At 66.4% G+C, this 56,214-nt stretch carries 56 protein-coding genes (2 of these 56 cut by a window edge); 24 read left to right on the forward strand and 32 right to left on the reverse strand.

Features of this window, described 5'->3' with window-relative positions; all coding sequences use genetic code 11:
- The 6 genes from B7G54_RS09005 to B7G54_RS09030 all read right to left on the reverse strand — a co-directional run.
- On the reverse strand, nt 1–115 hold the 5' portion of the coding sequence (locus B7G54_RS09005) for an electron transfer flavoprotein subunit alpha/FixB family protein (RefSeq protein ID WP_085038763.1). It extends 1,055 nt beyond the left edge of the window; 115 of the gene's 1,170 nt are visible here — the first part of the coding sequence; it begins with the start codon at nt 113–115; its stop codon lies off the left edge, out of view.
- Between the two features lie 4 nt (nt 116–119).
- Nucleotides 120–2,045 (reverse strand): (Fe-S)-binding protein, encoded by a 1,926-nt coding sequence (locus B7G54_RS09010; RefSeq protein WP_085038764.1) that lies wholly within the window; start codon nt 2,043–2,045, stop codon nt 120–122.
- A 3-nt stretch (nt 2,046–2,048) separates the two neighbouring features.
- A complete protein-coding gene (locus tag B7G54_RS09015) occupies nt 2,049–4,112 on the reverse strand; it encodes an NADH:flavin oxidoreductase (protein ID WP_085038765.1) in 2,064 nt (687 codons plus the stop codon).
- Between the two features lie 74 nt (nt 4,113–4,186).
- A complete protein-coding gene (locus tag B7G54_RS09020; protein WP_085038766.1) occupies nt 4,187–4,720 on the reverse strand; it encodes a DUF5943 domain-containing protein in 534 nt (177 codons plus the stop codon).
- Nucleotides 4,721–4,862: 142 nt separating this feature from the next.
- Entirely contained in the window at nt 4,863–5,834 is a 972-nt protein-coding gene (locus B7G54_RS09025) for a dipeptidase (protein ID WP_085038767.1), read from the reverse strand.
- 31 nt (nt 5,835–5,865) lie between these two features.
- Nucleotides 5,866–7,140 carry a serine hydroxymethyltransferase gene (locus tag B7G54_RS09030; RefSeq protein ID WP_085038768.1) on the reverse strand — a complete coding sequence of 425 codons (1,275 nt, stop codon included), beginning with the start codon at nt 7,138–7,140 and terminating at the stop codon, nt 5,866–5,868.
- A 448-nt stretch (nt 7,141–7,588) separates the two neighbouring features.
- On the opposite strand from B7G54_RS09030, the gene B7G54_RS09040 reads away from it, so the two are divergent.
- The 5 genes from B7G54_RS09040 (at nt 7,589) to B7G54_RS09060 (ending at nt 11,438) form a co-directional block, all read left to right on the forward strand.
- Nucleotides 7,589–8,617, forward strand: a complete 1,029-nt coding sequence (locus B7G54_RS09040; protein ID WP_085038770.1) for a GlxA family transcriptional regulator — start codon at nt 7,589–7,591, stop codon at nt 8,615–8,617.
- Between the two features lie 520 nt (nt 8,618–9,137).
- A complete protein-coding gene (locus tag B7G54_RS09045; RefSeq protein ID WP_244289304.1) occupies nt 9,138–9,800 on the forward strand; it encodes a hypothetical protein in 663 nt (220 codons plus the stop codon).
- 10 nt (nt 9,801–9,810) lie between these two features.
- Nucleotides 9,811–10,347: a PAAR domain-containing protein gene (locus B7G54_RS09050; protein WP_085038772.1), complete on the forward strand. Its 537-nt coding sequence runs from the start codon at nt 9,811–9,813 to the stop codon at nt 10,345–10,347.
- 4 nt (nt 10,348–10,351) lie between these two features.
- Nucleotides 10,352–10,999 carry a M35 family metalloendopeptidase gene (locus tag B7G54_RS09055; protein ID WP_085038862.1) on the forward strand — a complete coding sequence of 216 codons (648 nt, stop codon included), beginning with the start codon at nt 10,352–10,354 and terminating at the stop codon, nt 10,997–10,999.
- The gene (locus B7G54_RS09060; RefSeq protein WP_085038773.1) at nt 10,989–11,438 is read left to right on the forward strand and encodes a hypothetical protein; all 450 of its coding nucleotides are present in this window, start codon (nt 10,989–10,991) and stop codon (nt 11,436–11,438) included. The genes B7G54_RS09055 and B7G54_RS09060 overlap by 11 nt, the downstream gene beginning before the upstream one ends.
- A 74-nt stretch (nt 11,439–11,512) precedes the next feature.
- Here the strand turns inward: B7G54_RS09060 and B7G54_RS09065 are convergent, their stop codons facing one another.
- Nucleotides 11,513–12,925, reverse strand: a complete 1,413-nt coding sequence (locus B7G54_RS09065) for a discoidin domain-containing protein (RefSeq protein WP_085038774.1) — start codon at nt 12,923–12,925, stop codon at nt 11,513–11,515.
- A 276-nt stretch (nt 12,926–13,201) separates the two neighbouring features.
- On the opposite strand from B7G54_RS09065, the gene B7G54_RS09070 reads away from it, so the two are divergent.
- The 3 genes from B7G54_RS09070 (at nt 13,202) to B7G54_RS09085 (ending at nt 17,089) form a co-directional block, all read left to right on the forward strand.
- Entirely contained in the window at nt 13,202–14,623 is a 1,422-nt protein-coding gene (locus tag B7G54_RS09070; protein WP_085038775.1) for an aminotransferase-like domain-containing protein, read from the forward strand.
- 263 nt (nt 14,624–14,886) lie between these two features.
- Nucleotides 14,887–15,642 (forward strand): hypothetical protein, encoded by a 756-nt coding sequence (locus tag B7G54_RS09080; RefSeq protein ID WP_085038777.1) that lies wholly within the window; start codon nt 14,887–14,889, stop codon nt 15,640–15,642.
- Between the two features lie 424 nt (nt 15,643–16,066).
- A complete protein-coding gene (locus tag B7G54_RS09085) occupies nt 16,067–17,089 on the forward strand; it encodes a class I fructose-bisphosphate aldolase (RefSeq protein ID WP_085038778.1) in 1,023 nt (340 codons plus the stop codon).
- 153 nt (nt 17,090–17,242) lie between these two features.
- Here the strand turns inward: B7G54_RS09085 and fdhA are convergent, their stop codons facing one another.
- The 8 genes from fdhA to B7G54_RS09130 form a co-directional block, all read right to left on the reverse strand.
- A complete protein-coding gene (gene fdhA / locus B7G54_RS09090) occupies nt 17,243–18,439 on the reverse strand; it encodes a formaldehyde dehydrogenase, glutathione-independent (protein ID WP_039369545.1) in 1,197 nt (398 codons plus the stop codon).
- Nucleotides 18,440–18,715: 276 nt separating this feature from the next.
- Nucleotides 18,716–19,906, reverse strand: coding sequence for an HlyD/EmrA/EmrK family protein (locus B7G54_RS09100; RefSeq protein ID WP_085038779.1), 1,191 nt, complete (start codon nt 19,904–19,906; stop codon nt 18,716–18,718).
- Nucleotides 19,906–21,765 (reverse strand): efflux transporter outer membrane subunit, encoded by a 1,860-nt coding sequence (locus B7G54_RS09105; RefSeq protein ID WP_085038780.1) that lies wholly within the window; start codon nt 21,763–21,765, stop codon nt 19,906–19,908. Before B7G54_RS09105 ends, B7G54_RS09100 begins: the two co-directional genes overlap by 1 nt.
- Nucleotides 21,766–21,773: 8 nt before the next feature.
- Nucleotides 21,774–22,712: a glycosyltransferase family 2 protein gene (locus tag B7G54_RS09110; protein ID WP_085038781.1), complete on the reverse strand. Its 939-nt coding sequence runs from the start codon at nt 22,710–22,712 to the stop codon at nt 21,774–21,776.
- 10 nt (nt 22,713–22,722) lie between these two features.
- Complete coding sequence (locus B7G54_RS09115; RefSeq protein WP_085038782.1) at nt 22,723–24,318, reverse strand: DHA2 family efflux MFS transporter permease subunit; 1,596 nt, start codon at nt 24,316–24,318, stop codon at nt 22,723–22,725.
- Nucleotides 24,315–25,598, reverse strand: a complete 1,284-nt coding sequence (locus tag B7G54_RS09120) for a glycosyltransferase (protein ID WP_085038783.1) — start codon at nt 25,596–25,598, stop codon at nt 24,315–24,317. Before B7G54_RS09120 ends, B7G54_RS09115 begins: the two co-directional genes overlap by 4 nt.
- 17 nt (nt 25,599–25,615) lie before the next feature.
- A complete protein-coding gene (locus B7G54_RS09125; RefSeq protein WP_085038784.1) occupies nt 25,616–26,185 on the reverse strand; it encodes a methyltransferase family protein in 570 nt (189 codons plus the stop codon).
- 67 nt (nt 26,186–26,252) lie between these two features.
- Complete coding sequence (locus B7G54_RS09130; RefSeq protein WP_085038785.1) at nt 26,253–27,155, reverse strand: alpha/beta fold hydrolase; 903 nt, start codon at nt 27,153–27,155, stop codon at nt 26,253–26,255.
- A gap of 720 nt (nt 27,156–27,875) precedes the next feature.
- On the opposite strand from B7G54_RS09130, the gene betI reads away from it, so the two are divergent.
- The 3 genes from betI to betA are packed head-to-tail and all read left to right on the forward strand — an operon-like array spanning nt 27,876 to nt 31,688.
- Complete coding sequence (gene betI / locus B7G54_RS09135; protein WP_085038786.1) at nt 27,876–28,460, forward strand: transcriptional regulator BetI; 585 nt, start codon at nt 27,876–27,878, stop codon at nt 28,458–28,460.
- Nucleotides 28,461–28,492: 32 nt separating this feature from the next.
- Complete coding sequence (gene betB / locus B7G54_RS09140) at nt 28,493–29,962, forward strand: betaine-aldehyde dehydrogenase (protein WP_085038787.1); 1,470 nt, start codon at nt 28,493–28,495, stop codon at nt 29,960–29,962.
- Nucleotides 29,963–29,987: 25 nt separating this feature from the next.
- Nucleotides 29,988–31,688, forward strand: a complete 1,701-nt coding sequence (gene betA / locus B7G54_RS09145; protein ID WP_085038788.1) for a choline dehydrogenase — start codon at nt 29,988–29,990, stop codon at nt 31,686–31,688.
- Nucleotides 31,689–31,776: 88 nt separating this feature from the next.
- Here betA and B7G54_RS09150 read toward each other — a convergent pair whose 3' ends face one another.
- The 10 genes from B7G54_RS09150 to B7G54_RS09195 form a co-directional block, all read right to left on the reverse strand.
- Nucleotides 31,777–32,376: a dual specificity protein phosphatase family protein gene (locus tag B7G54_RS09150; protein ID WP_085038789.1), complete on the reverse strand. Its 600-nt coding sequence runs from the start codon at nt 32,374–32,376 to the stop codon at nt 31,777–31,779.
- A gap of 6 nt (nt 32,377–32,382) precedes the next feature.
- Nucleotides 32,383–32,877 (reverse strand): hypothetical protein, encoded by a 495-nt coding sequence (locus B7G54_RS09155; protein WP_085038790.1) that lies wholly within the window; start codon nt 32,875–32,877, stop codon nt 32,383–32,385.
- A complete protein-coding gene (locus tag B7G54_RS09160; RefSeq protein WP_085038791.1) occupies nt 32,874–34,016 on the reverse strand; it encodes an MGDG synthase family glycosyltransferase in 1,143 nt (380 codons plus the stop codon). Before B7G54_RS09160 ends, B7G54_RS09155 begins: the two co-directional genes overlap by 4 nt.
- 390 nt (nt 34,017–34,406) lie before the next feature.
- On the reverse strand, nt 34,407–35,528 hold the full coding sequence (locus B7G54_RS09165; RefSeq protein ID WP_085038792.1) for a hypothetical protein: 1,122 nt from the start codon (nt 35,526–35,528) through the stop codon (nt 34,407–34,409).
- Nucleotides 35,529–35,761: 233 nt separating this feature from the next.
- Nucleotides 35,762–36,265, reverse strand: coding sequence for an activator protein (locus B7G54_RS09170; RefSeq protein WP_085038793.1), 504 nt, complete (start codon nt 36,263–36,265; stop codon nt 35,762–35,764).
- A gap of 183 nt (nt 36,266–36,448) precedes the next feature.
- Nucleotides 36,449–36,952, reverse strand: a complete 504-nt coding sequence (locus tag B7G54_RS09175; RefSeq protein WP_085038794.1) for an activator protein — start codon at nt 36,950–36,952, stop codon at nt 36,449–36,451.
- Nucleotides 36,953–37,073: 121 nt separating this feature from the next.
- Nucleotides 37,074–37,898: an OmpW/AlkL family protein gene (locus B7G54_RS09180; RefSeq protein WP_085038795.1), complete on the reverse strand. Its 825-nt coding sequence runs from the start codon at nt 37,896–37,898 to the stop codon at nt 37,074–37,076.
- Between the two features lie 73 nt (nt 37,899–37,971).
- Nucleotides 37,972–39,225 carry a DUF2957 domain-containing protein gene (locus tag B7G54_RS09185; RefSeq protein WP_085038796.1) on the reverse strand — a complete coding sequence of 418 codons (1,254 nt, stop codon included), beginning with the start codon at nt 39,223–39,225 and terminating at the stop codon, nt 37,972–37,974.
- A 71-nt stretch (nt 39,226–39,296) separates the two neighbouring features.
- A complete protein-coding gene (locus B7G54_RS09190) occupies nt 39,297–40,910 on the reverse strand; it encodes a DUF2957 domain-containing protein (RefSeq protein WP_085038797.1) in 1,614 nt (537 codons plus the stop codon).
- A 617-nt stretch (nt 40,911–41,527) separates the two neighbouring features.
- On the reverse strand, nt 41,528–41,824 hold the full coding sequence (locus B7G54_RS09195; RefSeq protein WP_085038798.1) for a cupin domain-containing protein: 297 nt from the start codon (nt 41,822–41,824) through the stop codon (nt 41,528–41,530).
- Between the two features lie 434 nt (nt 41,825–42,258).
- Here B7G54_RS09195 and B7G54_RS09205 point away from each other — a divergent pair, with 434 nt between their 5' ends.
- The 4 genes from B7G54_RS09205 (at nt 42,259) to B7G54_RS09220 (ending at nt 45,907) form a co-directional block, all read left to right on the forward strand.
- Nucleotides 42,259–43,203 (forward strand): ABC transporter ATP-binding protein, encoded by a 945-nt coding sequence (locus B7G54_RS09205; RefSeq protein WP_085038799.1) that lies wholly within the window; start codon nt 42,259–42,261, stop codon nt 43,201–43,203.
- 3 nt (nt 43,204–43,206) lie between these two features.
- Nucleotides 43,207–43,968, forward strand: a complete 762-nt coding sequence (locus B7G54_RS09210; protein WP_085038800.1) for an ABC transporter permease — start codon at nt 43,207–43,209, stop codon at nt 43,966–43,968.
- Between the two features lie 160 nt (nt 43,969–44,128).
- Nucleotides 44,129–45,547: an MFS transporter gene (locus tag B7G54_RS09215; RefSeq protein WP_085038801.1), complete on the forward strand. Its 1,419-nt coding sequence runs from the start codon at nt 44,129–44,131 to the stop codon at nt 45,545–45,547.
- A gap of 120 nt (nt 45,548–45,667) precedes the next feature.
- Nucleotides 45,668–45,907, forward strand: a complete 240-nt coding sequence (locus B7G54_RS09220) for an MBL fold metallo-hydrolase (protein WP_244289305.1) — start codon at nt 45,668–45,670, stop codon at nt 45,905–45,907.
- A gap of 42 nt (nt 45,908–45,949) precedes the next feature.
- On the opposite strand, the gene B7G54_RS09225 is transcribed toward B7G54_RS09220, so the two are convergent.
- Nucleotides 45,950–46,180, reverse strand: coding sequence for a hypothetical protein (locus B7G54_RS09225; RefSeq protein WP_027790668.1), 231 nt, complete (start codon nt 46,178–46,180; stop codon nt 45,950–45,952).
- A 209-nt stretch (nt 46,181–46,389) separates the two neighbouring features.
- Between B7G54_RS09225 and B7G54_RS09230 the strand changes: the two genes are divergently transcribed.
- From B7G54_RS09230 to B7G54_RS09260, 7 genes are all read left to right on the forward strand, one after another.
- Complete coding sequence (locus B7G54_RS09230) at nt 46,390–46,821, forward strand: YciI family protein (RefSeq protein ID WP_085038802.1); 432 nt, start codon at nt 46,390–46,392, stop codon at nt 46,819–46,821.
- A 177-nt stretch (nt 46,822–46,998) separates the two neighbouring features.
- Complete coding sequence (locus B7G54_RS09235) at nt 46,999–47,805, forward strand: DinB family protein (RefSeq protein WP_085038803.1); 807 nt, start codon at nt 46,999–47,001, stop codon at nt 47,803–47,805.
- Nucleotides 47,802–48,002 (forward strand): hypothetical protein, encoded by a 201-nt coding sequence (locus B7G54_RS09240; protein WP_425266467.1) that lies wholly within the window; start codon nt 47,802–47,804, stop codon nt 48,000–48,002. Before B7G54_RS09235 ends, B7G54_RS09240 begins: the two co-directional genes overlap by 4 nt.
- 110 nt (nt 48,003–48,112) lie before the next feature.
- Nucleotides 48,113–48,991 (forward strand): alpha/beta hydrolase, encoded by an 879-nt coding sequence (locus B7G54_RS09245; RefSeq protein ID WP_175130473.1) that lies wholly within the window; start codon nt 48,113–48,115, stop codon nt 48,989–48,991.
- A gap of 69 nt (nt 48,992–49,060) precedes the next feature.
- Nucleotides 49,061–49,954 (forward strand): LysR family transcriptional regulator, encoded by an 894-nt coding sequence (locus B7G54_RS09250; protein ID WP_085038805.1) that lies wholly within the window; start codon nt 49,061–49,063, stop codon nt 49,952–49,954.
- A 132-nt stretch (nt 49,955–50,086) separates the two neighbouring features.
- Nucleotides 50,087–50,413, forward strand: a complete 327-nt coding sequence (locus B7G54_RS09255) for a carboxymuconolactone decarboxylase family protein (RefSeq protein WP_039369463.1) — start codon at nt 50,087–50,089, stop codon at nt 50,411–50,413.
- A gap of 51 nt (nt 50,414–50,464) precedes the next feature.
- Entirely contained in the window at nt 50,465–51,472 is a 1,008-nt protein-coding gene (locus B7G54_RS09260; RefSeq protein WP_085038806.1) for an aldo/keto reductase, read from the forward strand.
- Nucleotides 51,473–51,569: 97 nt separating this feature from the next.
- On the opposite strand, the gene B7G54_RS09265 is transcribed toward B7G54_RS09260, so the two are convergent.
- Both B7G54_RS09265 and B7G54_RS09270 read right to left on the reverse strand, forming a co-directional pair.
- Complete coding sequence (locus tag B7G54_RS09265; RefSeq protein WP_085038807.1) at nt 51,570–51,803, reverse strand: hypothetical protein; 234 nt, start codon at nt 51,801–51,803, stop codon at nt 51,570–51,572.
- 207 nt (nt 51,804–52,010) lie between these two features.
- Nucleotides 52,011–52,910 carry a hypothetical protein gene (locus B7G54_RS09270; protein ID WP_085038808.1) on the reverse strand — a complete coding sequence of 300 codons (900 nt, stop codon included), beginning with the start codon at nt 52,908–52,910 and terminating at the stop codon, nt 52,011–52,013.
- A 78-nt stretch (nt 52,911–52,988) separates the two neighbouring features.
- Between B7G54_RS09270 and B7G54_RS09275 the strand changes: the two genes are divergently transcribed.
- Nucleotides 52,989–53,327, forward strand: coding sequence for a DNA-binding protein (locus B7G54_RS09275; protein WP_085038809.1), 339 nt, complete (start codon nt 52,989–52,991; stop codon nt 53,325–53,327).
- A gap of 18 nt (nt 53,328–53,345) precedes the next feature.
- Here the strand turns inward: B7G54_RS09275 and B7G54_RS09280 are convergent, their stop codons facing one another.
- Nucleotides 53,346–53,732: a TonB family protein gene (locus tag B7G54_RS09280; protein WP_085038810.1), complete on the reverse strand. Its 387-nt coding sequence runs from the start codon at nt 53,730–53,732 to the stop codon at nt 53,346–53,348.
- Between the two features lie 95 nt (nt 53,733–53,827).
- Here B7G54_RS09280 and B7G54_RS39980 point away from each other — a divergent pair, with 95 nt between their 5' ends.
- Nucleotides 53,828–53,962 (forward strand): hypothetical protein, encoded by a 135-nt coding sequence (locus B7G54_RS39980; protein ID WP_279628058.1) that lies wholly within the window; start codon nt 53,828–53,830, stop codon nt 53,960–53,962.
- A gap of 320 nt (nt 53,963–54,282) precedes the next feature.
- Here the strand turns inward: B7G54_RS39980 and pqqE are convergent, their stop codons facing one another.
- The 3 genes in view from pqqE to pqqC are tightly spaced (at most 1 nt apart) and all read right to left on the reverse strand, a layout consistent with a single transcriptional unit that may run on beyond the window.
- Nucleotides 54,283–55,422, reverse strand: a complete 1,140-nt coding sequence (pqqE, locus tag B7G54_RS09285) for a pyrroloquinoline quinone biosynthesis protein PqqE (RefSeq protein ID WP_085038811.1) — start codon at nt 55,420–55,422, stop codon at nt 54,283–54,285.
- Between the two features lies 1 nt (nt 55,423).
- Nucleotides 55,424–55,705: a pyrroloquinoline quinone biosynthesis peptide chaperone PqqD gene (pqqD, locus tag B7G54_RS09290; protein ID WP_085038812.1), complete on the reverse strand. Its 282-nt coding sequence runs from the start codon at nt 55,703–55,705 to the stop codon at nt 55,424–55,426.
- A protein-coding gene (gene pqqC, locus B7G54_RS09295; protein ID WP_085038813.1) for a pyrroloquinoline-quinone synthase PqqC crosses the window boundary here: on the reverse strand, nt 55,702–56,214 show its 3' portion. It continues 207 nt past the right edge of the window; 513 of the gene's 720 nt are visible here — the last part of the coding sequence; its start codon lies beyond the right edge, outside the window; its stop codon occupies nt 55,702–55,704. The genes pqqD and pqqC overlap by 4 nt, the downstream gene beginning before the upstream one ends.

A 56,214-nucleotide genomic window follows, 5' to 3' on the forward strand; every position in this document is an offset into this window, starting at 1 on the left:
ACCAGTGCGCGGCATTCGCATCGGCGCTGCCTTCCTCGCCGAGCGTGATGCGCTTCAGGCCGGCGGCCGTGATGATGAACGGCCGGCGCGGATCGATTCGTTTGATCGTATTCATCGATTCACTCCAGCGAGGCGGCAACGAGTTCGGCGACGTCGAGCACGTCGGGGCGCGGGCCCACGACGCCTTCGAGCATGGCCGTGCAGTTCGGGCACGCAACCGCGACCACGTCCGCGCCAATCGTGCGCGCATCGGCGATGCGGATGTCGGGAATGCGCTGCTTGCCCGGGATATCGGTCAGCGGCGCACCGCCGCCACCGCCGCAGCAGCGGCCGCGCATGCCGTTGCGCTCCATCTCCACGACCTGGATGCCGATCGTCTTCAGCAGCTTGCGCGGCGCTTCCGTCTCGCCGTTGTAGCGGCCGAGGTAGCACGGGTCGTGATACGTCGTGCGCTTATCCTGCAGCGCCTCGACGGCCTTCGGCGCGATCTTGCCGCTGTCGGCGAGTTCGGCGAGGTAGGTCGTATGGTGCTTGACCGTCACGCGCAGCCCGAGCGCACGGTATTCGTTGCGCAGGCTGTGCATCACGTGCGGGTCGGCCGTCACGATCTGCTTGTACGACAGCGCGTCGAGCGTGCCGATCAGGCGCTTCGCCATCTGCTGGAACGTCGCTTCGTCGCCGAGCCGGCGTGCGACGTCGCCCGTGTCGGTTTCGGTCGAGCCGAGCACCGCATAGTCGACGCCCGCTTTGTTCAGCACCTTGACGAACGCGCGCAGCGTGCGCTGGTAGCGCATGTCGAACGCCCCTTCGCCCGCGACGAACAGCACGTCGACCGGCTTGCCGGGCTGTGCGACGGGCGCGCTCAGGTCGACCGACCAGTCGTAGCGCGCGGCCGTGTCGTAGCCGCCCATCGTGCCCGTCTCGCGCAGGTTCGCGAGCACTTCCTGGCCCTTGCCCGGCACCGTGCCGTGCACGAGCGTGCGGTTGCGGCGCATGTCGACGATCGCATCGACGTGCTCGATCAGCATCGGGCACTCCTGCACGCAGGCGCGGCAGGTCGTGCACGACCACAGCGTCTGTTCTTCGATCAGGCCCGACACGATCGGGCCGTTCGGCTCACCGCGATGCTGGCCGACCGCGAGGCCCGGCGACGGGCTGCCCGCGTACGCTGCATCGGTGCCGCCGGCCATCCCGACCACGAGATCCTGGATCAGCTTCTTCGGGTTCAGCGGCTGGCCCGACGCGAACGCGGGGCACGCGGCTTCGCACTTGCCGCACTGCACGCACGCATCGAAGCTCAGCAGCTGGTTCCAGCGGAATTCGACCGGCTTCTCGACGCCGTACTCCTGATGCTCGATGTCCGGCAGCTTCAGCGCGGTCGGCGGCGTGGCCGTACCGTTGCCCGTGAACGATTCGCGCGTGGCGGCGAAACGTTCCTGGCGCGGGTGGAATGCCAGGTGCAGCAGGCCGGCGATCGCATGCTTCATCGGGCCGCCCTTCGCGGCGCCGACCGTCATCGTGAATGCACCGACGCCGATCAGCAGCGCGCAGAGCACCGCGAACGCGCCCGACATCGCGCCGGTCGGCACCAGCATGAACAGCACGAGGCCGAGCGCGAACGAGCCGAGCAGCCAGGGCAGCGTATTCCACGGGCCGCGCGACAGGCGGGCCGGCACGTCCTTCGCCGCGCGCCGGCGCCACACGAACACCGCGCCGACCAGCATCGCGAGCGCCGCGAGGAAGATCAGCTTGTCGAGCCACGGCGAGTAGATCGCGAGGCCGTAGTTGATGAACACCAGCGCGAGCGCGCCGATCGCGCCGCCAGCCGTCGCGACGTGCGTCTTCGCGATGTACGGATCACGGGCGACCACGTGGTGCAGGTCGACGAAATAGCGCTTCGGAATCGCGAACAGGTTGGCGACACCGAACGAGCCGGGCGCCGTGGCCCGGCCGAGACGCCAGTAGGACGAGCGCTTCGCGACCGCGAACGCGAGCCCCGCCACCGACAGCCACAACAGGGCGGTAATGAGGAAGGACGGGTTCATCTTTTAGAAATCCTTCACGAGACGCAGCGAGTCGTAGATCGCCCCGTGGACGTTGTGCATCGAGATGCAGTCGCCGACACGGAACAGCAGGAAGCGGCCGTTGCCGAGCTCTTCCGACAGGCACGGCTGCGGCTCGGCCGCGAACAGCGTGTGCGGATCGATCTGGCCGCGGTTCAGCGATTCCGGCTTGAGCTTCCAGTACAGCTCGTCGTTCGGCGACGAACCGTTCTCGATCACCACCTGGTCGACGGCGCGCTCTTCCAGTTCTTCCGTGTACTCGTTGCGCAGCACGGCGATCAGCTTGCCATCCTCTTCATAGACGCGATCGAGCATCGTATTCGGCGTCGGGATCACGCCGAACGCGTACAGGCGGCGATAGAAGATCGGGAACGTCGTGCCGCCGCAATCGTCGGCCACCTTCACGTCCGGCGTGACGACCTCGACCTTCGAGCCGCGGCTCGCCATGAAGTCGGCCACGCCGGCGCCCGCATGCGTGCTCACGCCGTCGAACAGCAGCACGTTCTGCTTCGGCTCGACCTTGCCGGTCAGGATGTCCCACGAGCTCACGGCCAGCCCCTCGGCCACGCCCCAGCCCGGCACCTGCCACGTGAAGCTCGACCCGCCGGTCGCGAGCACGACGATGTCCGGCTTCTCGGCCATGATCATCTTCTCGTCGGCGGCCACGCCGAGACGGCGGTCGACGCCCAGGCGCTTCGTTTCCATGTCGAACCAGCGGATGATCCCCGACATCTGTTCGCGCTGCGGCGCCTTCGCGGCGATCATCACCTGCCCGCCCACTTCGGCGTTCTTCTCGAACAGCACGACGTCGTGGCCGCGCAGCTTCGCGACGCGCGCCGCCTCGAGGCCCGCCGGGCCCGCGCCGACCACCACGACCTTGCGCTTCGGGCCGCGCGACTTCTCGATGATGTGCGGCATCGTCGATTCGCGCGACGTCGCCGCGTTCTGGATGCACAGCACGTCGAGGCCGTTGTACTGACGGTCGATGCAGTAGTTCGCGCCGACGCACTGCTTGATTTCGTCTTCGCGGCCGTCGCGGATCTTGATCACCATGTGCGGATCGGCGATCTGCGCGCGCGTCATGCCGACCAGGTCGATCATGCCGGTCGCGAGCAGGCGCTCGGCCTGGCCCGCATCGCGGATGCTCTGCGCGTGCATCACCGGGATCTTCACGACCGACTTGATACCGGCCGCGAGGTGCACGAACGGCTCCGGCGGCAGCGCCATCGGCGGCATGCAGTTGGCGATCGTGTTGTGCGTATCGCCGCCCGAGCCGACCACGCTCAGGTAGTCGATCAGGCCCGTCTCCGACATCGCCTGCGCGATTTCCTTCAGCGCTTCGTGATCGAGGCCGTCTTCGTGGAATTCGTCGCCGCACATGCGCAGGCCGACGCAGAAGTCCTTGCCCACCGCCTCGCGCACGGCCGTCAGCACTTCGATGCCGAAGCGCAGGCGGTTCTCCAGGCTGCCGCCCCATTCGTCGGTACGGTGGTTCGAGCGCTTGCTCCAGAACTGGTCGATCAGGTGCTGGTGGGCGGCCGAGATCTCGATGCCGTCCATGCCGGCTGCTTTCACGCGCTTCGCAGCCGCCGCGAAATCGCCGATGATGCGGCGGATTTCCTCGATCTCGATGATCTTCGCGTTGCCGCGGTGCACCGGCTCGCGCACGCCCGACGGCGACATCAGGTGCGGCCAGTGCTCGCCGTGGAACGACGAGCGACGGCCCATGTGCGTCGCCTGGATCATGATCTTCGCGCCGTGCTTGTGCATCGTGTCGGCGAGGCGCGTGAGCGGATCGATGATCTTGTCGGTCGACAGGTTCACCGATTTCCACCAGCCCTGCGGGCTGTCGATCGACACCGGGCTCGATCCGCCGCAGATCGCGAGGCCCACGCCGCCCTTGGCCTTTTCTTCGTAGTAGCGGATATAGCGGTCGCCCGGCAGGCCGCCCGGCTCGGCATACACCTCCGCATGCGCGGTGCTGACGATCCGGTTGCGCAGCGTCAGCTGGTTCAGCTGCATGGGTTTGAACAGGTGGGGATAACGCATCGCAGGCGACCTCTGGCGTTCGAATGTCTCGTGTTGCGGGTGTTGTTGTGTTGCTGTGCCGTTACGTCAGCGCATCAGTGCGCGATCGGCGACACTTCGAAGACGCAGTGGTCGTGATGCTCGGCCGCGCACTGCACTTCCTTCGACTGCGCACGCGGTGCGCCCTTGCCTTCCGGCGTCGTGTCGTTGACCCAGTCCATCGCACCGGCGAACCAGCCCGCGAACATGTAGCAGAGCTTGCCTTCCTTGCCCGGCTGCTGGAGCACGAACGACGAGTGGCGCAGCTCGATCCTGGCGCGCGCGCTGGCCGGATCGGCCTCGATGATCGAGAACAGGCCCCAGCCGCGCTGCGACAGGCGCTTCAGGTAATGCTCGAACACGGCCATGCCGGTCAGCCCATGCTGCTTGGCTTCCTTGTCGCACCAGTGGTAAGCGGACTTGTAGCCGGCCTTGTAGAGAATCTCGGCATACGCTTCGACGCCGAGCGCTTCCTCGACGGCGACGTGGTTGTTCGTGAAGAAGTGGCGCGGCACGTACAGCATCGGCAGCGCGTCGGTGGTCCAGACGCCGGTATCGGGATCGACGTTGATCGGCAGTTGCGGTTGCATCGTGGTGACTCCGTGAGGAAATTGGCCGCGCGGCTCAGTGCGCAGGCGCGACATCGTCCGCGTGCCCGTGCGGCTTGCACGGGCACGTCCCGATTTTTCTTGTTGAATCGCTAGCGGTGAAGCGGTCTGGCGTTCGCGGCGCTTACGCGCCCCACACGTCCTTGAACACGCGCACCCAGTTCTCGCCCATGATCTTGCGGATACGCGACTCCTTCCAGCCGTGGCGTTCCATCGCGGCCGTGAGGTTCGGGAATTCGCCGATCGTGCGGATGCCGTCCGGGTTGATCACCTTGCCGAAGTTCGTCAGCTGGCGATAGCGGCCCTTGTCATGCGTCAGCATGTCGAAGAATTCCTTCGCGAAATCCTGCGTGAAGTCCGTGCCGATGCCGACCGCGTCTTCGCCGATCAGGTTCACGACGTAGTCGATCGCCTCGATGTAGTCGTCGATGTTCGCTTCGATCCCGCGCTTCAGGAACGGCGCGAACATCGTCACGCCGACGAAGCCGCCCGCATCGGCGATCTCCTTCAGCTGTTCGTCGCTCTTGTTGCGCGGATGCTCCTTCAGGCCCGACGGCAGGCAGTGCGAATAGCACACCGGCTTCTTCGAGAACGCGATCGCTTCCGACGACGTGTTGCCGCCTACGTGCGACAGGTCGACCATGATGCCGACGCGGTTCATCTCGGTGATCACTTCGCGGCCGAAGTCCGACAGCCCGCCGTCACGCTCGTAGCAACCGGTACCAACCAGGTTCTGCGTGTTGTAGCAGAGCTGCACCACGCGCACGCCCATGTCGGCGAACGCCTCGATGTAGCCGATGTTGTCCTCGAACGCATGCGCGTTCTGGAAACCGAGGATCACGCCGGTCTTGTCTTCCTTCTTCGCGCGGAAGATGTCTTCCGTCGTGCGCACCAGCGTCAGCAGCTCGCTGTTGTCGCGGATCTTCTTCTTCATCACGCCGATGTTGTCGACGGTCTTGGTGAAGTTCTCCCACACCGACACCGTGCAGTTCGCGGCGGTGATGCCACCCTTGCGCATGTCTTCGAACACCGGCTTCTCGAACTTCGAGATGTTCAGCCCGTCGATGATGATGCTGTCTTGATGCAGCGAGCTCATGTGTTGCTCCAGTATTGTCGGGTCGGTCGGATCAATAGATCGGGAAGCGTTCGCACAACGCGAAGATCTCGCGGCGCACGCGCTGTTCGGTCGCGTGGTCGCCTTCCGGGTTCGCGCGCAGCGCGTCGAACACTTCGAGGATCAGGCGGCCGACTTCACGGAATTCCGCGACGCCGAAACCGCGCGTCGTGCCGGCCGGCGTGCCGAGACGGATGCCCGACGTGACGGTCGGCTTCTCGGTGTCGAACGGGATGCCGTTCTTGTTGCAGGTGATGCCCGCGCGTTCCAGCGCCTGCTCGACCGGCGCGCCCTTCAGGCCCTTCGGGCGCAGGTCGACCAGCAGCAGGTGGTTGTCGGTGCCGCCCGTGACGAGATCGACGCCGCCCGCCTTCAGCACTTCGCCAAGCGCCTGCGCGTTCGCGAGCACGTTGTCGATGTAGGTCTTGAAGTCCGCGTGCAGCACTTCGCCGAACGCGACGGCCTTGCCGGCGATCACGTGCATCAGCGGGCCGCCTTGCAGGCCGGGGAACACGGCCGAGTTGATCTTCTTCGCGATCTCCTCGTCGTTGGTCAGCACGAAGCCGCCGCGCGGGCCGCGCAGCGTCTTGTGGGTGGTCGACGTGACGACGTGCGCATGCTCGACCGGGTTCGCATGGCGGCCCGCGGCGATCACGCCGGCGATGTGCGCCATGTCGACCATCAGCTTCGCGCCGACGCTGTCGGCGATCGCACGGAAGCGCGCGAAGTCGAGCGCACGCGGGTATGCCGAGAAACCGGCGATGATCAGGTTCGGCTTGTGCTCGTGCGCGAGTGCTTCGACCTGATCGTAGTCGATCCGCATCGTGTCGCGGTTCACACCGTACTGGACCGCGTTGAACCACTTGCCCGACAGCGCCGGCTTCGCGCCGTGCGTCAGGTGGCCGCCCGCGTCGAGCGACATGCCGAGCACCGTGTCGCCCGGCTTGGCCAGCGCGAGCATCACCGAGCCGTTCGCCTGCGCGCCCGAGTGCGGCTGCACGTTCGCATAGCCGGCATTGAAGATCTTCTTCACGCGCTCGATTGCCAGCGCCTCGACTTCGTCCGCGAATTCGCAGCCGCCGTAGTAGCGCTTGCCGGGATAGCCTTCCGCGTACTTGTTGGTCAGCACCGAGCCCTGCGCCTCGAGCACGGCACGCGACACGATGTTTTCCGACGCGATCAGCTCGACCTGCGACTGCTGACGCTCGAGTTCCTTCAGGATGGCGCTGCGCACCGGCGCGTCGCGCTCGGCAAGGGGCTGCGAGAAGAAAGGCTGGGTGTTCGACATAGTGCGTCCGTGACGAAGAATAAGGGGCTGAAACCGAAGCTCAAGGCCCGCCCTGCCTGGGTTTCCCGCTCGTCCCGTACAAGGCTGCCGACGGCTCTATTCTTGTCGTTCGGATTTTCGGCGGATTGATGAATTTAGACGCGTTCTTTGCCTTTTCCGCCATCCGCGTCCGTTTTATACAAGTGACCGGTCGTGCTTTTTCGGATGACCAACCAAAACGGCGTCGGCCGTTCACCTATGGACACGCACTTCAGCTGTGCGTTTGCCGCCCGGTCGAAGTGCAGCACGTCCCGTTTACGGTGCAGTGCAGCATGGGGCTTTGAGCCAAGCAACGTATGGAGCTAGGGTTTAGCCGTATGGCACGCTTGTTGCGCTGGCTCACACAATGTCGCAGCCCGATCCGTGCCCCTCGGGCGTAAAGCTATTAGAGATTCAAGGAACGCTCCCCATGTCCCCCGACCGCACAGCGTCGCTGTCCCACTTCGCGTTCATGCCGTTACCGAACTTCACGATGATCGCGTTCACCAATGCGATCGAGGTGCTTCGGATGGCGAACTACCTGAGCGGCCAGCCGCTCTACCGCTGGTCGGTCATCAGCCCGGATGGCGGCCCGGTCACCGCGAGCAACGGCCTGACGGTCGACACGGGCCCGGCCGAATGCGTGGGGCAGCCCGACATCGTGTTCGTGTGCGGCGGCGTCGACGTGCAGCGCGCGACCACGCCCGCCCATCTGTCGACGCTGCGCCGCTTCGCGCGCTCGGGCATCCCGCTCGGCAGCCTGTGCACGGGCACCTATGCGCTCGCGAAGTCGGGGCTGCTCGCGGGTTACGCGTGCGCGATCCACTGGGAGAACATGTCGGCGCTGAAGGAAGAGTTTCCGGACACGCGCTTCCTGAAGGAACTGTTCGTGATCGACCGCGACCGCATCACGTGCACGGGCGGCGTCGCGCCGCTCGACATGATGCTGAACCTGATCGCCGCGCGCGTGGGCACCGCGCGCGTCACGCAGATCGCCGAGCAGTTCATCGTCGAACACGTGCGCGACACGAGCGCGCAGCAACGCATGCCGCTCGTCGCGCGCCTCGGCTCGGCGAACAAGTCGCTGTTCGAAGTGATCTCGCTGATGGAGAACAATATCGAGGAGCCGCTGTCGCGCGAGGAGCTCGCGCGGCTCGCGAACATGTCGCAGCGGCAACTGCAGCGCCTGTTCCGCGAACACCTCGGGATGACGCCGACGCATTACTACCTGACGCTGCGGCTGCGCCGCGCACGCGAGCTACTGCTGCAGACCGACATGTCGATCATGCACATCACGATGGCGTGCGGCTTCCAGTCGGCGTGCCACTTCAGCAAAAGCTATCGCGACGCGTTCGGCGTCGCGCCGACACGCGAACGCCGCAAGCAGGTCGCGCCGCTCGCGCAGGGCGCGGCGAGCGCGGCCGGCCCCGCGTTTCCTGCTCATGTACTACATGCGTGAGGCAGGCGCTGGGCGGTAAAAGTCATGCAGTCTTGAGACTGAAGCCTAGAATCGCAAACGCTGAGCAGGCGTTTTAATCCGCCGGCGCGATGCTTTCGCGCCGCTTCACCTGACGGCATTACCACTGTAATCACCGATTTACCTCTTCCCGGTGCGCTACGGTTACAAGAAGGCGTTCTCCGGAAATAGGCGGACGTCGCACCCAACACGCCGCTCGTCCGTGCCTGGCAATTCCCGATAGCAGACGTTCCGATTCCGTCGCGCAATCGCGCCCGCTGTCGCCCGTCGCGACGATAAGCGCGATCATGCGTTTGAAGCTGGAGGGAAACTTTTGCGAGGCGCTTATTCAAAGTACAGCACGCCCTCCGAAATTGATTAATTGGCGCTTACTCAATATTGTCAATTGTCATGGCTTCTCGTTTCAGTCGAAATCCAAACTAAAATCATACTCGTCCGATAGACACGACGACCATTCCCGGCGAACGTTCATAGCTCGTTCATGCATGAGATATCCGAGCCTATGACAGAAAAAGAACAAGCCAATTGTCCATATTTTCTTCATTCGTCGATCCGGCTTTACGCGATGGTTCAGCATTTAGGCACCACGCAGCCCCATGCGCCCGGCGCAATCGATTCAGCAGATAGCGGCAACATGCAAATGATCTGCACGATTGATCCGTTCATTTGCACCTACCTTTCACCCGTTGATGCAGTCATGGGTTCGCGGACGCTTGCGCGCGACGATGACCACTTCTGGCCAATCGATTTCCGGCAGGTCGACACCCGTCATTTCATGGAACAGCATGGCCGACTGTTGATCGCCGTGAACTATGCGTATGCGGCGACCGGGGGCCGTCTGGTGGTTTCCGATGCAGGCTATCCGTTGATGACCTACACCTTTGCATCCTTCGACGTTCCGGCCGAGCATCGCGACCACTTCACCATCCGCTTCCCCGACAGCGTGGTCGATCGAATTGAAACCGCCTATTCACGAGCCGGACTATCCGAGTTCAGCAAGACGCTCGACATGATGGATACATGGACCGCCGAGCAAATAGCCGATGCAGAGGCCGAGGCATCGGCACATATGCCGCCGACCGTCGCCATTGAAGGCGCGGAGATCGATCAATACGCCATTTACGACCCCGAGTCGGTCGACTGGATCTTTATCAACTTCGATTGAGGAAACAACCATGAGTCGACGAGCAGTGAGGAATGGCGATCCGACGACAACGGGCGGTATCGTCATCGCGGTGACGTCTACGATGTTCAACCACGGCAAACAGGTCGCCGTGGATGGCGACAAGGCGACATGCGGAAATTGCGAAGGGGCGTTCCCGATAGTGGGCGGCGCACAGCGCATGATTCACCACGGGCGACGTGTTGCGCTGGAGGGTGACGCCGTATTGTGTCCATGCGGGCGAAACCGACTGATCGCGGGGAGCGACAGCACGATTTTTTATGGAGGCAGCGGTAGCGGAAATGCAGCGAACCCGTTCGCTGCGGGTTCGGCACTGGCACCCACGCGGCACATGGCTGCACCCGGTATCCACGACGACCAATTCGTGATCCGTGACGTGCGGACAAAGCAGCGATTAAGCAACGTGCGCTATTGGATCAAGGATCGATCCGGAAACGTACTAGCAACGGGCGTGAGCGATCGGCACGGTTGTACCGCACGCGTGCAAACCGAAGACGCGCAAATTTTAACGCTGGTCATCGAGGACTGAAAAGATGGGAAACCAAACTACCGTTGCCGAGACAACGACAAACACCATCGAGGGTTCGCAGCGATTCGCAGATGTCGACTTGCGTCCGATCTGCGAAAACATGAGCAACTCGGAATTCCGGACCATGTTCGCCAAAGCGCAGGCCAAAGCCGTCGAGAAGCTGGATGCGCGCATAGCCTCTTTACAAAGGTGGTCTCAGTACGAAAAAGACCGCGCGTTCAAGTGGTTTGGGCGTGACGACGAGGTAACACGAACACACCTACTGACGGGATTAACGAAAGTTGTCAAGGTAGTGCGCGCGTTCAATGAAAAGAACGTCGTCCGTACCGGCAGCGCCGCCGATCTCGCGACCGGATGTACCCCTAACCCGGTCGGCATCGAAGGGGAAGCGGCGCACGTATGCGCACCGGATACAGCAACACATACAATTGCTATCAGCCCGCGATTCTGCACGATGCGTCCGTGGACCGCGAATGCCGATTCTCACGTATCCACTATCATCCACGAGGCAACCCACTTCCACGACACCATGTCATCGACAGACGATCAATACACAATCACACGATTCCTTCCCGAATGGGGACGATCACATCCGGCCTTGGCAATCAACAACGCCGACAGCATTGCGGGGTATGTCGTAGATGGTGACTAAACTCCTGACCGCCGTCGCGCTCACCTTGATTTGTTCGCATGCAGCACTCGCGTGCGATGGTTCATCGAACATGCCGGCCCACTACATCGACATTACGTTCGATACCGATTCAAGCGTGATTTCTTCGACAGAACTATCGAGGCTCTCGATGTGGTCCGGCGACATGCACAAGCGCTTTCCTATCATCGATACGGTATGGCTCGTCGGACTGGCTGAAAAAAACGAGCGGGACGCACAGCAGCTTGCCACACGACGGGCGGAAAATGTAATGGCCGCTCTGGGTCAGTTTTCAATTCGTGGCGAGAAAAGCGATTTCATGGGTCACATTTTCAAGCCGGACGAGTTCGGGCAGTCAGGGCGGCGCGTCGAGGTGAACGTTAGCCCGGGATGCCCTGACCACTGCTGCCCGAACCTGAACCCGATACCCAGGACGCACTGACACGACACGGTCCATTTACCGGCCCGCACAACGCGGGCCGTCTTCCCGTGCCTTTCACGGCTTCCGGCTAGTACTTACGATCCCCACACCTGCATTTCATCGAGCGAATACCCCCACTGCGTCGCGCGCTTCGTGCCGAGCATCCGCACGTAGCGGCCATGCCCGTTCAGGTTCGGCAGCGTCACGTGGCCGTACGACACACCGTTGTTCGTCGAATAGACCGTCGTCCAGTTCGCGTTGTCGTTCGACGTCTGGATCTGGTAGACGAGCGCGCCCGCATCCCAGTAGAGATCGATGCTGCTGATGGTCTTCGTCGCGCCGAGATCCACGGAGATCCATTGCGGATCGACGCCCGCGCCTTCCGGCGAATCCCAGCGCGTGCTCGTCGTGTTCCCGTCGAACGCCTTGTCGGGCGTGAGCGATGCGTTGTAGCTCGCCGACGCGGCAGCCGGATGCCCCTGCGACAGCAGCGTAGGCTGCGCGGCGGCCGGGCCGCCGTAGTAGCTCGACCCGAGCTTGGCCTTCGTCGTGTCGGCATTCACGCCGAACTGCGACAGGCTCCAGCGCTGGCCGGTCGTCGCGTCGCCCACATAGAGCTGATAGCCGCCCGCCGTCGTCGACGAGAAGAACACGTAGTTCGTGCCGTTCACCGGTGCCGGATCCGAGTTGTTGCTCACGCAATCGTTGATCGGCAGTGCGTTCGGCGTCGAAGCCGGGTCTGCCGTCTTCGTATAGATCTGGTCGGCCTGGCCGCTGTCTTTCCAGCGCGCGTAGAACACCATGCCGTCCGCGCGCACGATCGGGTAGTACGTCTGCAGCCCGGCCGGCTGATCGAACGAGGCGGTGACACCGGTCGCGAGCGTGCGCTTCATCAGCCCCATGTTCGCGCCGGTGCCGGTCGCGTAGTACACGGCGCTCGCATCCGGCGCAAGGAACGGCATCGAGTATTCGGCGCCGGACGGCGCGTTCGTCAGGCTCACGACCGACGTGAACACCGGGCCCGCGCTCGTGTACGACAGCGTGGCCTGCTTGACGTCGCCGTTCTGCTTGAACACGAGGGTCTTGCCGTCCGCGCTGAATTTCGGGTCCTCGTTGCGCGTGGCGCCCGTGCTGTTGGTCAGGTTGACGGGCGGCGTGCCGGCACCGAGCTGCAGCATGAACACGTTCCATGCGCCGTTGCTGATGCCCATGAATGCGAGCCACTTGCCGTCGGGGCTGAACACGCCGTTCATCGGGTCGGTGATGCCCCACGTGCTCTTGCTCAGTTGCGTCAGCGTATGGGCCGAGAAGTCGTAGAGGAACAGCTGGCTCGTGCCGTCGCCGTACTTGACGTAGCTGTGATAGACGAGCTTGCCGGTCAGTGCGGCGGGAAACGTCGTGTTCGGCTGGGCCGCGGGATTGCTGATGCAGGCGGCCTGTGCGGCGCCGCCGAGCAGGTTGAAGGCAAGGCCGGCCACGAGGCCCGCGACGAGAGTGTTCGATTTCACGCTGAAGGTTTCCGGTTAGGGTCATGACACCGCTGACTAGACCTCGCACGCACAGGCGTACGGGCCACGGATCAGCCGGCGGACAGCGTGAATTCCGTATCGGTCAATGTCGGGAACAAAGATTGCTCGAGCGGCGAAAGCATGCCAGCAAGTCGCGCCGAAAAACAGGATCAGAGCCCGTGAAAAACAAGCGGATCACGGGATAACGAGGTCTGTGGCGCAGCGCGCGCCGTGCTACTCTTTTTTCGGCACAAAGCTGCTCGACTTGAGGCACGCATGAAGCGTTATGCGAGGCTCGCCCGGACGATTTCCGAGTCGATCCGGCGTGGAGATCTGGCCCCCGGCGCGCGCATCCCGACCGTGCGTGCCGCGTGCCGCGCATATGGCGTAAGCCCGTCCACCGTGTTTCGCGCGTACTACGCGCTCGAAAGCGAGGGTCTGATCGTCGCGCGGGCACGGTCCGGCTATTTCGTTGCGAACCTCGAAGACCGGCACGTGCGGTTCAGCCATGAACCGCCCCGCAAACCGGCCGCCGCGCCAACCGGCAACGACAATGCGCTGTTCCGCCTGCTCGAGTCCCTCAAATGCGAGGACATCGTTCCGCTCGGCTCGGCCTTCGCCAGTTATTCGCTATTCCCGATGAGCAGCCTGTGGCGCGCGATGGCGTCGGCGGCCCGCAACATGGATCGCACGGCACTGCTGTCCGGCTTGCCGCCCGGCCACGACGCGCTGCGCCGCCAGATCGCGCTGCGCTACCTGAACGCGGGCGCGGCGTTGCCGATGGACGAGATCGTCATCACGACCGGCGCGCTCGAAGCACTGACGCTCAGCCTGCAGGCGCTGACCCGCCCGGGCGATATTGTCGCGATCGAGCGACCGGCGTTCCATGCGGTCCTGGAAGCCGTGCAGCGCCTGCACCTGAAGGCCGTCGAGATTCCGGTCGACCCGCGCACGGGCCTCGATCTCGACGCGCTCGAGAAAGCGCTCGACACACATCCGGTGCGCGCGTGCTGGTTCATGACATCGTTCCACAACCCGACCGGCACGACACTGACCGACGAACGCAAGCGCGCGCTGATCGACCTGCTCGCGGCACGCAACGTGCCGTTGATCGAGGACGACGTCTATGGCGAGCTGCATTTCGACACGGCACCCACGCGCCCCGCCAAGCTGTATGACGACAGCGGGCTCGTCCTGCATTGCGGTTCATTCTCGAAATGCCTCGCGCCCGGGTTCCGGATCGGCTGGGTCGCGGCCGGACGCTACGTGCCGCAGATCCGTCAGGCAAAAGGCGCGAGCGCGCCGGCTGCCGACGTGCCCGCGCAGATGGCGATTTCGAGCTACCTGCGCGACGGTGCATACGACCGCTTCCTGCGCAAACTGCGCCGCAATCTCGCCGCGCACCAGGCGCAGATGCTGGCGGCCGTGCGCGCGTATTTTCCGGCCGGCACTGAAGTGTTCGCGCCGCATGGCGGGTATTTCCTGTGGATCGAACTGCCGCCGCGCGTGGATGCGATGCGCCTGTTCGGCGACGCGATGAAAAGCGGCGTCAGCATTGCGCCGGGGCCGATCTTTTCCGCGACCGGCGGATTTCGCCGCTATCTTCGGCTCAATTACGGCCGGCCGTGGACGCCGGCCGTCGAGCACGCGATGGAAACCATCGGGACACTCGCGGCCCGGCAGCGGCAGAACGGCTAGCGCGGATCTGACGAATCACGGCGACCAGCTTGCGCCTTGCGTTTCACGCGCCGACGACCAAGAATGAAGCGGAAGGCCGCCGCGGACGAACGCGTTCCACGCGGCCGACGTCACGGAGAGCCCCATGAGCACCGCATGCGAACGACAGTCGACGACGCACGCCCCGCCGGATTCCGGCACGGGCCGATCGGCTGCCTTGCAGGAAAGGATCATGACGACCGGCGAGCGTTCGCCCCGTTGACGGCGCCTGCCCGCTTCCTGCGATGCGAGTCCTGCCCAACCACACGATTCGCGCGCGCGATGAATGGCGCGCGATCCTGAACGCGCGAGCCGACGCGCGGCGCACCGCCTGCTGCCGCTGCAGGGAATGCGGCTTCGTGGCCTTCCGCGCGCTCGAGCACTGCCCCGTCTGCGGCCAGTGGAACTGGCCGTTCGATCCGATTCGCGTCGCATCGGAAGACACGCATGCCAAGCATGCGGCGCGCTCCTTTCACACGTGGTCGTCGCGCGTCGCGCGGGCGCTTCGTAACGCAGCGTTCCGGCGGCCGGGGGCGTCGAGCGCACCGATCCTGAGCATCCTCACGCTCGTGCTGCTGGTCGGCGGCTACGTGGCGATCGACCGGACATGCAAGGCCGATCCCGTTTGTCGCGGTTCGAATGGTGCGGTTGCAACGGCGCGCAATGCCGGGCCGTACGCGTCGAACGATCCCGTGCTGCCGGTCTTGCCGGCGCCCGTCTATCCGTTTCATTTGACTGACGGGACGCAGGTGGCGGCCGCTCGTCAAGGCACCCCGAATGTCGGTGAAGCGGCCGGACGGACGGCAGTTGCACGGGCCGCACCGGCCATGCGCGCACCCGACCTGTCCCATCCCACCACGGTTCGCCTGGCGGCCTGGAAAGGCGGTCGCAGCGCCGCGCACCGCACCCGCACATTCCACCGTGTGAGCGCGCACACCGTGCACGCGCGACGCACCACCGCCGGCAATACGCAAATCGCCCAGCTCTATCGCGGCCACTGAGCACGCATGCACGGTCCGCGCATTCAGCTCCGTCGATTCGTTTTTCCAAACTGCCCCTCGCAAAACCTCGTTTGCATCGCGACTCACGCGTGACGTTCAATGGGTCATTCGCCTGCGCCGGCGCGTATCGCGTTGCGGCCGGCCGCGTGATTTCCATCCGTGCGCCTCAACTACGGCCGACCGTGAACGCCCGCGGCCGAACACGCGATGCAGACCGTCGGTGCACTGGCCTCTCGGCAACGGCACACGCACCCGCCCTGGCACGGACGATGCCACCCGAGCGCGTGCCAATCAGGCGCGGCACACGCCTTGCGTTCTGGCCCGTGCACGACAAAGAATGAAATCGGAAGGCGGCGTGACGATGTGACGAAGTGAACAGCGGGCGGCCGGCACGGCCGCGTGACGGTTTCAGCGGAGGAATTCCATGAGCACCGAGAGCACACTCCAGGCGACGATCCAGGCACTCGTTCAGGATGGCAAAGGCTTGCTGGCGGCCGACGAAAGCGGGCCGACCATCGCGAAGCGCTTCAAGACGATCGCGGTCGAATCGACCGAAGAGAACCGCCGCACATGGCGCACCCTGTTGCTGTCGACGCCGGGCCTCGGTGAATTCGTCAGCGGCGTGATCCTGTATGAAGAGACGCTCGGGCAATGTGCGGACGATGGCACGCCGTTGCCCGAACTCGCCGCTCGCCAGCAGATCGTGCCCGGCATCAAGGTCGACGCGGGCAAGATTCCGCTCGCGCTCGCGCCCGGCGACGAAATCACGCAAGGACTCGATGGGCTTGCGGCGCGCCTCGACGGCTACCAGCGGCAAGGCGCGCGGTTCGCGAAATGGCGCGCGGTGTACAACGTGTCCGCCGCGCTGCCGGGCCATGCGGCGATCGAAGCAAACGCTGAAGCGCTGGCGCGCTATGCGGCGATCTGCCAGGAGGCCGGCGTCGTGCCGATCGTCGAGCCGGAAGTGCTGATGGACGGCGATCATTCGATCGGCCGCTGCGCGCAAGTGACCGACGCCGTGCTGCACGCCGTGTTCAACGCGCTGCACCGGCACCGGGTCGTGCTGGCGCACATGTTGCTCAAGCCGAGCATGGTCGTCGCGGGCAGCACGCACACCGCACAGCCGGCCCCCGCCGAAGTCGCAGAGGCGACGGTGCGCCTGTTGCGCAGCGCCGTGCCGGCCGAAGTGCCCGGCATCTTCTTCCTGTCCGGCGGACAGACGCCCGAGGAAGCGACGGCGCATCTCGACGCGATGAATCGCATTGCCGGGCGGCCGTGGCTGCTGAGCTTTTCATATGGACGCGCGCTGCAGGAGCCGCCGCTGGCCGTGTGGAAGGGACAGGCGGCCAACGTACGCGCCGCGCAGGATGCGCTGCTGCGGCGCGCACGCCTGAACGGTGCGGCCTGCCGCGGTCAGTACGACGCCGCGATGGAGCGCACCGCGTGAACGGAGCCGGGCGAATGTCGCCCGGTCGATCGTTCACGCGTGAGCGTATCGCCCGGCGCTATCGCGGGCACTGAGCGCGCTTCCCGAACGCACAAGGGGCCGAGGCGCTTGAACGCCCCGGCCCCTTCGATTACCGCGTGGTGGTCGGTCGCGTTACGCCGCCAGCAACCCGTGCGGGTCGATGACGAATTTGCGCGGCGCGCCGCCGTCGAACTTCTTGTAGCCTTCCGGCGCCTGGTCGAGCGAAATCACTTCGACGTTGACGATCTTCGCGATCGGCAGCCGGTCGAACAGGATCGCCTGCATCAGGTTGCGGTTGTACTTCAGCACCGGCGTCTGGCCCGTGAAGAACGAATGCGACTTCGCCCAGCCGAGGCCGAAGCGGATGCTCAGGCTGCCGTGCTGCGCGGCCTTGTCCTTCGCGCCCGGATCGTCCGTCACGTACAGGCCCGGGATGCCGATCGCGCCGGCCGGCCGCGTGATCTCCATCAGCGAGTTCAGCACCGTCGCGGGCGCTTCTTCCGAGTGGCCCGACGAACCGTGGCCGTGCGCCTCGAAGCCGACGCAGTCGACCGCGCAGTCGATCTCGGGCACGCCGAGAATCTGTTCGATCTGCTCGCCGAGCGATGCATCCTTCGACAGGTCGACCGTTTCGAAACCCATCGCCCGTGCATGCGCGAGGCGTTCCGCGTTCATGTCGCCGACGATCGTCACGGCCGCGCCGAGCAGGCGCGCCGATGCGGCCGCCGCCATCCCGACCGGGCCCGCGCCCGCGATATAGACCGTCGAGCCCGGCTTCACGCCCGCGCTCACCGCGCCGTGATACCCGGTCGGCAGAATGTCGGACAGGCAGGTCAGATCGCGGATCTTCGCCATTGCCTGGTCGCGGTCGGGGAATTTCAGCAGGTTGAAATCCGCGTACGGCACGAGCACGTACTCGGCCTGGCCGCCGATCCAGCCGCCCATGTCGACGTAACCGTAGGCGCCGCCGGCACGCGACGGGTTCACGTTCAGGCACACGCCCGTATGCGTGTCCTTGCACATCGCGCAGCGGCCGCAGGCGACGTTGAACGGCACCGACACGAGATCGCCGAGCTTCAGCGTCTCGACGTCGCGGCCGATCTCGACCACCTCGCCCGTGATCTCGTGACCAAGCACGAGGCCGACCGGCGCCGTCGTGCGGCCGCGCACCATGTGCTGGTCGGAACCGCAGATGTTCGTGCTGACCACTTTCAGGATCACGCCGTGGCCGATCGCGCGGCCGCTCGGATCGACCATCTTCGGATAATCGATCTTCTGCACTTCGACCTGGCCCGGCCCAAGATAGACGACACCTCGATTGCTGCTCATCGTATTGTCTCCATGTCTCGTTGGATGGCGCCGCGGCGCGCCGGCTGATGCGGCGCACGCGCAACGTGCTGTTCGAGAGTAGTCCCGGAGGCAGGGGCGCCGATGTCTCAAACGCGACATGCGTTTGAACGGCGCCGACATCGATGGCGGAAATGCGAAAGTCGGGCGGGATACGACGGAGCGGTTACGCGTGCGGCGTGACGCACCGGGGCGGGCCCTCGCGCGCCGGAGGTCGGGCCGATCCTGGCGACCGGCCGCCCCTCTCTTGGGCAGGTGTTACCCGCCCTGATTTTCGCGGATGATCGCAGCGGCGGCGCTTTCCGCGTCGCTCGCGACGCCGTCGTGCACGCGCGTGCTGACGGCCGGCGTCGGCGGCTCGCTGTCGAGCGCGTGGCCGTTGCGGTCGTGCGTGTCGACCGTCGCGCGCATCGACAGCCCGACGCGCAGCGGATGCGCGGCGAGATCGCGCGCATCGAGCGCGATCACGACCGGCACGCGCTGCACGACCTTGATCCAGTTGCCGGCCGCGTTCTGCGACGGCAGCATCGAGAACGCGCTGCCCGTGCCCGCCGAGAAGCCCTGCACGCGGCCGCGATAGGTCACGCGCGAGCCGTACAGATCCGACACCACCTCGACCGGCTGCCCGATGCGCATGTGGCGGATCTGCCCCTCCTTGAAATTCGCCTCGACCCACAGCTGATTGAGCTGCACGATCGACATCAGCGGCACGCCGGGCCCGACCTGCTGGCCGACCTGCACCGAACGCTGCCCGATCGTGCCATCGACGGGTGCGACGATCGTCGTGCGCTTCAGGTTACGGTACGCGAGCTTGAATTGCGCAGCCGCCTGCACGACGGCCGGGCTTTCGTCGACCGGCAGCTTGCTGCCAAGCGCGCGCGCCGCGTCGAGCTGTGCCTGTGCGGCCGCGAGATTCGCCTGCGCACCGGCGACCGCCGCGCGCGCACGCGCGAGTTCCTCGGGCGCGACGATCTCGACCGATGCGCCCGAGCGCGCGGCGAACGCGCGCTGCGCGAGCGACAGGTCGGCGCGCCGCGCGTTCACGGCCTCGACGTACATCGTGGTCGAGATCTTCGCGTTCGCGACCTGCCGCACGGCTTGCGCGAGCTGCGCCTTCGCCTGTGCGAACGCAACGGACGCCTCGGTGTCGTCGAGCTTCACGAGCGTCTGGCCGGCACGCACGGCCTGCGTATCGGCGACCAGGACATCGGTCACCGATCCGGGGATCTGCGCGGCGACCTGGACGATGCTGCCGGCGACGTACGCGTCGTCGGTGTCTTCGTCATAGCGATCGCTCAGCAGCCAGTATGCGATCCATGCAAGCGCGGCCACCAGCACGACCGCGAAGAACGCGATGAAGCGCTTGCGGCGCGTCGCGCGGCGCGCATCGAGTGCCGGGTCGTTCAGTGCGGCCGGCGGCGCGGCGGTATGAAGGTTGTCGTGGTGCATCAGTCGCTTTGCGTAACGATCAGACGATCGTGCTGGAACAGGGGGATCGGCGGCATGACCGACGGGCTCGGCACCGGATTCGCCGCTGCCGTGTGCGCGAGAACGGGGGTGCCGCGAGGCGCCGCGCCGACGGCCTGCGTGCGTGCCGCGTCGTCGCGTCGTACGGACCCCGCATTCGAAGCCGCGACGACCTGCGGCACGGCCTCGCGCTCCACACGCGCATCGGCCGTCCGCCCCGCCATCGATCGACTCCCGGTCGCGGCAGCGGTCGGCGTGGTCGCAGCAGCCCCGGCAGGCGTGGCAGTCGAAGCGCCTCGCTTCGCCGCCCCGCTACGCGCCCGATGCACGGCCGGCGCCTGCGCGAGCGCCGCGCCCGCATCGAACCCGCCGCCCAGCGCGCCGATCAGCCCGACGCGCAGCGTGCGCTGCCGGCCGAGCAACGCGATCATCTGCGCGCGCTCGTCGATCAGCGTCAGATCCGCGACATCCACGTCCTTCTGCATCAGCACGCCGCGCCGGTGACGGTCGGTCGCAATCTCCACGATCTTCTGCGCGGCCGCGACCGCGTCCTGCTGCTGAGCGACGAGCGTCTGCGACGTCTGCAGCGACGTGACGATCTGCGCGACCTGCCCGAGCGCGTCGTCGACGGTCTTGTTGTACAGCCCGATCGCGGCGTCGGCCTGCGCGACATCCGCACCGAGCTTCGCCTTCAGCCGGCCGCGATCGAAGACCGGCAGCGAGATCGCCGGGCCGACCGAGCCGGCGAGCGCGTCGCGCGAGAACAGCGACGCGGGCGTCAATGCGAACACGCCGCCGAGCGCGACGAGGTTCACGTCCGGATAGAACTGTGCGCGCGTCGAATCGGCATTCGCGAACGCGGCTTCGACGCGCAATCGCGCGGCGACGATGTCGGGACGGCGGCCCAGCAGATCGGCCGGCAGCCGCGCGGGCAGCGCACCGCCCGCCAATGCGCCGACGCGCGGCCGCTGCAGCGCGAGCCCGCGTTCGGGGCCGCGGCCCGACAGCACGCCAAGCTGCAGTTGCGCGAGCTTGATCTGCTCGTCGTTCAGCGCGATCTGCGCGAGCAGCTTGCTGCGCTTGATCGATGCGTCGCTCGCGTCGTACGCGTTGTCGAGCCCGCGCGCGGTGCGCTCGCGCAGCACGGTCGTCACGCGCTGGCTGACCTTCAGTTTCTGCTGCAGCAGCTCCTGCGTCGCATACGCCTGGTCGAGCTGGCAGTACACGGTGACGATCGCAACCGCCAGCGTGAGCCGTACCTGCTCGGCCTCGACTCGCGCCGCTTCGCGCAGCGACATCAGGCTCTTCGTCGCGGCGCGGTTCTTGCCCCACAGGTCGAGCTGGTAGGTCAGCCCGACGAACACCGACGACGGCGAGGTGTTCGGATCGCCGAAGATCTCGACCGGCACGCGATAGCCGCTGACCGACACGTTGGCGACGTCGTCGCCCGGCTTCGGCATCCGCGCGCGGCTGACCGTCGCGCCGGCCGTGCCCGTCAGCCCCGTCAACGAATCGAACTGCTGAAGCTGCGCCTGCGCGATCCGCAGCCGCGCCTGCGCGACCTGCAGGTCGGGGTTGTGTTCCGCCGCCTCGGCAACCAGCGCATCGAGCTGCGGATCCTGCAGCTGCTTCACCCAGTCGGGCGCAGGCCATGCACCGTTCACGCCCGGGCCGGCCGTGTACGCGAGCGCATCGTCGGCCGGCGCGCGCAACGACAGCGACGGCAGGAAGCCCGACGGCACGCATCCGCTCAACGCCAGCGACACCGCCGCGGCGACGATCATCATCGAGCCGCCCTGTACGCTACGCGCCGGACCCGCTGTTTTTTTCACACGCCGCATCGCGCCCCTCATCCCTGCTGAACGCGCTGCGCACGCGCGGCCAGACGCGGCCGCGTGCGCTCGAGCGGGCCGAGCCGGCCGAGCAGGCCGTCCGCCACGCCGAACAGGATGCCGGCCAGCTTCGCGCGCTTGTCACGCTCGACGAGCGCGATCTGCACGACCTGCCACACGGTCAGCAGGTTCGGCACGATCGCCACCGGAAAGCGCAGCCCGTACTGCATCCCGAGCTGCACCGCATTGCGCGCGCTGTAGTAGCGCCGTTGCCACGAGTGATTCATCGACGTCATTTCAAAAGGGCCGATCGCGTGCCGCTGCTTCGCCCCGATCCGGTGCGGCAGCACCAGCGACGGCACGACATAGAGCGGCACGTTGCGCGACAGCGCGCGGAAGCTGTATTCGGTATCGACGTGATCGATGAACAGCGTCTCGTCGAAGCGGCCGAGCACGTCGAACGCGTCGCGCGACACGACGCAGCCCGACGAGATCAGGAACGCGCAGCGCTGCAGCGATGCGCCCGGCTCGATCCGCAGGCGGCGCAGCCCGATCCCGTTGGTCGACAGTTCGGGCAGGAAGCTGCGCGCGTTCTCGTCGAAGATGCGCGGGCCGGCCAGGAATGCGCGCCCCGCGAGCCCCGCGCAGACATCGCGCATCGCGGGGAAATATGCAGCCGGCACCGACGAATCCTGGTCGAACAGCGCAACCGCGTCGATGCTGTCGCGAAACAGCGCCGCGAGCCCCGCGTTGTATGCGCCCGCGATCCCGCCGCGATTGCCGTGATGCAGCAGCGCGATGCCTTCGCGCGCGCACAGCTCGCGGGCTCGCGCGTCGGGCTGCGGCGTGTTGTCGACGACGAGCAGTGCGTCGCACGCATGCCGCCATGCGCCGAGCGCGTCGAGCTGCGCATCGCTCGGGTGATACAGGATCACGAGTGCGCCGAGTGTCGTCATGTTCCTCTCCTCAATGCCCGAACGACGCCGCCGCGCCGCGCTTCGGCCGCGTCAGCCACATCATCGCCGCGAGTGCGAGACACGTCATGCTCGCCATCCAGAACATGTCGTTGGTCGCCATCATGTATGCCTGCTGCATCACGACCTGGTGCAGCGTCGTCAGCTCGCGCACGCCGTCCACGCCCATCCCGTTCAGCGTGTGCACGAAGCGCTGCGTATTCGCCGACGCGTGCGTGACGGATTGCGACACGACGTCGTAGTGATAGGTCGCGCGGTTGTCCCACAGCGTCACGCTCATCGCAGTGCCGAACGCGGCCGACAACGTGCGCAGGAAGTTCGACAGGCTCGACGCAGCGGCGAGCCGGTCGTCCGGAATGCGCGACAGCGTCGCGGCGGTCAGCGGAATGAAGAAGCACGGCAGCCCGATCCCCTGGATCAGCCCCGGCGCCGCGATCTGCGCGAACGTCATCTTCAGCGTGAAATGCGCATCCCACGCGAGCACGGCCGCGAACACGAGGAAGCCGAAGGTCGCGAGCACGCGCGCGTCGAAACGATGCGCATGCAGCCCGACGAGGATCGAGAACACCAGCGCGAGCACGCCGAGCGACGCCGTGGCGAGCCCCGCGTGAAACGCGTTGTAGCCCATCACGGCCTGCATCCATAGCGGAAACACGACCCCGACCACCGAGAAGCTCATCATCCCGAGCGAGATGATCAGCACGCAGAACGAGAACGTGCGATCGCGGAACAGGCTGAGATCGACAACGGGATGCGCCTCGCCTGCCTCCCAGATCAGCAGCGACACGATCGCGAGCCCCGCGACCACCGCCAGCGTGACGATCAGCGGCGAGCCGAACCAGCCGCGATCGTGGCCGAGATCGAGCATCGCCTGCAGCGAGCCGACGCCGATCACGAGCAGCACGATGCCCGGCACGTCGATCGGGCCGGCCGCGCCGCGTTGCGCGTCGGGGCGCAGCATCGCGGTACAGACCGCGAACGAGAACAGCCCGATCGGCAGGTTGATCAGGAAGATCCACGGCCACGAGAAGTTGTCGACGATCCAGCCGCCGACCACCGGCCCGAAGATCGGCGCGAGCAGCACCGTCATCGCCCACAGCGCAAGCGCGATCGTGCGTTTGTCGGGCGGGAACGTGCGCAGCAGGATCGTCTGCGACAGCGGCACCATCGGTCCCGAGCACAGCCCCTGCAGCGCGCGGCAGACCACGAGCACATGCAGGTCGCGCGCGAGCCCGCACAGCAGCGACGTCAGCGTGAACAGCAGCACCGCGCCGACGAACAGCCGCAACTCGCCGACGCGGCGCGCGAGCCAGCCCGTCAGCGGCACTGCGATCGCGGCCGCGACCGAATACGAGCTGATCACCCACGTGCCCTGGCTATTCGATACGCCGAGACTGCCGGAGATCGCCGGCACCGCGACGTTCGTCACGGTCGAATCGAGCACCTCGATGAAGGTCGCGAGCGACAGCGCGAACGTCAGCAGCGCGAGCCGGATACCGCGCACCGGCCGCGCGGCCGGCGCAGGGGCCGGCAGGTCGAACGCGGGCGGCGCGACGGGCCCGTCGTGAAGCGGCGATGCGGTGCTCATGCGCCGGCCACCGCAGCTTCGGGCCGCGCGGCTGCCCGCCCGCGCGCCGGCGCGAACCGTTCGATGAAATCGGCGGCGGCTTCGCAGCCGTCCCGCTCGGCCGCAAGCAGCGCGCGTGTACGCGCCGCATGCGTTGCAAACGCGGGGTCGCCCAGCACGCGCGCGAGCGCCGCGCCGAGGCGCGCGCCGTCGATCGGGCCGTCGACGCGCACGCCGCAACCGCTCACGGCGACCCGCTGCGCGTTGTCGAACTGGTCGTGCGCGAACGGCGTGACGACCTGCGCGATCCCGGCTTCGAACGCGAGCGCCGCCGTGCCGATCCCGCCGTGATGCACGAGCGCGCGGCAGCGCGGCAGCAGCGTGCGCATCGGCACGAAGCGGCGCACCAGCAAACGGTCGCCGTCCGGCGCCGCATCGTGCGGCGTCAGCAGGATCCCGCGCGCGCCGGTCGCGCGCAGCGCGTCCGCCACCGCGCGCGCATAGGCCGCGTGATCGACGCGTGTCGAACCGGCCGTGAACACGACCGGGGGTTCACCGGCCGCGAGATACGCATCGAGTGCCACATCTTCGTCGGGTGTCGCAATATCGTTGAACAGCGGGAAACCGCTTTGCAGATGATTCGACGGCCAGTCCGGTTGCGGCGGCGCGAACCAGCCGGGAAACAGGCACAGCACGCCGTCGGTCGAATGCAGCCAGCGGCCCAGCACGCGCCGCGCGGGCGCGAGCCCGAGTTCGCGGCGTACCGCATTGAGCGCGGGGCCGCAGGTGCGATCGAGCACCTGGCGCTCGATCAGCGTCATCAGCGCCGCCTTCACGGGCAGCGGCCAGCGCGCAGGAATCGTCAGGCGCGGATGCGTCGGCGGCACATGCGCGGACAGCAGCGTCGACGGCGACACCTGCACCGATACGTACGGCGTGCCGTGCAGTTCCTGCATGAAGCGCGCGGAGAACGCCCACAGCGTGCCGACGAGCACCGTATCGCCGTCGGCCAGCGCGCGCAGCGCGTCGTAATGCGGGCGCAGCGTCGGCGCGATCACCTGCCACAGCGTGCGAAACGACGTGCGCGAATCCCACAGCGCGGGGTTCGCCATCGCGGCCTCGTATTCGGCCGCGGTGCCGATCGGCACGAACGCGAACCCGCAACGGCGCACGGCCGCCTCGAACGGTGCGTGCGTGCAGAACACGACGTCGTGACCGCGCGCCGCGAGCGTGCGCGCGACGCCGAGCAACGGATGCACGTCGCCCGCCGAGCCGATCGCCGTCACGATCATCTTCGCCATCGCGCGCCTCGCGGGGTTCAGTAGAAGCCGGGAATCAGCGCCGCGACCTCGCGGCGGTACTGCGTGTACGCCGGCCCGAAATACCCGGTCAGCCAGCTCTCCTCGACACGCACCTTGTACGCGAGCGACGCGAACACGAGCAGCACGCCGATCGCGCCGCGCCATTCGCCGCCGATCAGCGCGGCGCCGACGAGCGCAATCAGGCAACCCGTATAGATCGGATGACGCACGAGCGCGTACGGCCCGGTGCGGACGAGTTCATGGTCTTCCTTCAGCGTGACCGACACGCTCCAGTTCGTGCCGAGGTGCAGCCGCGCCCACACCGAGAACAGCAGGCCGGCAACCAGCACCGCGAACCCGCACTGCGCCTGCAGGCCGAAGCGCTGCCAGTCGGGCACGAGCGCTTGCCACGACGGATCGGGCAGGATGATCAGCGCGCCGCCGACGATCAGCGGAATCGACTGCAGCGTGCGCGAGCGCGACGCTTCCTTGCGCACGGTCGTCTTCGCGCCTTGCGAAGTGGCGATCCAGTAGGCGAGCCACGCGGCCCACGGAACGACGATGGCGATGGTCTGAACGATATTCACGGCTGGCCTGCCTCGTTGGGATGGGAATTCGGGGGCGCCGTGCGTACCGGACGCACGGCGTGCGGCGTCACGACGACAGCGCGTGCATCGGTGCGGGCACGCACGCCTGGGCGGCGGCATGCGCGATGCCGGCGGCGAGCGACGACCCGCCGCAGAAAAAGTCGAGCAGCGCCGCACGCGTGTATTCGCGCTGCGCGCGGCCTTCGATGTCGAGAAAGTGGCCGGCATCCGGCACCGTCGCGAACCGCGCGCGCGGCACGTGCGCGCCGAGCTGGCGCACGTCGGCGGGCGTCGTGTATTCGTCGCGCTCGCCGTTCAGGAACAGCAGCTCGCAGCCGATGTTCGAGAACTCGCTGAAGTAGCGCTCGGGCTGCAGCGACAGGATCTGGTCGACGTGGAACGCGACCTGGTCCTGCTCGTCGCGCGGCAGGCGCGTGAGATAGCGGTAGTTGTACAGCTTCATGATGCGCGGCAGGTAGCGGCCGACGGTGTCGTTCAGCAGCTGCGCGGCCTTCAGGTTCTCGCCGGCCGCGATGTGGTCGCGGGCGCGCGTCACGTAGTCGACCATCGCATCGTTCAGGAACGGCGAGAACGAGCAGATCGCCGCGCGCCGCACGCTCGGGCAGCCGCGCGCGAGCGCGAACAGCGACGCAACGCCGCCCCACGACACCGACACGAGGTACGCCGGCGCGAAGCGCTCGACCAGGTGCTGCAGAATCGCGGCTTCGTCGTCCTTCGTCAGGATGTAGCAGCCCGGGTTGTGCTGGCGCGACTGCCCCGCATACGGCAGGTCGAAGCAGATCGTGTTCATCCGCTCGCCGAGATACTGGACGGTCTGCCCGAACGACGCGGTCGTTGCGAGCGCGCCGTTGACGAGCATCGCCGTGTCGAACGTCGGGTCGAACACGTTCCGTTCGACGTAGACCTTCAGACCATTCGGTAGCGGGACCACGTGTTTTTCGGTCGGCATCGTCGTTCTCCGGTGGATGCGGCGTCTCGACGTCGCGGCATGCTGCAGGTGCGCAATGACTGCGCCGGTTTTCGCGCGCAACCCGAATTGCGCGATTGGCCAATGCACCGCGGCAATACCGGCGGCATCGATTCATTCCTCGTAGTGCGGCGCCATACTAATACGGACAATATTACTGACTCAAGTCATTCCAACGATACCCTCTACTCTGTTAGGAAATGTGGCAGTTTCAAATTATTCGCGCATTTTTTATGGTAAGCGGAATGCTTTCGAGGGCGACCGCAATCGTTTGCGCGGCACCAGCCGACCCCCATTTTATTGAAACATATTCGTTTTAAATCAAATACTTAATCCGTTTAATTCGCTCATTTCAAACGGATTTTCGTGAATGAATCATGACGTCGATTCGCAGGCCGGCCTCCATGTTTCATCGAATATCACATAGCTCAATAATCTTTCATTCCGTAATCGCTTCGGTACCTGAAACGATTAACCGGATTGATCGCCCACTTCAGAAAGCGTTTTAAACAAACTCCAGCTTTTTTAATCATCTTTCAATCATTTTTCCGCACCTGCACAACGCACGATCGGGTGCCGCGCTCGCCTGCCGGGCACCACCGTCACCGTCAGACCCCAATTTTTTTGTTGATTGAACGATCAATAAAAAACCGCTAAGCTCTCGACTTCCATGGACGGCCCGTCCGGGCGAAGGGAGTCACGATGCCGAAAGTCGGAATGCGGGAGATTCGCCGCGCACAGTTGATCGATGCCACGCTGCGTTCGATCGACGAAGCGGGCCTGCCCGGCACGACGCTCGCATCGGTCGCGCAACGCGCGAAGATCTCGACCGGCATCGTCAGCCACTACTTCGGCGACAAGGACGGCCTGCTCGAAGCCACGATGCGGCACGTGCTGCGCGATCTGTGGGCGGCCACCACGCAACGTCGCGTCGCCGCACGCAAGGATCCGCGTTCGCGGCTGCGCGCGGTCGTGGCCGCGAACTTCGACGACACGCAGGTCAGCGCACCCGTGATGAAGACGTGGCTCGCGTTCTGGTCGCAGAGCATGCACGACCCGATGCTCAAGCGCCTGCAGCACGTCAACACGCGGCGCCTCCATTCGAACCTGTGCGCCGAATTCGCGAAGGCCTTGCCGCGCACGCAAGCGCGCGAAGCCGCCAGCGGCCTCGCCGCGCTGATCGACGGCCTGTGGCTGCGCGGCGCACTCGCCGGCGGCCCGATCGACACCCGGGCTGCATTGAAGCTCGCCCACGATTACATCGACCTGCTGCTCGCGTCCGACTGACGCGTCACGCAGTCGCCCTCAAGGAGATCCTCATGTCCGTATTCGGTTTGCAGCGCCTCTACATCGGCGGCGGTTACGTCGACGCCACGAGCGGCAAGACTTTCGACACCTTCGATCCCGCCACCGGCGAACTGCTCGCCCAGGTGCAGCAGGCGAGCGCGGCCGACGTCGACCGCGCGGTTGCGTCCGCCCGGGAAGGCCAGCGCGAATGGGCCGCGATGACCGCGATGCAGCGCTCGCGCATCCTGCGCCGCGCGGTCGACCTGCTGCGCGAGCGCAACGACGAGCTCGCGGCGCTGGAAACGCGCGACACGGGCAAGCCGATCGCCGAGACGCTCGCGGTCGACATCGTCACCGGCGCGGACGTGATCGAGTACTACGCGGGCCTCGCAACCGCGGTCGAAGGGCTGCAGGTGCCGCTGCGCGCCGAATCGTTCGTCTACACGCGCCGCGAACCGCTCGGCGTGTGCGCGGGCATCGGCGCCTGGAACTACCCGATCCAGATCGCGTGCTGGAAGACGGCGCCCGCGCTCGCGGCCGGCAACGCGATGGTGTTCAAGCCGAGCGAAGTCACGCCGCTCACCGCGCTGAAGCTCGCGGAAATCTACACGGAAGCCGGCGTGCCGGCCGGCGTGTTCAACGTCGTGCAGGGCGACGGCTCGGTCGGCGCGCTGCTGACGGGCCACCCGGACATCGCGAAGGTGTCGTTCACGGGCGGCGTCGAGACCGGCAAGAAGGTGATGTCGCTGGCGGGCGCCTCGTCGCTGAAGGAAGTGACGATGGAACTCGGCGGCAAGTCGCCGCTGATCGTGTTCGACGATGCGGACCTCGACCGCGCGGCCGATATCGCGGTGACCGCCAACTTCTTCAGCTCGGGCCAGGTCTGCACGAACGGCACGCGCGTGTTCGTGCACCGCTCGATCAAGGACGCGTTCACGCAGCGCGTGCTCGAACGCGTGAAGCGCATTCGCGTCGGCAAGCCGACCGATGCCGATACCAACTTCGGCCCGCTCGTGTCGGCCGCACAGCTCGACAAGGTGCTCGGCTTCATCGAAAGCGGCAAGGCCGAAGGCGCGAAGCTGCTCGCGGGCGGCACGCGCCTGGCCGACGGCCACTTCGGCAGCGGCCAGTACGTCGCGCCGACCGTATTCGGCGACTGCCGCGACGACATGAAGATCGTCCGCGAAGAAATTTTCGGGCCGGTAATGAGCATCCTCGATTTCGAATCGGAGGACGAAGTGATTGCCCGCGCGAACGACACGCACTACGGCCTGGCAGCCGGCGTCGTGACCGAGAACCTGTCGCGCGCGCACCGCACGATCCATCGCCTCGAAGCCGGTATCTGCTGGATCAACACGTGGGGCGAATCGCCGGCCGAGATGCCGGTTGGCGGATACAAGCAATCCGGTGTCGGACGCGAGAACGGCATCACGACGCTCGAGCACTACACTCGAATCAAGTCGGTGCAGGTCGAGCTCGGCCGCTACAACCCGGTGTTTTAAGAATCACGAAAGGAGATTGACCGTCATGACGACACGCGAATACGACTACATCATCTGCGGCGCCGGTTCCGCGGGCAACGTGCTCGCAACGCGCCTGACGGAAGATCCGGACGTGACGGTGCTGCTGCTCGAAGCGGGCGGCCCCGACTACCGCTTCGACTTCCGCACGCAGATGCCGGCCGCCCTCGCCTATCCGCTGCAGGGCCGCCGCTACAACTGGGCCTACGAGACCGACCCCGAGCCGCACATGGACAACCGCCGGATGGAATGCGGCCGCGGCAAGGGGCTCGGCGGCTCGTCGCTGATCAACGGCATGTGCTACATCCGCGGCAACGCGCTCGACTACGACAACTGGTCGACGCACAAGGGCCTCGAGAACTGGACGTATCTCGATTGCCTGCCGTACTTCAAGAAAGCCGAGACGCGCGACGTCGGCCCGAACGATTATCACGGCGGCAACGGCCCCGTGTCGGTCACGACCAGCAAGCCGGGCGTGAACCCGCTGTTCGAGGCGATGGTCGACGCGGGCGTGCAGGCCGGCTATCCGCGCACCGACGACCTGAACGGCTATCAGCAGGAAGGTTTCGGCCCGATGGATCGCACCGTCACGCCGAAGGGCCGCCGCGCCAGCACCGCGCGCGGCTACCTCGACCAGGCGAAGGTGCGGCCGAACCTCGAGATCGTCACGCACGCGCTCGCCGATCGCATCCTGTTCGACGGCAAGCGCGCATCGGGCGTCACGTACCTGCGCGGCAGCGAACGCGCGACCGCGCATGCGCGCCGCGAGGTGCTCGTGTGCAGCGGCGCGATCGCGTCGCCGCAACTGCTGCAGCGCTCGGGCGTCGGCCCCGGCGCGTGGCTGAAGGAACTCGACATTCCGGTCGTGCTCGACCTGCCCGGCGTCGGCCAGAACCTGCAGGACCACCTGGAGATGTACATCCAGTACGAGTGCAAGGAGCCGGTATCGCTGTACCCGGCACTCAAGTGGTGGAACCAGCCGAAGATCGGCCTCGAATGGATGCTGAACGGCACCGGCCTCGGCGCAAGCAACCACTTCGAGGCGGGCGGTTTCATCCGCACGCGCGACGACGATCTGTGGCCGAACATCCAGTATCACTTCCTGCCGGTGGCGATCAACTACAACGGCTCGAACGCGATCGAGATGCACGGCTTCCAGGCGCACGTCGGCTCGATGCGCTCGCCGAGCCGCGGCTGCGTGAAGCTGCGCTCGCGCGACCCGAACCAGCACCCGAGCATCCTGTTCAACTACATGGCCGAAGCGCTCGACTGGCGCGAGTTCCGCGATGCGATCCGCGCGACGCGCGAGATCATGCGACAGCCCGCGCTCGACCGCTATCGCGGCCGCGAGCTGAACCCGGGCGCCGACTGCAAGAGCGACAAGGAACTCGACACGTTCGTGCGGGCCCGCGCGGAGACCGCGTTCCATCCGTCGTGCTCGTGCAAGATGGGTTACGACGACATGGCCGTGGTCGACGAAGAAGGCCGTGTGCACGGGCTGGAAGGGCTGCGTGTCGTCGATGCGTCGATCATGCCGATCATCACGACCGGCAACCTCAATGCGCCGACGATCATGATCGCCGAGAAGATCGCGGACAAGATTCGCGGGCGCAAGCCGCTTGCGCGCGTGGATGTGCCTTACTTCGTCGCGAATGGGGCGATGGCGCGCAATATCGCGAAGGCTGTGCGGCAGCCGGAGACGGTCTGACGACATCGGGCGCACTGCCCGATCTTCGATGGTGTCCTGACGAAACGCCGCCGACCGTGAGGGTCGGCGGCGTTTTTGCATGCGTTCGTCAGCCGCTGTTCACTTCTCGCTTCAACCGCTCGACGTCGACGTGTTGCAGGTAGTTCGTGATGTTCCGCCAGACCGGATGGAACCCGTAGCCGCCGTGCTGCAGCTCGTCGAGCGCCTGCTCGCGCGTCCAGCCCTGGTACACCATCCGGTACAGCGCCGACACGAGGCCCGTGCGATCGGCACCGTGCTGGCAGTGGATCAGCACCGGGCCGTCCTGGTCGGCCGTGCGCAGCGCCTTCAGCGCGGTGACCATGTCTTCGTCGCGGATGTCCCACGTGTTGATCCGGATGCGCTGCATCTTGATCTGCGTGCCGGCCAGGATGCTGTCGTCCGCGTGAAACGAACGGAAGCTGATGACCTTGCGGATGCCGAGCTTCTGCAGCTCCGGCACGTCCGTGCGCGACAGCTGGGCGCTGCGGTACAGCGTCGGCGTGATGCGATGCAGGTTGTTCACATGCGCATCGGTCACGCTCTGCGCCCATTTGATCGACCGGGCCGACACCCCGGAGGCCGGCACTTCGGAGGCCGGGTCCGCGTGGGCCGGCTGCACGAACGCGGCAAGCGTGACGGCGAGCGAGGCAATGAAGGCGATTTTCATGGTGGTTCAATAGAATGCGCGCTTGCGCTCGCGGGAAAGCATGAACAGCACGATCGCGGCGGCGCTCATCGTCCAGTAGTCGGTCGGGGCGATGCCGAGCCAGTGGATATGCCACGGCACGTTGGCCGGATTGAAGCGGGCCAGCCCGTAAGCCGGATTCAGCACGAACCACAGGAAGTCCTCGGTGAGCCAGAACACCATGATGCACGCGATGATGCGAGCTTCGATGCGCCACGACCACCGTCCGTTGAACACGGCCGGCAGGTGAAAGAACAGCGCGACGAACGGGAACACCCATGCGTGGTAGCCCGTCATCGGCCGCCCGCCCCAGAAGATATCGAGCAGCCAGTGATGCTCGATGCGCCACGTCGGCAGGTTGGCCGCCCAGCCCGCGCTGCCTTCGATCTGGATCTCCACGTTCGCGAAGAAGTACGCGAGCAACATCACCCACCCGACGACGAACACCGTATGACGCGTCGGCACAAAGCGCGCGACGCTCATGCGGCGGGCTCCAGGCCCAGCACGCGATCGAGCACGAAGCGGCCGGCGAGCGGCCGCCCGAGCGGCGCGAGACGGCGCCGCATGTCGGCGAGACGCGCCGGCGTCTGCAGCAACGCGCGGATCCGGTAGACGAGCGCATCGTCGTCGATCGCCTTCAGCGCGACGCCCTGTTCGAGCAGGAAATCCGCATTGCGCTCTTCCTGGCCCGGAATCGGCGAGTTGACGATCATCGGCAATTGCATCGCAAGACATTCGGACGTCGTCAGGCCGCCCGGCTTCGTGATCACGAGGTCGGCGCAGGCCATCAGCCGTTCGACCTGCTGCGTGAAGCCCTGCGGAAACAGCCGGCCCGGATGCTGCGCGGCCAGTTCCTGCAACGACGCCAGCATCGCCTTGTTCTTGCCGGCCAGCGCGATCAGCTGGAAGTCGGCATCCATCTCCAGCAGGCGTGCGGCCAGCACGTCGAGCCCGCCGAGGCCCGCGCCACCGGACATCATCAGGAAGGTCGGGCGCGCGGGATCGAGGCCGAATTCGGCCGCGCAGGCCGCGCGATCGAGCGGCTGGCCGAACGCCGGCATGATCGGGATGCCGCTGACGTGCACCGTCTCGGGCGCCATGCCGCGCGCATGCATGCGCCATGCGATCTCGTCGTTGGCCGCGAAATAGCCGCGCATGTTCGGCACGACCCACATGCTGTGCAGGTCGAAATCGGTGACCTGCACCCACACCGGCGTGTCGACGCGCCCCTTGCGGATCTCGCGCGACAGCAGTTCGGCCGGCAGGAAGTGCGTGCAGATGATCGCGTCCGGGCGCTGCCGTTCGATCTCCGCGAGCAGCGGACGGCAATTGAGCCGCTCGATCGCGCGCCGGATCTTCTGCGACGGCGCGGCCGGATCGACTTCGTCGGTCTTCTGGTACAGGTAGCCCCACAGCGCCGGCTGGCTGCTGACGAGCTTGATGTAGAGATCGGTGTACAGCTTGCGGAAGCCGGTGGACACGAAATCCATCACGTCCAGGTGGGTGGCTTCGATACCGGCGGGATGGTGGTCGGCGAACGCGCGGATCGCTTCGGCCGCGCGGGTATGGCCGGCGCCGGCGCTGACGCTCAGGAGGAGGATCTTCTTGTTTTGCTTTGACATCTGACTGACCGTTTCGATGAAGGTGGCCCGGAGGCGGATTCGCGGCTGCGCTCTCACGCGGCGGCTGTTTGCGTCCGGCTTACAACAAGCTTGGCAGATCTTCGGCGGTGCGGGCGGGCGGTTACAGCGAAGCGATCGCCGGCATCGTCTGCGGAATCATACTGCGTTCGGTCGATGGTGCCGGGATCGGGGGGTGACGCGCAGGCGGGCGGGAGGAAAGGAAGGCGTGGCGGGCGGTCAGCATGGACGCCACCGGCATGACGGCTCGGTGCCTCGTCGCTCGACACCCGCTCGCACGTGCGAACGGGGCCCGGCATTTCGCTGCGAGCCAGTGTGCTCGCGCGCAGATCGTTTGGCGTCGCTTTTTGTCGATTCCGCACACGCGGTGCGTCAACGGGACTTGTGCCCGTGTTCGCCGAATCCGGGCGTTACAACGTCCCGCTTCCGCACCCGCTTCCCGCGGACGATCGGGTTCCATCGCGACGTCAGGCTCATTGCGCCTTGCAGGCGTTCGAACGCGGCGTCCTCCTTGGGCCCGAAGCGGCTGACCGCCGGCCACGCGAGCACGTGATCGAGCCACGCGTGCCACTCGTCACCCTGAAAGCGGCCACCGATTTCCCGCACGGCATCGGGTGCGGCGATTACGATGCCCGCCAGCAGGTAGTAAGCCCAGAAGCTGCCCGCGCCGACGAGTTGATCGAGCCTGCACACGGATAGCGCCGCGAGCAGCCCGTCCACCGACGCGAGATCGGCACGATGCGTGCGGATCGCCCGCGCAACGAGGTTGTGCTGGCCGCCATACGCGGCAACGGAAGTCCCATTGCCGGCGGCGAGTACGGCCGAGAACGTCACGAGCGCCGCCATCTCGTCGATGCGCGATGCATCGTCGCGTGGCCCGCACGCGCGCAGCACGATCGCATCGATGACGGCGCCAGGCATGGCCGACGTTTCTCCATTCGCCGCCGCGACGACGGCCAGCCTCTCTCTCAGGTTCTTCGCAGGCGGCGCGTCGTCCTGCGCGTCCTTTTCATGGGCGGTGCGTTCGCCGGCATCGTCCCCGCTGCGTTCGACACCGCCGGCAATCCGCTCGAGCGCGGCCCAGCCGACATCGGGGTCGTCGAATGCGCATGCATCGATCACGCCGTACGCGGCGTCGAACACGGCACGTGACCCTGCGCAGCTGCGCTCGGCTTCGGCGAGTTGCTGCATCGAAGGCACATGCGAGCACGCGCCGCGCGGGTCGGTCAGGTCGCATGCGCAGGCGCCGCCGTCCGATGCGATCCACGGCGCGAGCCGGTGAAGAATCGCTGTCGCTTCTCGGGACAGGTTCGCGCCAGCTCGCATGCGCATCGCGTGCGACGCGATGGCCGTCGTGCCGGCGGCGTCACCCGCCTCCGCTGCGCAAGCGGCAGCGTCGAGCCGTTCGATCAGGTACTGCAGCCACGCGGCCGTGCGCAGCCGGTCAGGCGTCGCGCCGCGGGCATCTCCATACTTGGCTGGATCGGTAAGCATGGGTCTTCCGGGATAGTTCTGGCCGATTGGAATAGGGGTCATTCGGTCGGATCGGATGGCGCGGTACGCCGTGCCGACCCGCAAGACCGCGCGCGTCGGATCGCGACACGTGTGGTCAGCTCGCCATCACGCCGTTACGCGCGACGACAGGGATACATCGAGAAAGCAGATGCCCGCCCTACGTGCCGCACCGTCCTGATGCGCAACGGGCGACGCGCTTCGATCCGCAACGCTTACTGCACGTGGAGCTTCGGTGACGCGATGAACGTACCGGCCAACCGGCAGTCCGGTGTCCATTCTGCATTGCTGAACGTCAGCGACGAATTCGAATCATTCCAGGCCGCCACGAGCCTGCTCGGACCGCAAGGGCCGAGCAGCGTGAAGTTCGCCTGCGCATTGTCGATCGAGAGCTGTGTCGCGCTGTCCACCTGCCCCGTCCACGGCGAGGCGCTGCTCGCCGTACCGCTGACCAGCGGGCACCAGTTTCCCCCGTTGAATTGCGTCGACGTGATATTGATGACACCCGCCGGCGTGATCGTTCCGTTGAACGTCACGGCGCAGTTGGTGTTGATCGCCTTCTTGCCGAGCGTTGTCATCCCCGTCGCGGAAAACGGCTCGCCGTTCGGGTTCATCGGCTGACCGTCCGTGCGCGAAACGGTCACTGCGAATGCGGGCGCGGCCGAAACCGCGGTGAATGCCACTGCCGCAACAAGCGATGCGATTTGACGAATTTTCATCAGTACGGCCCTCTCTCTTGATATATGGCGGCCTTCCGCGAGAAATGCGACCGCTCTGCCAGACGAATCCGGCCGCCGCGCCGATACACGCGACGGCACGGACCCATCGAAGCTGCGGAAACCCGCCGCACATGCTGCACGGCCCTCGTGCGCGACGGGCATCCTGCTTCGATCGGCGATCGCTTACTGCACGTGGAACTTCGGCGACGTGTTGACCGTGCCGCTGACCGTGCAGTCCGGCGTCAGCACCGCGTTGTTGAACGTCAGCGACGAGTTCGGATCGCTCCACGTCGTCACGACCTTGCTCGGCCCGCAGGCGCCGAGCAGCGAAACGGTCACCTTCGCGTTGTTGATCGACAGTTGCGTCGTACTGTCGGCCTGGCCCGTCCACGGCGCCGCGCTCGTCGCGCTACCGCTGATCAGACCGCACGTCGCAGCGCCCGTGAACGTCGTCGACGTGATGTTGACGATGCCTGTCGAGGAAATCGTGCCGTTGAACGTTGCGTTGCAGGTCGCGTTGATCCCCCCCTTGGCCAGGACCGTGAGACCCGTCGCGGAGAACGGCTCCCCGTTCGGATTCATGGCTTGACCGTCGGCGCGCGAAACGGTCACGGCAAAAGCAGGCGCGGCCGAAACCGCGGTGAAAGCCACTGCAGCAACAAGCGAGACGATTTTGCGAATGCTCATTTGAACTGCCCCCTCTCTTCACAAATGGCGGCATGCCGCCAGGAACGCGACCTCCCGGCCGGAAGGATCCGGCCAGCCGGTCGCAGGAAGCCGCCGGTGCACGTCATGCGCACCGGACGGCTCAGAACTTGTAGGAAATCCCGACGAACGTGATCAGCGGATCGGCCTTCAGCCGCGTGCGCGTCGTGGCGAGCGTCGAACCGTCGGCCGCCCTGATCACGAGCGACGAGTAGGTCTTCAGCGGCATGTAGGTCAGCGTTGCCGTCAACCCCCAGTGCTTGTCGATCGCATAGCTCGCGCCAACGTTGTAGACCGGCGTGAACGACGACGACGCCTTGCCCTCCACCGACGTCGGCCCCGGCTTGCCGGCGCCGGCCGCGAGCACGCTGCCGAGGTTCTCGTTGATGTCCTTCGCGAAGTTGCCGTTCAGCTCGATGTTGCTGAACCAGCTATAGGCCACGCCGATCCCGACGAACGGGCGGAACCGCGCCGTCGGCGAGTTGAAGTAGTACTGCAGAATGACCGTCGGGCTCCACTGCCGCGCGTTCTTCACCGCCGGCTGGTTGGCCGGATTGTCCATGTTGACGCTGCCGAGCGCGCCTGACGGGCCCGGCGGCCGGATCGTGCCGTGCCCGGTCAGCGTGAACTCGGGCGGCACGCCGAGCACCGACGTCACCGCGATGTGGTCGGTGAAGAAGTGCGTGAGCGTGAGGCCGACGGTATCGGCGTTGTTGACCGTCAGGCTCGTGCCCGGCGACGTGAACGACCCGGGCAGGCGCAGCGGCCCGTTGATCGGCATGCCGGCAAGATTCGTCGTCAGCCCGTTGGTCGAATCCTGCGGCATGATGTGCAGCCAGCCCAGCGTCGCGACGTTGTCGCCCGCCTGCTGGGCCGATGCGAGCGTCGACACGCCTGCGACGACACCCGCGACAATCAGCTTCTTCATGAAGTCTCCCCTCATTCTGTCCGGGCGCCGCGCATCTGCGCGCGGCGCCACCGTGTCTCCATCCAGGCGTGCGTCACTGCACGAATGCACCGACCGTGAAGTACGGGTTGCTCGTATCGTTCATGTCGAGGAACCCGAATACGCCGCCGGTGAACACGAACTTGCCGGTCGCCGGCCCCGACGCCGCATCCGCGTGCACGGTCGTGACGACACCGGGCACCTTCTGCGTGTAGTCGAGATTCAGCGCGCGTGTGAGCGCAGCCTGCGACGCATTGAACGGATCGAGCAGCGTGGCCTGCGCGCCGACGAGCGCGGTCGCGCGATAGTTGAACGCGCTGTCGACACCCGTGTACTCGCCGTTCTGCGAACCCGGCGCGATCGCCGTCTGCGGGCTCAGGAACGAGATGCCCGATTCGTCGTCCGCGCTCGGCGGGCCTTGCGTGAGGTCCGCGTTCGCGGCGCCGGTGCGGATGAAGATCGGCACGAGCTGGTTGCGCAGCTTGCCGACGATCAGGATCCCCTTGCCGGCCTTCGCCGGATCGACCGCGGCGAGCGTCGGCGGAATCTGCGGCAGGTAGTTGAGCGACTGGAACGCCGGCGCATCGGGCCGCAGCGTGAACGGCTGGTTCACCGTCGCGCTCGACGCGAGCGGCTGCCCGCCGTTCTTCTTGCCGAAGTTGTCGGTCTCGACGTAGCTGCCGTCCGCGTTGATCGTCACCTGCTGGTCGAGCGCCACCGGCTGGAAGCTCTGCGACGGCACCTGGTGATAGCCGAGCTGGTTGTATTTGCCGGCAATCTTCGTCAGGTCGGTTTCCTGCGACGAGAAGCTGATGAACGGGTAGTACGGGAACGTCGTCTGCGGAATCTTGCCGACGCCGATCACGCCGTTGAACTGGATCGTCGCGCCGGGAATCGCGCCGCCCAGCACGCCTTCGCCGAGGAACAGCCGCGCGGGCCGGTTCGGGTCGAGGCTCGCGTTCTGCATCCGGAACGTGCACTGGTTCAGCTTCACCGTCGGCAGCCCCGTTTCGTCGGCCAGCGTGCCGTCGACCACGTTGGCCGGCGCCGTGTCGCGGGTCGGCTGCACGGTGCCCGTGGCGGTCGGCACCGGCGACGCGAGATACGTCATCCGGTACGTCATCTTCGTCGTGTCGAGCTGCACCTTCACGAGCTCGCCCGACCCCGACCCGCCGATGAACACCGTGTTGTAGTCGATCGTCTGCGGGCACAGCCGGACCACCGGTGCGGGCGGCGGGTCGCCGTCGCCGCCACATGCGGCCAGCACCGGCGCGAGCGACGCCGCGGCCATCCATTGCTTCAAATTCATAGGAATCCTCTTGAAATTTGTTTCGCCGGCGGCGACGCATGCGCCGCCGGTGTTACGTGTTCAATGCGTGATTACTGGACGAACGCGCCGACCGTGAAGAACGGGTTGACCTGGCTGTTGTTGACGACCATCGCGTAGACGTTGCCGGCCGTCACGAGCCAGCCCGTATCGCCCTTCTTGAAGATCGCCACGTTGCCGCTCGCGCCCTTCGCGTTGAAGTTCTGCGAGGCCGTGACCTTGATCTTGCCGGGGATGGCCTGCGTGTAGTCGAGCCCGAACTGCGACGTGACCGACGACGTCTGCGGATCGATGAACGCCGCGGTGGCTCCCTGGAACAGGGTCGACGTATAGTTCGCGGCCATCGTCGAGACGGCAGTACCGTCGTTGCAACTGCCGGCCTGTGCCAGGAAGAAGGTGCCGTCGAAGGTGCCCGGCAGATCCGGATGCGGGATGTTGTTGTTGAAGCTCGGTCCGGACGTCGCGATCGCGAACGTGGCAGTGCTGGGCGCCACGATACCGCACGCTGAAGCGCTCGTTGCGCCGATGAAGCCCCCCTTCAGCGAATTGGCTCCGACGGCGGCGGCCCGCGACAGCATCGAGATCCCCACCTCGGCATCCGCGACCGATGCCAGAAGGTTGCTCGGGTCGATATGCGTGTAGCCCACGCGAATCACGACCGGCACCAGCACGCCGTTCAGCTTGCCGACGATCATGATGCCCTTCGCCTGGCTGGGTGCGGCAATCACGATCGCCGACCCCTGCCCTGCGAGCGGATACACGGGCGTGCCGGCCGCGTTCGCCACGGCGTTGCTCACGAACACGTTGTCGGCCGAACCGTCCGCGTTCTTGCGCAACGCCCACGGCGTTCCGGTGGTCTGGCACGAGTAGTCGCTGCCTGCCGTGATGGTGCACGAGCCGTCGGCATTGAACGTCTGGTTCCAGTTGACGACATCCGGTTGCCAGCCCACGGCCCCCGTGCTGCTCTGTGCGCTTCCGCCGACCGGCGACAGGTGGATCCCGAGTTCGTTGTAGTTGCCCGCAACTTTCGTGAAGTCCGTCTCGGTGTTGGTGAAGCCGATGAACGGATAGAAATCGAAGGTGCGCGACGGTACGACGCCGAGCACGATGCCCGGGAACGGCTCGAGACCGGCGAACGCAATCGTCGCCCCCGGAATCCCGCCACCCACCACGCCATTGCCGACGAACAGCATCGGCGGATCCGCACGGTTGATCGTCACCGAATACGCGCCGTCGCTCGTCGCGCCGCTGTCGAGCACGAACGCGCAGCGGTTCTGCTCGGCGGTCGGGAGATTGGCCGGATGATGGAACGCGCCGCTGATCGTCAGACCCGCGCGGGTATTGTTGACCTGCCCTGCCGACGTCGGCACCGACGATTCGAGGAACTGCATCTGATAGGTGAGCTTCGTCGTATCGAACTTCACCTTCACGTACTCGCCGCTACCTGCGCCACCCGTATACGTCGTCGTGTAATCGAGCGCGTCCGGGCACAGCTTCGTCACGACGGGCGGCGTCGTTTCGGCACCGCTCGGCCCGCATGCGCTGCCCGAACACTGCGGCACGTTGATCGGCCCCGGATCGTCACCGCCGCCGCAACCGGCAACGAACGGCAGCACCAGTACCGCGCACGACAGGATCGCCTTCCGCCATTCAGGAATGCAAATCATCAACCCCTCCTTTTCAGGTACGACAAGTCTCGTCCGGACAGGCTGCATGGCCCGCCGGTTGGTATCGCGCCGCGGCACGAACGCGCGGCGCATGACGGTGCGCGCAAGGCGGCCGCGATGCCGGTCAGGCAAATGCGGCACACGCCGCGGCGGCAGACAAGCGCTCTCCCGCGGCGCCGTCATGCGGCACGGCGCCGTCGGAACGATCGAAACGGGAAATGGTTCGCCGCTACACGGCGACAGGACAACGCAGGTACGCGATCTGCATCGCGCCTGCATTCAGCGAAAAAACGGGAAACGGCAGTCCGACTGGCCCCGCGGATAGGCGTCTCATGAATTGGTCTCCATCCGTACGCTTGATTCGTTATCGTGTTGCGTCGTTTGTCGAGACTATGATCGGACGATACCCACAAGTAAATGGATGCAGAGTTCCAAACGACCGAAACTGCGCGATCCTAGCGTTTACACGGTATTTGACAGATTTTCAAACAGCCTTCATTTTATTTGCTCAGACAAATACCCAGGCGGTAGAACACGCGTTTGAACGGCGACCGCCAACCCGCGCAGAGCCCGGCCGGCCGGGCCCGGGCCGCTCGCGCGCATGCTGCGGCGCAACCTCACACGTCGATGATCGCGAGCGTGCCGTGGCTGCCCGGCAGCACCGCGTGAAGCGTGCCGGCGAGCGCCAGGTACATCTGCCCGGCCTCGACCACGACCGTCTCGCCGCCGACCTCGAGCATCATCCTGCCGTCGAGCACCAGCAGCCCCTCGTTGTAGTCGTGCACTTCCGCTTCGTAAGCCTGCGCATCCATGCGCAACACCTTGATCCTGGCCGGCCCGACCTCGCCGACGATCGTGGATTTCCACGCGACGGCCTGTGCCGCCGCCACGGATTTGAAATCGATCAAAGACATGCGCCCCGCTCCGTGAACGATGAAAGGAGCGCATTATCGCGAGCGCCGCGCACGCCGTCCCGGTACGGCGCGACGGCCTTCGGGCGGCACAGTCGGCCGGCCGGCCGCGCCGTCGCCGCGCGGAAACGCGTGCGCAGCCCGATTCGCCGAAAACGGCACAAATTGTTCGCGCATCGCAAATAAAGCGCCTCGTTATTCAGCGATACATCGTCAATTCACGCAAATCCGGCATCGACAACGCACATCCTTTCCACGAGCATGCATTTCCATCTACCGATTGCTAATATGGCGATCCTGCGATCCCGCACCACAACGCCGTTCGACATGACGCACGTTCGCCATGCCGTTCCCGGTCCCGGCCGCTTCGCAGCGGCGGCGACGCCGGGCACGTGCAGCGCACGCCGTCGCGCCGGCCGGCCGTGCCATCCGTGAGCATGCAACCGATCCTTTCCGTCTCCGACCTCTCCAAGACTTACGCGTCCGGCTTCCAGGCGCTGAAGCACGTGACCCTCGACATCCGCCCCGGCGAGATCTTCGCATTGCTCGGGCCGAACGGCGCCGGCAAGACAACGCTGATCGGCTCGATCTGCGGCATCGTCACGCCGACCGAAGGCCGCGTGACGGTCGGCGGCCACGACATCCGCGATCACTACCGCGCGGCCCGCGAAATGATCGGCCTCGTGCCGCAGGAACTGACGACCGACGCGTTCGAAACCGTCTGGGCGACCGTGTCGTTCAGCCGCGGCCTGTTCGGCAAGGCGCCCGATCCCGCCTATATCGAGAAGACGCTGAAGGCGCTGTCGCTATGGGACAAGCGCGACAACAAGCTGATGACGCTGTCGGGCGGCATGAAGCGCCGCGTGATGATCGCGAAGGCGCTGTCGCACGAGCCGCGCATCCTGTTCCTCGACGAGCCGACGGCCGGCGTCGACGTCGAACTGCGCCGCGACATGTGGAAGCTCGTCGATTCGCTGCGCGAGCGCGGCGTGACGATCCTCCTGACCACGCACTACATCGAGGAAGCCGAGGAAATGGCCGACCGGATCGGCATCATCCTCGGCGGCGAGCTCGTGCTCGTCGAGGAAAAGCGCGAACTGATGCGCAAGCTCGGCAAGAAGCAGCTCACCGTGCAGCTCGAGCATCCGCTCGCCGACATGCCGCCCGTGCTCGCGCCGTTCGGCCTCGAACGCGCGGACGACGGCGCCGCGCTCGTCTACACGTACGACTCGCAGCGCGACGACGCAAGCATCGCGAAGCTGATCAACGCGCTCGGCTCGGCCGGCATCGGCTTCCGCGACCTGCACACGACGCAGAGCTCGCTCGAGGACATTTTCGTCAGCCTGATCGACAACCGCCGCAACGGCATGCAAGGAGCCTGACGCATGAACCTGCATGGCATTCGCGCGATCTACCGCGCAGAAATGGCCCGCACGCGCCGCACGCTGATGCAGAGCATCATCGCGCCGGTGATCTCGACGTCGCTGTATTTCGTCGTGTTCGGCTCCGCGATCGGCTCGCGCATCAGCGACGTGAACGGCATCGGCTACGGCTCGTTCATCGTGCCGGGCCTCGTGATGCTGTCGCTGCTGTCGCAGAGCATCTCGAACGCATCGTTCGGCATCTACTTCCCGCGCTTCACGGGCACGATCTACGAGATTCTGTCCGCGCCCGTGTCGTACTGGGAGATCGTGATCGCGTACGTGGGCGCGGCCGCGTCGAAGTCGATCCTGCTCGGCGTGATCATCCTCGCCACGGCCGGCCTGTTCGTGCCGCTGCACATCCTGCATCCGTTCTGGATGGTGCTGTTCCTCGTGCTGACGGCGGTCACGTTCAGCCTGTTCGGCTTCGTGATCGGCATCTGGGCCGACAGCTTCGAGAAGCTGCAGCTCGTGCCGCTGCTGATCATCACGCCGCTCACGTTCCTCGGCGGCAGCTTCTACTCGGTCGACATGCTGCCGCCCGCGTGGCGCATCATCACGCTGTTCAACCCGATCGTCTACCTGGTCAGCGGCTTCCGCTGGTCGTTCTACGGGCTCGCCGACGTGCACGTATGGATCAGCCTCGCCGCAACCGGGCTGTTCCTCGTGATCCTGCTGGCGATCGTCGCGTGGATGTTCCGCACCGGCTACAAGCTGAAGAACTGATGCACAACGGCCCCGCCCCGCGCTACCGCCGATGACGTATTTGGGCAAGCAGGCGGCGCTTTTCCTCTGATGCGGCATTTTGTGGTCGCGTCTACTGAAGATGAAGCATCGGGGCCGCGAAGCACGCGCTTCGCGGCCCCTTTTCATTTCAGAGGACGCCATGCCCGCCGCCACCGCTCCCGCCTCCGCCGCCGCCCGGCTCGAACGCCTGCCGTTCTCCGGCTATCACAAGCGGATCTTCTTCATCATCGCGATCGCATTCTTCTTCGACTCGGTCGACCTCGGCACGATGACCTTCGTGCTCGGTTCGATCCGCAAGGAGTTCGGGCTGTCGACTGCAGCCGCCGGCCTCGTCGCGAGCGCAAGCTTCTTCGGGATGGTGCTCGGCGCGGCCGTCGCCGGGCTGCTCGCCGACCGCTTCGGCCGCCGGCCCGTGTTCCAGTGGAGCATGGTGCTGTGGGGCGCAGCCTCCTACCTGTGCTCGACCGCGCAGAGCGTCGACGCGCTGATCGTCTACCGCGTGCTGCTCGGGATCGGGATGGGGATGGAATTCCCGGTCGCGCAGACCTTGCTGTCCGAATTCGTGCCGACCGAGAAGCGCGGCCGCCTGATCGCGCTGATGGACGGCTTCTGGCCGCTCGGCTTCATCACGGCCGGCATCGTCGCGTACTTCGTGCTGCCGCAGTTCGGCTGGCGCACGGTGTTCGCGCTGCTCGCGATTCCCGCCGTATTCGTGCTCGTCGTGCGCCGCATCGTGCCGGAATCGCCGCGCTGGCTCGAGCATGCGGGCCGGCACGCGGAAGCCGATAAGGTGATGCACACGATCGAGGCGAAGGTGATGCGCTCGGCCGGCGTCACGTCGCTGCCGCCGCCGTCGCGGCTCGCCGAGCCGGTCGTCGCCCGCGGACACGGCGCGCTGCGCGAGATCTGGAGCGGCGCGTACCGTCGCCGCACGGTGATGGTGTGGCTGCTGTGGTTCTTCGCGCTGCTCGGCTTCTACGGCCTCACGTCGTGGCTCGGCGCGCTGCTGCAGCAGGCCGGCTTCGAAGTCACGAAATCGGTGTTCTACACCGTCCTGATCTCGCTCGGCGGCGTGCCGGGCTTCCTGTGCGCCGCGTGGCTCGTCGAACGCTGGGGGCGCAAGCCGACCTGCATCGCATCGCTGATCGGCGGCGGCGCAATGGCGTACGCCTACGGCCAGAGCGCGCTGTACGGCGGCAGCACGGCGCTGCTGATCTGCACCGGCCTCGCGATGCAGTTCTTCCTGTTCGGGATGTGGGCCGCGCTGTACACGTACACGCCGGAGCTGTACGGCACCGGCGCACGCGCGACGGGCTCGGGCTTCGCGTCGGCGATCGGGCGCGTCGGCTCGCTGATCGGGCCTTACGTGGTCGGCGTCGTGCTGCCGGTGTTCGGCCAGGGCGGCGTGTTCACGCTCGGTGCGCTGTCGTTCATCGCGGCGGCAATCGCCGTGTGGACGCTCGGTATCGAGACGAAGGGCCTCGCGCTGGAGCAACTGGCGGCAGGCGACGAAGCAGGCGGCGGCCGCTATGCGGCGGCGGCGGACAAGGTATCCTGAGCGCCCGATCGGCGCGGGTGTTCCTGACCGCCGGGGCGGCGTTCAGCGTCGTGCCCGGCTGCTGCGTAAACTGACAGGATTCGCGCCTGGACCGGCGCTGCCAGACTGCGTCCAGGCACCGTGTCGCGCACCCCTTGGCGCTTCGGCGACGAACCCGCCGACGACCCGATGCCTGCGATACTCGATTCGATCCGGCGCTCGGACTACCTGCCGTCGCTCGCACACATGGCGCGTGCGCTGCGCCGGCTCCAGGCGCTCGATCTCGACATCATCCTGCCGATGCACGGCCCGGCCATCACGCACGACATCCCGCGCGTGCTCGCCGGCGCGATCGCGCATTGCGAGGCCGCCGCCGGGTAAGCCGCGGAGGCGGCAACCCAACGGCAGTGCAGCAGGTTCCGGTCAGGCGCCCGCGACGACGAACTCTTCGGCCGCCTTGCGCTGGACCGCGGCCATCACCGCCAGTTCGCGCTTGCTGCGCGCGTCGCCGGACACGACACCCGTCGCGTTCTTCGCCTTCGCGCCCAGCGGGAAAAAGACAAACGACGCACCGGCCGGGGCCGCCGGCTCCGCGCGCAAGCGTTTGTTCAGGATTTTCAGGTACTTCTTCTTCGAGACTTCCTTAGCAGCCATGGCGCCCTCCGCGTGAACGTGGTGAAGTTCAGCATACCAGTTTTGGCGGCCGGCTCCGCGGCCGTGCCCGCCGGTGCGGCTGCACGCGAAAATTCTTCACGCACAATGTCGATTCGCGCCATCTTCACGCGTCGTGTTCTCGTAACCGATCGTTTTGCCGCCGGCCCGGCCGGCGGCGCCCGTCAATACCTGTTCAAGGAGAAACGGCAATGCGCGTCATGGTCATCGTCAAGGCAACCGCCATTTCCGAATCGGGCGCGATGCCCGATACCGAACTGCTGGCCGCAATGGGCCAGTACAACGAAGCGCTCGTGAAAGCCGGCGTGATGCTCGCCGGCGAAGGACTGCATCCGAGTTCGCGCGGCAAGCGCGTGCACTTCTCCGGCAAGGACCGGACGGTCATCGACGGCCCGTTCGCCGAAACCAAGGAACTCATCGCCGGCTACTGGCTGTGGGAAGTGAAATCGATGGACGAAGCGGTCGAATGGGTAAAGCGCTGCCCGAACCCGATGCCCGTCGAATCAGACATCGAGATCCGGCAAATCTTTTCGCCCGAGGATTTCGGCGCTGCGCTCACCCCCGAACTGCAGCAGCAGGAAGCGAAACTGCGTACGGAAATCGACGCACGACAGAAGTCCTGAGCGGCGGGCGGAAGCGCGCATCGCGTGCAGCAAGGCGCACGGCGGCACCGCCGGCCCTGCCGGACAACGCCCGCGATGCCTCGCGTCGCTCCGTCGAACCTCCCCGGCAAACCGGTTGACGCAGCCCCGGATAGTAACGTATCGTTTTGATACGTTACTATCCGGGGCCTGTCCGTCATGCATTCCCGTTTCGACCGTTTCCGCACCACCGCGCTCGGCGCCCAGCTCGAAGCGCTGATCGCACAACCCGAGCGCTATGTCGAGTTCGCGGCGCTGTCGCGCGTCGGCGTTGCCGCGATCGGTGCGATCCAGCACGAGATCGCACTGAAATTCCCCGAAATCGAAACCGACACGACGGCCCGCCAGTTCTGCGGCGCGATGGTCGCGGAAATCATGCGCCGTCACGGCCACGACGTCGTGCAGGCGCGCGGGCGGCTCGGCGGCACGCTGTTCAGCTATGGCGCGGTGTTCAGCGCGTACCCGCAGCGGCTGCCGTTCGCCGACGTCGTCGCCGCGCTGGCCCGCCTGCCCGACCGGCTCGCCGTGTATTCAGCGCACGTGCCGGCCGCACTGTGGACACGCCGCCCCGACGGCACGGGCTTCTCGCTCGTCGAGCATGCGTGCCACCTGCGCGATCTCGACGCGATATTCGCCGAACGCATCGACGCCGTGCGCACGCTCGACCTGCCGGCGATCGCATCCGTCGACGGCACCGTGCTCGCCGCGCAACGCGACTATCTCGCGCAGCCGCTCGACGCTGCCGTCGCGGCATTCCGCACGGGACGCGCCGCGCTGTGTGCCACCGCGGCCGCGCTGGCGCCCGCGCAGCTCGCACGCTGCGGGCTGCGCGACGGCGTGCGCCGCATGTCGCTCGACGAACTCGTGCGCGAGCTGCTCGACCACGACCGCACGCACGTGCTCGAACTCGACGAACTGCTCGCCGAACTCGAATTGCCGCCCCTTCCTTCCGCACCCGCCCCATGACCCGGCCCACGCCCGTCGTCTTCATTCACGGTTTCATCGGCACGCTCGACGTGCGCGGGTGGCACGTGCCCGACTGGGCGCTCGCGCGCTGCGCCGGCTTCGACCTGATCGAGCGCTGCGGCCACCTGATCCCGGCCGAGCAGCCCGATGCGTTCCGCGCGGCCGTCGAGCGCATCGTGCACGCACCGCCCGCCTGACAACCCGTAGGATTCGCCGAAATATGGTTGAAAGGCGCGGTTGCTAGAGTCGTCCGAACAGGGTTTTCCCGGCGCCCGGCGCCGGACGGGATCGACACATGCGAGGATCGATGAACCTGGCACGCGCCTTCTGGCTGCTTCTGCTGCTCGCCATTTCGGGCCCTGCTCTCGCATTCCATGCGCGGGTCGTCGTGATTCCCAGCGCCGCGATGAACGAGACGCTCAAGGCCACCGTCGTGCTGCCCGACGCTTATGCGCGCGGCCCCCGCGACGGCGACCGCTATCCGGTCGTCTATCTGCTGCACGGCTCCGGCGGCGACCACACCGACTGGACGTCGAACACGCGCATCGCCGCGCTGGCCGACCGTTACCACGTGATCCTCGTGATGCCCGACGGCGGGCACGAGAGCTGGTACATCGACAGCCCGTTCGATTCGGGCAGCCGCTACGAAACCTTCATCGGCGACGAAGTGGTGTCGTACGTCGATTCGCATTTCCGCACGATCGCGACGCAGCGCGCCCGTGCGATCACCGGGCTCAGCATGGGCGGCTTCGGCGCGCTGCGGATCGCACTCGACCGGCCCGACACGTTCGGTGCGGTCGGCAGCATCAGCGGCGCGGTCGATCCGCGCTGCTGCGCGGACGAGCCGGGCATCGACCATGTATTCGGCGACCCCGGCCGCCATCCGTCGTTCTGGGACCGCAACGTGATCGTCGCCAGCGCCAGCGCGTTCGTGCGCGCGCATCTCGACCTGACGATCGATTGCGGCCGCGACGACGCATTCGTCGGCTCGAACCGCACGCTGCACGAACGGCTCGTCGCGCTCGGCGTGCCGCACGACTATGCGGAGCGGCCGGGCGGCCATACGTGGGATTACTGGGCGAATGCGATCCGCTACCAGATGCGGTTCTTCGCGACGTCGTTCCAGCATGGCGGCTATGCGTACCATCCCGCGCCCCATGCGCCGGGCATGACGCGCGCGGGCTGACACGCGCCGCATCGCGGCCCGGTGAACCCGGTGGTACGATGCGCTGGCATCGACCACCCGACACCTTCCATGCCGCGCGACAACTTTGCGGACCTGCTCGCCTTCATCGCCGTCGCGCGCGAGCGCAGCTTCACGCGTGCGGCCGCCCAGCTCGGCGTCTCGCAATCCGCGCTCAGCCATACGATCCGCTCGCTCGAAACGCGCCTCGGCGTACGCTTGCTCACCCGCACGACCCGCAGCGTCGCGCCGACCGAAGCCGGCGAGCGCCTGCTACTCAATCTCGCACCACGCTTCGACGAGATCGAGGCCGAACTGACGGCGCTCGCGGAACTGCGCGACCAGCCCGCGGGCACCGTGCGCATCAACGCGACCGACTTCGTGATCCGCACGCTGCTGTGGCCGAAGCTCGCGCCGGTCCTGCGCGACTATCGCGACCTGAAGGTCGAGTTCGTGAACGACTACGGGCTGTCCGACATCGTCGCGGAACGCTTCGACGTCGGCGTGCGGCTCGGTGACCAGCTTGCGAAGGACATGATCGCCGTGCGCATCTCGGCCGACATGAAAATGGCGATCGTCGGCACGCCCGCGTATTTCGCGGAACGCGCGCGCCCCGTGTCGCCGCAGGATCTGGTCGCGCACGACTGCATCAACCTGCGCCTGCCGACACACGGTGCGCTGTACGCGTGGGAACTCGCGCGCGGCGATGACGTGCTGCAGGTGCGCGTCGACGGGCAGGTCACGTTCAACGGCACGTACGAAACGCTCGACGCGGCGCTTGCGGGCTACGGGCTCGCCTACGTGCCCGCCGAACTCGCGGCGCCGCATGTCGCCGCCGGCCGCCTCGACAGCGTGCTCGACGACTGGTGCCCGACGTTCCCCGGCCATCACCTGTACTACGCGAGCCGGCGGCAATCATCGCGCGCGCTCGCGGTGATCGTCGATGCGCTGCGCTATCGCGCATGAGCCGACGAGGCGCCGCCCATGCGCCGCGATTCATGAATCGGATCGATAAGTGCATGCGAATTGCCGGGGATTATCGCTAGGCGCATCGGTGGCTACCATCGTCGGTGTTTCCCACCTTTCCCGGAGCCCTCGATGTCCGAACCCACTTCCGCCGCACGCAAAGCGTTCGGCGCCATCGCCCCCGCCCTCGCCGATTACACCGACAACGTGCTGTTCGGCGACGTCTGGCAGCGCCCCGGCCTGTCGCCGCGCGATCGCAGCCTCGTCACGGTCGCGAGTCTCGTGTCGCTGTATCGCGTCAACGAACTGCCGTTCCACCTGAAGAAAGCGCTCGACAACGGCCTCACGCGCGACGAGCTGGTCGAAGCGATCACGCACCTCGCGTTCTACTCGGGCTGGCCGACCGCAAGCTCGGCGCTCACGATCGCGCAGCGCGTGTTCGACGAAGCCGGCGTGTAAGCGCGGCGCCCCTTCATTCAACCGGCGGGCACGCGCCCGCATGGAGCCTTCATGGATTACCGCTATCTCGGGCGCAGCGCGCTCAAGGTGTCGCCGCTGTGTCTCGGCACAATGATGTTCGGCGGCGAGACCGACGAAGCGACCTCGGCGCGCATCATCGACAAGGCATACGACCAGGGCATCAACTTCATCGACACGGCCGACGTCTATCACGCCGGCCGCTCGGAAGAAGTCGTCGGCCGTGCAATTGCGCCGCGTCGCGACAGCTGGGTCGTGGCGACGAAGTTCGGCTTTCCGGCCGGGCCGGACGCCGGGCCGAACCGGCAGGGCCAGTCGCGCAAATGGATCGTCGAATCGGTCAACGCGAGCCTCGAGCGGCTCGGCACCGACTACATCGACATCCTCTATTTCCATCGCGCATTGACGGATGCGCCGCTCGACGAAGGCATGCGCGCGATCGCCGACCTGATCCGGCAAGGCAAGGTGCGCTATTTCGGGCTGTCGAACTTCAAGGGCTGGCGCATCGCCGAGATCGTGCGGCTCGCCGACCAGCTCGGCATCGATCGCCCGGTCGCGAGCGAACCGCTGTACAACCTCGTCGATCGCACGGCCGAGGTCGAACAGCTGCCGGCCGCCGCGCACTACGGGATCGGCGTCGTGCCGTACAGCCCGCTCGCGCGCGGCGTGCTGACCGGCAAATACGCGGTGGATGCGCAGCCACCCGCCGATTCGCGTGCGGGCCGTGGCGATCGGCGCATCCAGCAAACGGAATGGCGGCCCGAATCGTTGCACATCGCGCAGCAGGTGGCCGCGCATGCGGCCGCGCGTGGCACAACGTCAGTTGCGTTCGCGCTCGCGTGGGTCATGAAGAACCGCCTCGTCAGCTCGACGATCGCGGGGCCGCGCACCGAAGCGCACTGGGACAGCTACATCGATGCGCTGACGCTCGAACTCGGCCCGGACGATGAGCGGTTCGTCGATTCGCTCGTGCCGCCCGGGCACGCATCGACGCACGGCTATACCGATCCCGGCTATCCGGTCGAAGGCCGCAAGCTCTGAAGTCGGAACGGGATGTTTGAATGACATGCCGGGCGCGATGCCCGGCATGAAGACGAACGCGCGTCGCCCGACACGCGAACCCGCGGAGGCGGCGGGATCAGTTGTCTTGCGCTGTCGTGTCGGCGCTGACCACGCGATCGAAGAATTCCTGTGCACGCGCCAACTCGTCGAGCGCGAGATCGAGGCGCGACATCGCGCGTGCGTATTCGGCCGATGAAACGTCGTCGTCGCTTTCGCCGCGCACGGCGCGAAAGGCCTGATCGACGTTGCGCGTTGCTTCGACGAAGCGTTGCGCGGCCCGGGCTTCCCGCGAACAGATGTGGGTCGACATCGACACTTCTCCCTCAGGGTTGCAGTGTGAAGCACGCCGACGCTCAGTGTGCGTGGTGCGCATGTCGGCGGCGTGAACCACGACCCATCGATCGTCGGTGCATCGGCCGCCGCGCAGCGCGCTTCGTGCCGATTGTCTCTCTGCGCTCGCCGCTCCGCTATGGCGAGATTGCAACAAATTCTTGCGCGATCCGTTGCGCGCGATGCGTCACGCGCGCCCGATACGCGGATGCACGAGGCCCGCGAACGCGGCCGCTTCACCCGGCGACAGGTCGAACAGGTCGCCGGTGAGATCGCGCGGATGCTCGGCCGCCGGCCGATTACGCATTCGCGCCACGTGCGTGGGCGCAACATACGCGGCCGCCGTTTCGATCGGCGGCACGTCGAACAGATCGCGCGTGACACCGCGCACGGCGTCGGTCGGCGAACGGCCGCGCAAGCGCGCGACGAGCTCGACGAAGCGATCGAAATCGCCCGCGCGCGTGGCCTTGTTCACTTCCGCGAGATCGCGCGCCTTCAACACGCACGGCTGCGCGAGCCGCACGAAATACGGTGCTTCGAGCTCGACCGACAGCGCGAGCGGATAGCCCTTGCCCGTCTGCTCCTTCGCACGCCCGACGCAATCGACCACGGCCGCGCCCTGGGCGGCGCCGAGCGGCTTGCCGGTGCTCACGCTACGCAGGTGATCGGGAAACACGCGCAATTGCGTGCCGACCGTCAGCGCGGTGGACGACGCACACACGAGCGCGTAGTGCTGTTCGCGGCGCCGGCCCGACGGCAACGTCGAGCGGCTGGCGATGAACGTATGCGGCGGCAACGGCCGCACCTGCCCGCTCGCGTCGACCCATGCATTCCACAGCAGCATGTCTTTCCGCTCGCCTGCGCGCGGGCGCGACGCGACCGGCGAAAACAGCGCGAGCAGCGAGCCCGTGCGATGCGCGGCGACTTGTGCGCTGCTGCCGAGCGGCTGGTTGATGCCCCACAGAAAACGCCCGCCCCCGAGCCGCCGCTCCCATTCCTTGCGGAGCACGACGGTCGGCAGTTCCTCGCCGGACTCGGTACCGATCTTGGTCCAGCAGAACGTGGGTGGGAGGTGTTTCAGTGTCATCAACTTTCTCGGGATACAGCCTCGCTGGTGACAGCAAGCCCATTCAACAGCCGTAACTGTATAGGTATAATGCATCGCATGGAAGCCCCGGACCAAGATTTTCCCGTTCAAGACCTGTTGCGCCGCCTGACGGCAGATACACGCTCGTCCAGCGAAATAGCGCGACTCTCCGGGGTCAGCCAGCCGACCGTATCGCGCCTGAGGTTGTCGAACGGGCACCGGCTGCGCCGCAGCGCTCCATTCAATAAGCTATGCAGTTTCTATGGTGTCGACACCGGGCCGTCGCGCCGCCAGTACAACGACCTGCTGCGCGACGCGATCGTCGACGCGTGGGATGGGTCGGACGAGCACGGGCGCGCGCTGCTGGTCGTGATTCAGGGATTGAAGGATTTGCAGGCGAAGGCAGACGACGGATGATGTCGTCGGTGTGCCCGGTCACTCATCGAGATTGAACGTGATCGGCACGCGCGCGCGCATCGGCGACCGCACGCCGTTCTCCAGATACGGTGCGCAGCGACTCGCGAGCGCGGCTTCGCGCGCCGCCGCATCGAGCCGCGGATAGCCGCTGCCGGTCACGACCCGCGCGGCGATGACCCGGCCTGCCGCATCGGTTTCCAGTTCGACGAGTGCGGTGCCGTGCTCGCCCGTGCGCAGCGACTGCGGCGGGTAGTCGGGTGTGACGAGCGCACATTCGGGATGCGCGACGAAGCGCGGCTGCGCGGGTGCAGCAGATACCGGTGATTCGACTCGCGTCTGCCCGGCATCGGGCATCGCATGCGGCGTCGTATCGTCGGGGCGCTCGCCCGCCGTCGCGGCTGGCACGGGCGAAGATGGCGTAGCCGCATCGTGTGCCGGCGGCCGGGCGCGATCGGCGGCGGCGGGTTCGATCGGCGGCGGCGGGTTCGATCGCCGGCACCTTGCCGCGCATCGACGATCGCGGCGCGGATACTGCGCGACGCATCGCGCGCGACACGGCCTTCGATTGCGCCGCGGCAGTCGTCGTCGCCGGCACCTCCGCGGCCGGCGCAATCAGTATCGCCACCATCACCTGACGTTGCACGGGCACGCTACGCACGGCCGGTTCGCGTGCGAGCAGGATCAGGACGCCCGCATGCAGCGCACAGGTCGCGGCGACAGCCAACGCGATGCGCATGCCGCGAAAGCCGGCACGATCGTGAACGACGCTGCGCCCCCCGCCCGCCTGTCGTACGTCGAAAACAGCGGTACGCATCACGCACGCCGTCCGGCACCCAGCCAACCTTGCCCGCGCAGACTTCGCCTGCAACATAAGGAGGAATGCATATCGATCGCCCCGATGTCCATCGCGTTGCGTCGCCTCGTTCGCGCGTGCCGCCTCGTTCGTCGCGCGCCGTCAGCCCTCGCACACGGCACCGCATCGCGCGAGCGAATTGTCCCGGCTGCGGAAAACCAGCGGCTGCTCATCGCGCGGCGTGACACGTCGCGCGAATTGCACGGCCTGCTCGACCTGGCCGTGGTGCGCGGACTTCTCGCACACCGGATCGGCCTCCTTCGGGTCGCCGGCCAGCATGTATGCCTGGCACCGGCAACCGCCATGATCGACATGCCGCTCGTCGCACGTGCGACACGGCTCGCGCATCCAGCCGTCGCCGCGAAACGCGTTGAACGCGTCGCTGTCGTACCAGATCTCCCGCAACGACCGGTCGCGCACGTTCGGCAGATCAAGCCCCGGCAGCGATCGCGCGGCATGGCACGGCAACGCGGTGCCGTCCGGCGCGACGCCGAGAAACACCGAGCCCCAGCCGTTCATGCACGCCTTCGGGCGCCGCTCGAAATAGTCGGGCACGACGAACAGGATCTTGCAACGCTCGCCCACCAGCTTCCGATAGCGATTGACCGTTTCCTCGGCCTCGCGCACCTGCTCGACGGTCGGCATCAGCTGGTCGCGGTTCAGCATCGCCCAGCCGTAGTACTGCGTGTTCGCGAGTTCCAGGTAATCGGCGCCGAGGTCGAGCGCCATCTCGATGATCTGTCCCACGTGCGGCAGGTTGTAGCGATGCAGCACGCAGTTGAGCACCATCGGGTAGCCACGCGCCTTGATCAGCCGCGCAACTCCGCGCTTCAGCTCGAACGTGCGGGTGCTGCTCAGGAAATCGTTCAGCTCGCGCGTCGAATCCTGCAGCGACAACTGGATGTGATCGAGCCCGGCCGCCTTGAGCCGCTCGATGCGCGCGACGTTCAGCCCGACGCCCGACGTGATCAGGTTGGTATAGAAGCCGAGCCCGCGCGCATGGGCGACGAGCGTCTCGAGGTCGCCGCGCTGCAGCGGTTCGCCGCCCGAGAAGCCGATCTGCGCGGCGCCAAGCGCGCGCGCATCGCTGATGACCGCGCGCCACGCATCGGTATCGAGCTCCGCGCCGTGCGCCGCGAAGTCGACAGGGTTGTAGCAGAACGCGCAGTGCAGCGGGCAACGGTACGTGAGCTCCGCGAGCAGCCACAGCGGCGCGGATGGACGGGAAGTGTCGGGCGCCATGTCAGTCGAGCCAGCCGCGCAGTCGCGCATGATCGAGGAAACGATAGACGTCGGTCGCGAGGTCCGATTGGCTGAACAGGCGCTCGAGTTCGCCGATGATGTCGTCCAGTTCGCGCTTGCCGTCGCAGCGCGCGAGAATCTCGCCCGCACTCGGGTTGAGCTTGACCATGCCCTCTGGATAGAGAAGGACGTACGCATCCTGGGCCGCCTCCCATTGCAGGCGGTACATGCCCCTGAGACAGGGGCGCAGCGGCACGCCGCTGGCGGCTTCGATCGCGTTCATAGGGGGTAGGCCTTTTCGATGGCGTCGAGCATCGACCACAGAATGTCGAGCTTGAATTGCAGGATGCCGAGCGCGCGCTGCTGCGCATCCGGGGTCGTGAAATGCTGCAGCGTGACCGCGAGACCATGCTCGACGTCGCGCTGCGCGAGCGGCACGCGGCTGCGGAAGTAATGTAGCCCGGCCGGCTCGATCCACGGGTAATGCGACGGCCAGCCCGCGAGGCGGTCGAGATGGATCTGCGGCGCGAACATCTCGGTCAGCGACGAGCACACGGCTTCCTGCCATGGCGCGCGCCGCGCGAAATTCACGTACGCGTCCACCGCGAAACGCACGCCGGGCAACACGTGTTCGAGCGACCACAGTTCGGCACGCGCGAGGCCGCATGCCTCGCCGAGCCGCACCCACGCCTCGATGCCGCCTTCGTTGTCGCCCTGCCCGTCGTGATCGACCAGCCGCTGGATCCAGCGGCGCCGCGTGTCGCGGTCGGGGCAGTTCGACAGGATCGCCGC

This window comes from Burkholderia puraquae, assembly GCF_002099195.1.
Classification (GTDB): Bacteria; Pseudomonadota; Gammaproteobacteria; order Burkholderiales; family Burkholderiaceae; genus Burkholderia; species Burkholderia puraquae.

What these genes read in the sequence shown, in the direction of transcription:
- B7G54_RS09040 (WP_085038770.1), top strand. Translation starts at nt 7,589, where the DNA reads ATGTCCCCCGACCGCACAGCGTCGCTGTCCCACTTCGCGTTCATGCCG.
- B7G54_RS09240 (WP_425266467.1), top strand. Translation starts at nt 47,802, where the DNA reads ATGACCCGGCCCACGCCCGTCGTCTTCATTCACGGTTTCATCGGCACG.
- B7G54_RS09190 (WP_085038797.1), bottom strand. Translation starts at nt 40,910, where the DNA reads ATGATTTGCATTCCTGAATGGCGGAAGGCGATCCTGTCGTGCGCGGTA.
- B7G54_RS09010 (WP_085038764.1), bottom strand. Translation starts at nt 2,045, where the DNA reads ATGAACCCGTCCTTCCTCATTACCGCCCTGTTGTGGCTGTCGGTGGCG.
- B7G54_RS09170 (WP_085038793.1), bottom strand. Translation starts at nt 36,265, where the DNA reads ATGAAAATTCGTCAAATCGCATCGCTTGTTGCGGCAGTGGCATTCACC.
- B7G54_RS09205 (WP_085038799.1), top strand. Translation starts at nt 42,259, where the DNA reads ATGCAACCGATCCTTTCCGTCTCCGACCTCTCCAAGACTTACGCGTCC.
- B7G54_RS09110 (WP_085038781.1), bottom strand. Translation starts at nt 22,712, where the DNA reads ATGACGACACTCGGCGCACTCGTGATCCTGTATCACCCGAGCGATGCG.
- B7G54_RS09265 (WP_085038807.1), bottom strand. Translation starts at nt 51,803, where the DNA reads ATGTCGACCCACATCTGTTCGCGGGAAGCCCGGGCCGCGCAACGCTTC.
- B7G54_RS09085 (WP_085038778.1), top strand. Translation starts at nt 16,067, where the DNA reads ATGAGCACCGAGAGCACACTCCAGGCGACGATCCAGGCACTCGTTCAG.
- fdhA (WP_039369545.1), bottom strand. Translation starts at nt 18,439, where the DNA reads ATGAGCAGCAATCGAGGTGTCGTCTATCTTGGGCCGGGCCAGGTCGAA.
- B7G54_RS09260 (WP_085038806.1), top strand. Translation starts at nt 50,465, where the DNA reads ATGGATTACCGCTATCTCGGGCGCAGCGCGCTCAAGGTGTCGCCGCTG.
- B7G54_RS09120 (WP_085038783.1), bottom strand. Translation starts at nt 25,598, where the DNA reads ATGGCGAAGATGATCGTGACGGCGATCGGCTCGGCGGGCGACGTGCAT.
- B7G54_RS09225 (WP_027790668.1), bottom strand. Translation starts at nt 46,180, where the DNA reads ATGGCTGCTAAGGAAGTCTCGAAGAAGAAGTACCTGAAAATCCTGAAC.
- B7G54_RS09180 (WP_085038795.1), bottom strand. Translation starts at nt 37,898, where the DNA reads ATGAAGAAGCTGATTGTCGCGGGTGTCGTCGCAGGCGTGTCGACGCTC.
- B7G54_RS09250 (WP_085038805.1), top strand. Translation starts at nt 49,061, where the DNA reads ATGCCGCGCGACAACTTTGCGGACCTGCTCGCCTTCATCGCCGTCGCG.
- B7G54_RS09255 (WP_039369463.1), top strand. Translation starts at nt 50,087, where the DNA reads ATGTCCGAACCCACTTCCGCCGCACGCAAAGCGTTCGGCGCCATCGCC.
- B7G54_RS09230 (WP_085038802.1), top strand. Translation starts at nt 46,390, where the DNA reads ATGCGCGTCATGGTCATCGTCAAGGCAACCGCCATTTCCGAATCGGGC.
- B7G54_RS09270 (WP_085038808.1), bottom strand. Translation starts at nt 52,910, where the DNA reads ATGACACTGAAACACCTCCCACCCACGTTCTGCTGGACCAAGATCGGT.
- B7G54_RS09150 (WP_085038789.1), bottom strand. Translation starts at nt 32,376, where the DNA reads ATGAAAATCGCCTTCATTGCCTCGCTCGCCGTCACGCTTGCCGCGTTC.
- B7G54_RS09030 (WP_085038768.1), bottom strand. Translation starts at nt 7,140, where the DNA reads ATGTCGAACACCCAGCCTTTCTTCTCGCAGCCCCTTGCCGAGCGCGAC.
- B7G54_RS09100 (WP_085038779.1), bottom strand. Translation starts at nt 19,906, where the DNA reads ATGCACCACGACAACCTTCATACCGCCGCGCCGCCGGCCGCACTGAAC.
- B7G54_RS09165 (WP_085038792.1), bottom strand. Translation starts at nt 35,528, where the DNA reads ATGCTTACCGATCCAGCCAAGTATGGAGATGCCCGCGGCGCGACGCCT.
- B7G54_RS09195 (WP_085038798.1), bottom strand. Translation starts at nt 41,824, where the DNA reads ATGTCTTTGATCGATTTCAAATCCGTGGCGGCGGCACAGGCCGTCGCG.
- B7G54_RS09020 (WP_085038766.1), bottom strand. Translation starts at nt 4,720, where the DNA reads ATGCAACCGCAACTGCCGATCAACGTCGATCCCGATACCGGCGTCTGG.
- B7G54_RS09210 (WP_085038800.1), top strand. Translation starts at nt 43,207, where the DNA reads ATGAACCTGCATGGCATTCGCGCGATCTACCGCGCAGAAATGGCCCGC.
- B7G54_RS09155 (WP_085038790.1), bottom strand. Translation starts at nt 32,877, where the DNA reads ATGAGCGTCGCGCGCTTTGTGCCGACGCGTCATACGGTGTTCGTCGTC.
- betB (WP_085038787.1), top strand. Translation starts at nt 28,493, where the DNA reads ATGTCCGTATTCGGTTTGCAGCGCCTCTACATCGGCGGCGGTTACGTC.
- pqqD (WP_085038812.1), bottom strand. Translation starts at nt 55,705, where the DNA reads ATGAACGCGATCGAAGCCGCCAGCGGCGTGCCGCTGCGCCCCTGTCTC.
- B7G54_RS09070 (WP_085038775.1), top strand. Translation starts at nt 13,202, where the DNA reads ATGAAGCGTTATGCGAGGCTCGCCCGGACGATTTCCGAGTCGATCCGG.
- B7G54_RS09105 (WP_085038780.1), bottom strand. Translation starts at nt 21,765, where the DNA reads ATGCGGCGTGTGAAAAAAACAGCGGGTCCGGCGCGTAGCGTACAGGGC.
- B7G54_RS09185 (WP_085038796.1), bottom strand. Translation starts at nt 39,225, where the DNA reads ATGAATTTGAAGCAATGGATGGCCGCGGCGTCGCTCGCGCCGGTGCTG.
- B7G54_RS09025 (WP_085038767.1), bottom strand. Translation starts at nt 5,834, where the DNA reads ATGAGCTCGCTGCATCAAGACAGCATCATCATCGACGGGCTGAACATC.
- B7G54_RS09160 (WP_085038791.1), bottom strand. Translation starts at nt 34,016, where the DNA reads ATGTCAAAGCAAAACAAGAAGATCCTCCTCCTGAGCGTCAGCGCCGGC.
- B7G54_RS09175 (WP_085038794.1), bottom strand. Translation starts at nt 36,952, where the DNA reads ATGAGCATTCGCAAAATCGTCTCGCTTGTTGCTGCAGTGGCTTTCACC.
- B7G54_RS09015 (WP_085038765.1), bottom strand. Translation starts at nt 4,112, where the DNA reads ATGCGTTATCCCCACCTGTTCAAACCCATGCAGCTGAACCAGCTGACG.
- B7G54_RS09115 (WP_085038782.1), bottom strand. Translation starts at nt 24,318, where the DNA reads ATGAGCACCGCATCGCCGCTTCACGACGGGCCCGTCGCGCCGCCCGCG.
- B7G54_RS09245 (WP_175130473.1), top strand. Translation starts at nt 48,113, where the DNA reads ATGAACCTGGCACGCGCCTTCTGGCTGCTTCTGCTGCTCGCCATTTCG.
- B7G54_RS09275 (WP_085038809.1), top strand. Translation starts at nt 52,989, where the DNA reads ATGGAAGCCCCGGACCAAGATTTTCCCGTTCAAGACCTGTTGCGCCGC.
- B7G54_RS09055 (WP_085038862.1), top strand. Translation starts at nt 10,352, where the DNA reads ATGGGAAACCAAACTACCGTTGCCGAGACAACGACAAACACCATCGAG.
- B7G54_RS09050 (WP_085038772.1), top strand. Translation starts at nt 9,811, where the DNA reads ATGAGTCGACGAGCAGTGAGGAATGGCGATCCGACGACAACGGGCGGT.
- B7G54_RS09130 (WP_085038785.1), bottom strand. Translation starts at nt 27,155, where the DNA reads ATGCCGACCGAAAAACACGTGGTCCCGCTACCGAATGGTCTGAAGGTC.
- B7G54_RS09080 (WP_085038777.1), top strand. Translation starts at nt 14,887, where the DNA reads ATGCGAGTCCTGCCCAACCACACGATTCGCGCGCGCGATGAATGGCGC.
- B7G54_RS09045 (WP_244289304.1), top strand. Translation starts at nt 9,138, where the DNA reads ATGACAGAAAAAGAACAAGCCAATTGTCCATATTTTCTTCATTCGTCG.
- betI (WP_085038786.1), top strand. Translation starts at nt 27,876, where the DNA reads ATGCCGAAAGTCGGAATGCGGGAGATTCGCCGCGCACAGTTGATCGAT.
- pqqE (WP_085038811.1), bottom strand. Translation starts at nt 55,422, where the DNA reads ATGGCGCCCGACACTTCCCGTCCATCCGCGCCGCTGTGGCTGCTCGCG.
- betA (WP_085038788.1), top strand. Translation starts at nt 29,988, where the DNA reads ATGACGACACGCGAATACGACTACATCATCTGCGGCGCCGGTTCCGCG.
- B7G54_RS09060 (WP_085038773.1), top strand. Translation starts at nt 10,989, where the DNA reads ATGGTGACTAAACTCCTGACCGCCGTCGCGCTCACCTTGATTTGTTCG.
- B7G54_RS09215 (WP_085038801.1), top strand. Translation starts at nt 44,129, where the DNA reads ATGCCCGCCGCCACCGCTCCCGCCTCCGCCGCCGCCCGGCTCGAACGC.
- B7G54_RS09235 (WP_085038803.1), top strand. Translation starts at nt 46,999, where the DNA reads ATGCATTCCCGTTTCGACCGTTTCCGCACCACCGCGCTCGGCGCCCAG.